At 62.5% G+C, this 57,671-nt stretch carries 45 protein-coding genes; 24 read left to right on the top strand and 21 right to left on the bottom strand.

The window, feature by feature from the left end:
* The coding region (locus D460_RS33435; RefSeq protein ID WP_018900532.1) for a transposase at positions 1-261 on the top strand (261 nt) is incomplete at its 5' end.
* Positions 262-439: 178 nt separating this feature from the next.
* Here D460_RS33435 and D460_RS0120870 read toward each other — a convergent pair.
* Complete coding sequence (locus tag D460_RS0120870; protein WP_018900533.1) at positions 440-3,040, bottom strand: PAS domain-containing sensor histidine kinase; 2,601 nt, start codon at positions 3,038-3,040, stop codon at positions 440-442.
* A gap of 284 nt (positions 3,041-3,324) precedes the next feature.
* Between D460_RS0120870 and D460_RS0120875 the strand changes: the two genes are divergently transcribed.
* Positions 3,325-4,425: a flagellar biosynthetic protein FliO gene (locus tag D460_RS0120875; protein WP_018900534.1), complete on the top strand. Its 1,101-nt coding sequence runs from the start codon at positions 3,325-3,327 to the stop codon at positions 4,423-4,425.
* A gap of 88 nt (positions 4,426-4,513) precedes the next feature.
* Here D460_RS0120875 and dksA read toward each other — a convergent pair whose 3' ends face one another.
* Positions 4,514-4,933: an RNA polymerase-binding protein DksA gene (gene dksA / locus D460_RS0120880; protein ID WP_018900535.1), complete on the bottom strand. Its 420-nt coding sequence runs from the start codon at positions 4,931-4,933 to the stop codon at positions 4,514-4,516.
* A 274-nt stretch (positions 4,934-5,207) separates the two neighbouring features.
* Here dksA and D460_RS0120885 point away from each other — a divergent pair, with 274 nt between their 5' ends.
* The 4 genes from D460_RS0120885 to D460_RS0120900 all read left to right on the top strand — a co-directional run bounded on the left by D460_RS0120885 (position 5,208) and on the right by D460_RS0120900 (position 9,094).
* Positions 5,208-5,705, top strand: coding sequence for a histidine phosphatase family protein (locus D460_RS0120885; protein ID WP_018900536.1), 498 nt, complete (start codon positions 5,208-5,210; stop codon positions 5,703-5,705).
* 72 nt (positions 5,706-5,777) lie between these two features.
* The gene (locus D460_RS0120890) at positions 5,778-7,253 is read left to right on the top strand and encodes a YcjX family protein (protein ID WP_026283359.1); all 1,476 of its coding nucleotides are present in this window, start codon (positions 5,778-5,780) and stop codon (positions 7,251-7,253) included.
* Complete coding sequence (locus tag D460_RS0120895; RefSeq protein ID WP_018900538.1) at positions 7,250-8,341, top strand: TIGR01620 family protein; 1,092 nt, start codon at positions 7,250-7,252, stop codon at positions 8,339-8,341. Before D460_RS0120890 ends, D460_RS0120895 begins: the two co-directional genes overlap by 4 nt.
* A gap of 204 nt (positions 8,342-8,545) precedes the next feature.
* Positions 8,546-9,094, top strand: coding sequence for a hypothetical protein (locus tag D460_RS0120900; protein ID WP_018900539.1), 549 nt, complete (start codon positions 8,546-8,548; stop codon positions 9,092-9,094).
* 56 nt (positions 9,095-9,150) lie between these two features.
* Here D460_RS0120900 and folK read toward each other — a convergent pair whose 3' ends face one another.
* Genes folK through folP form a run of 3 tightly spaced genes read right to left on the bottom strand, consistent with a single transcriptional unit; the run spans position 9,151 to position 10,899 of the window.
* Positions 9,151-9,669: a 2-amino-4-hydroxy-6-hydroxymethyldihydropteridine diphosphokinase gene (folK, locus tag D460_RS0120905; protein WP_026283360.1), complete on the bottom strand. Its 519-nt coding sequence runs from the start codon at positions 9,667-9,669 to the stop codon at positions 9,151-9,153.
* Positions 9,662-10,030 carry a dihydroneopterin aldolase gene (gene folB / locus D460_RS0120910; RefSeq protein ID WP_018900541.1) on the bottom strand — a complete coding sequence of 123 codons (369 nt, stop codon included), beginning with the start codon at positions 10,028-10,030 and terminating at the stop codon, positions 9,662-9,664. Before folB ends, folK begins: the two co-directional genes overlap by 8 nt.
* Entirely contained in the window at positions 10,027-10,899 is an 873-nt protein-coding gene (gene folP / locus D460_RS0120915) for a dihydropteroate synthase (RefSeq protein ID WP_018900542.1), read from the bottom strand. The genes folB and folP overlap by 4 nt, the downstream gene beginning before the upstream one ends.
* Before the next feature lie 93 nt (positions 10,900-10,992).
* Here folP and D460_RS0120920 point away from each other — a divergent pair, with 93 nt between their 5' ends.
* Positions 10,993-11,619 carry a DUF922 domain-containing protein gene (locus D460_RS0120920; RefSeq protein WP_018900543.1) on the top strand — a complete coding sequence of 209 codons (627 nt, stop codon included), beginning with the start codon at positions 10,993-10,995 and terminating at the stop codon, positions 11,617-11,619.
* 315 nt (positions 11,620-11,934) lie between these two features.
* Here the strand turns inward: D460_RS0120920 and D460_RS0120925 are convergent, their stop codons facing one another.
* Positions 11,935-12,255, bottom strand: coding sequence for a 2Fe-2S iron-sulfur cluster-binding protein (locus D460_RS0120925; RefSeq protein WP_018900544.1), 321 nt, complete (start codon positions 12,253-12,255; stop codon positions 11,935-11,937).
* Positions 12,256-12,470: 215 nt separating this feature from the next.
* Positions 12,471-12,839: an Hpt domain-containing protein gene (locus tag D460_RS0120930; protein WP_018900545.1), complete on the bottom strand. Its 369-nt coding sequence runs from the start codon at positions 12,837-12,839 to the stop codon at positions 12,471-12,473.
* A 462-nt stretch (positions 12,840-13,301) separates the two neighbouring features.
* Here D460_RS0120930 and D460_RS0120935 point away from each other — a divergent pair, with 462 nt between their 5' ends.
* Positions 13,302-20,027 carry a hypothetical protein gene (locus D460_RS0120935; RefSeq protein ID WP_018900546.1) on the top strand — a complete coding sequence of 2,242 codons (6,726 nt, stop codon included), beginning with the start codon at positions 13,302-13,304 and terminating at the stop codon, positions 20,025-20,027.
* Positions 20,028-20,145: 118 nt separating this feature from the next.
* Here D460_RS0120935 and D460_RS0120940 read toward each other — a convergent pair whose 3' ends face one another.
* Both D460_RS0120940 and gyrA read right to left on the bottom strand, forming a co-directional pair.
* Positions 20,146-20,457 (bottom strand): hypothetical protein, encoded by a 312-nt coding sequence (locus tag D460_RS0120940; protein WP_018900547.1) that lies wholly within the window; start codon positions 20,455-20,457, stop codon positions 20,146-20,148.
* 301 nt (positions 20,458-20,758) lie between these two features.
* Positions 20,759-23,572 (bottom strand): DNA gyrase subunit A, encoded by a 2,814-nt coding sequence (gene gyrA, locus D460_RS0120945; RefSeq protein WP_026283361.1) that lies wholly within the window; start codon positions 23,570-23,572, stop codon positions 20,759-20,761.
* A 225-nt stretch (positions 23,573-23,797) separates the two neighbouring features.
* Here gyrA and D460_RS0120950 point away from each other — a divergent pair, with 225 nt between their 5' ends.
* Positions 23,798-24,442 carry a MarC family protein gene (locus tag D460_RS0120950; RefSeq protein ID WP_018900549.1) on the top strand — a complete coding sequence of 215 codons (645 nt, stop codon included), beginning with the start codon at positions 23,798-23,800 and terminating at the stop codon, positions 24,440-24,442.
* Positions 24,443-24,511: 69 nt separating this feature from the next.
* Here the strand turns inward: D460_RS0120950 and D460_RS0120955 are convergent, their stop codons facing one another.
* Positions 24,512-25,072, bottom strand: a complete 561-nt coding sequence (locus tag D460_RS0120955; protein ID WP_018900550.1) for a single-stranded DNA-binding protein — start codon at positions 25,070-25,072, stop codon at positions 24,512-24,514.
* Positions 25,073-25,346: 274 nt separating this feature from the next.
* Between D460_RS0120955 and uvrA the strand changes: the two genes are divergently transcribed.
* A complete protein-coding gene (uvrA, locus tag D460_RS0120960; protein WP_026283362.1) occupies positions 25,347-28,268 on the top strand; it encodes an excinuclease ABC subunit UvrA in 2,922 nt (973 codons plus the stop codon).
* Positions 28,269-28,275: 7 nt separating this feature from the next.
* Here the strand turns inward: uvrA and D460_RS33440 are convergent, their stop codons facing one another.
* Together D460_RS33440 and D460_RS0120970 are read right to left on the bottom strand one after the other, a co-directional pair.
* Positions 28,276-28,662, bottom strand: coding sequence for a type II toxin-antitoxin system VapC family toxin (locus D460_RS33440; protein WP_018900552.1), 387 nt, complete (start codon positions 28,660-28,662; stop codon positions 28,276-28,278).
* Positions 28,659-28,931 carry a type II toxin-antitoxin system prevent-host-death family antitoxin gene (locus D460_RS0120970; protein ID WP_018900553.1) on the bottom strand — a complete coding sequence of 91 codons (273 nt, stop codon included), beginning with the start codon at positions 28,929-28,931 and terminating at the stop codon, positions 28,659-28,661. The genes D460_RS33440 and D460_RS0120970 overlap by 4 nt, the downstream gene beginning before the upstream one ends.
* 71 nt (positions 28,932-29,002) lie before the next feature.
* Here D460_RS0120970 and D460_RS0120975 point away from each other — a divergent pair, with 71 nt between their 5' ends.
* Entirely contained in the window at positions 29,003-29,809 is an 807-nt protein-coding gene (locus D460_RS0120975) for a DUF72 domain-containing protein (RefSeq protein ID WP_026283363.1), read from the top strand.
* On the opposite strand, the gene D460_RS0120980 is transcribed toward D460_RS0120975, so the two are convergent.
* Positions 29,810-31,285 carry a bifunctional ADP-dependent NAD(P)H-hydrate dehydratase/NAD(P)H-hydrate epimerase gene (locus D460_RS0120980; protein ID WP_018900555.1) on the bottom strand — a complete coding sequence of 492 codons (1,476 nt, stop codon included), beginning with the start codon at positions 31,283-31,285 and terminating at the stop codon, positions 29,810-29,812. It abuts the gene before it with no gap.
* A 342-nt stretch (positions 31,286-31,627) separates the two neighbouring features.
* On the opposite strand from D460_RS0120980, the gene D460_RS0120985 reads away from it, so the two are divergent.
* The 3 genes from D460_RS0120985 to hspQ all read left to right on the top strand — a co-directional run bounded on the left by D460_RS0120985 (position 31,628) and on the right by hspQ (position 33,913).
* The gene (locus D460_RS0120985) at positions 31,628-31,966 is read left to right on the top strand and encodes a P-II family nitrogen regulator (RefSeq protein ID WP_018900556.1); all 339 of its coding nucleotides are present in this window, start codon (positions 31,628-31,630) and stop codon (positions 31,964-31,966) included.
* Positions 31,967-32,022: 56 nt separating this feature from the next.
* On the top strand, positions 32,023-33,432 hold the full coding sequence (gene glnA, locus D460_RS0120990; protein ID WP_018900557.1) for a type I glutamate--ammonia ligase: 1,410 nt from the start codon (positions 32,023-32,025) through the stop codon (positions 33,430-33,432).
* Between the two features lie 151 nt (positions 33,433-33,583).
* Positions 33,584-33,913: a heat shock protein HspQ gene (hspQ, locus tag D460_RS0120995; protein ID WP_018900558.1), complete on the top strand. Its 330-nt coding sequence runs from the start codon at positions 33,584-33,586 to the stop codon at positions 33,911-33,913.
* Positions 33,914-34,039: 126 nt separating this feature from the next.
* Here the strand turns inward: hspQ and D460_RS0121000 are convergent, their stop codons facing one another.
* Positions 34,040-34,696 (bottom strand): invasion associated locus B family protein, encoded by a 657-nt coding sequence (locus tag D460_RS0121000; RefSeq protein WP_018900559.1) that lies wholly within the window; start codon positions 34,694-34,696, stop codon positions 34,040-34,042.
* A 269-nt stretch (positions 34,697-34,965) separates the two neighbouring features.
* Between D460_RS0121000 and D460_RS0121005 the strand changes: the two genes are divergently transcribed.
* Both D460_RS0121005 and D460_RS0121010 read left to right on the top strand, forming a co-directional pair.
* Positions 34,966-36,771, top strand: a complete 1,806-nt coding sequence (locus D460_RS0121005) for an extracellular solute-binding protein (protein WP_018900560.1) — start codon at positions 34,966-34,968, stop codon at positions 36,769-36,771.
* 102 nt (positions 36,772-36,873) lie between these two features.
* Positions 36,874-37,545, top strand: coding sequence for a DsbA family oxidoreductase (locus tag D460_RS0121010; protein ID WP_018900561.1), 672 nt, complete (start codon positions 36,874-36,876; stop codon positions 37,543-37,545).
* A gap of 70 nt (positions 37,546-37,615) precedes the next feature.
* Here D460_RS0121010 and mfd read toward each other — a convergent pair whose 3' ends face one another.
* The gene (mfd, locus tag D460_RS0121015) at positions 37,616-41,119 is read right to left on the bottom strand and encodes a transcription-repair coupling factor (protein WP_018900562.1); all 3,504 of its coding nucleotides are present in this window, start codon (positions 41,117-41,119) and stop codon (positions 37,616-37,618) included.
* The gene (locus tag D460_RS0121020) at positions 41,119-41,433 is read right to left on the bottom strand and encodes a succinate dehydrogenase assembly factor 2 (protein ID WP_026283364.1); all 315 of its coding nucleotides are present in this window, start codon (positions 41,431-41,433) and stop codon (positions 41,119-41,121) included. The genes mfd and D460_RS0121020 overlap by 1 nt, the downstream gene beginning before the upstream one ends.
* Positions 41,434-41,524: 91 nt before the next feature.
* Here D460_RS0121020 and recG point away from each other — a divergent pair, with 91 nt between their 5' ends.
* The gene (gene recG, locus D460_RS0121025; RefSeq protein WP_018900564.1) at positions 41,525-43,630 is read left to right on the top strand and encodes an ATP-dependent DNA helicase RecG; all 2,106 of its coding nucleotides are present in this window, start codon (positions 41,525-41,527) and stop codon (positions 43,628-43,630) included.
* A gap of 70 nt (positions 43,631-43,700) precedes the next feature.
* Here the strand turns inward: recG and D460_RS0121030 are convergent, their stop codons facing one another.
* Positions 43,701-45,572, bottom strand: a complete 1,872-nt coding sequence (locus D460_RS0121030) for a murein L,D-transpeptidase (RefSeq protein WP_018900565.1) — start codon at positions 45,570-45,572, stop codon at positions 43,701-43,703.
* Positions 45,573-45,976: 404 nt separating this feature from the next.
* On the opposite strand from D460_RS0121030, the gene fumC reads away from it, so the two are divergent.
* Both fumC and D460_RS0121040 read left to right on the top strand, forming a co-directional pair.
* On the top strand, positions 45,977-47,368 hold the full coding sequence (gene fumC / locus D460_RS0121035; protein WP_026283365.1) for a class II fumarate hydratase: 1,392 nt from the start codon (positions 45,977-45,979) through the stop codon (positions 47,366-47,368).
* A 168-nt stretch (positions 47,369-47,536) separates the two neighbouring features.
* Entirely contained in the window at positions 47,537-49,144 is a 1,608-nt protein-coding gene (locus tag D460_RS0121040; protein ID WP_018900567.1) for a fumarate hydratase, read from the top strand.
* Positions 49,145-49,148: 4 nt separating this feature from the next.
* Here D460_RS0121040 and D460_RS0121045 read toward each other — a convergent pair whose 3' ends face one another.
* Complete coding sequence (locus D460_RS0121045; protein WP_018900568.1) at positions 49,149-49,382, bottom strand: hypothetical protein; 234 nt, start codon at positions 49,380-49,382, stop codon at positions 49,149-49,151.
* 335 nt (positions 49,383-49,717) lie between these two features.
* On the opposite strand from D460_RS0121045, the gene D460_RS0121050 reads away from it, so the two are divergent.
* Positions 49,718-50,785, top strand: coding sequence for a GGDEF domain-containing protein (locus D460_RS0121050; protein ID WP_018900569.1), 1,068 nt, complete (start codon positions 49,718-49,720; stop codon positions 50,783-50,785).
* Positions 50,786-50,816: 31 nt separating this feature from the next.
* On the opposite strand, the gene D460_RS0121055 is transcribed toward D460_RS0121050, so the two are convergent.
* The gene (locus tag D460_RS0121055; protein ID WP_018900570.1) at positions 50,817-51,428 is read right to left on the bottom strand and encodes a pyridoxamine 5'-phosphate oxidase family protein; all 612 of its coding nucleotides are present in this window, start codon (positions 51,426-51,428) and stop codon (positions 50,817-50,819) included.
* A gap of 100 nt (positions 51,429-51,528) precedes the next feature.
* The gene (locus tag D460_RS0121060) at positions 51,529-51,903 is read right to left on the bottom strand and encodes a DUF971 domain-containing protein (protein WP_018900571.1); all 375 of its coding nucleotides are present in this window, start codon (positions 51,901-51,903) and stop codon (positions 51,529-51,531) included.
* Positions 51,904-52,037: 134 nt separating this feature from the next.
* Here D460_RS0121060 and moaA point away from each other — a divergent pair, with 134 nt between their 5' ends.
* The 4 genes from moaA to mobB all read left to right on the top strand — a co-directional run bounded on the left by moaA (position 52,038) and on the right by mobB (position 55,297).
* Positions 52,038-53,084, top strand: coding sequence for a GTP 3',8-cyclase MoaA (gene moaA, locus D460_RS0121065; protein WP_018900572.1), 1,047 nt, complete (start codon positions 52,038-52,040; stop codon positions 53,082-53,084).
* Between the two features lie 133 nt (positions 53,085-53,217).
* Entirely contained in the window at positions 53,218-54,126 is a 909-nt protein-coding gene (locus D460_RS0121070; RefSeq protein ID WP_018900573.1) for a DMT family transporter, read from the top strand.
* Positions 54,126-54,779 carry a molybdenum cofactor guanylyltransferase MobA gene (gene mobA / locus D460_RS0121075; RefSeq protein WP_018900574.1) on the top strand — a complete coding sequence of 218 codons (654 nt, stop codon included), beginning with the start codon at positions 54,126-54,128 and terminating at the stop codon, positions 54,777-54,779. The genes D460_RS0121070 and mobA overlap by 1 nt, the downstream gene beginning before the upstream one ends.
* A complete protein-coding gene (gene mobB / locus D460_RS0121080) occupies positions 54,776-55,297 on the top strand; it encodes a molybdopterin-guanine dinucleotide biosynthesis protein B (protein WP_018900575.1) in 522 nt (173 codons plus the stop codon). The genes mobA and mobB overlap by 4 nt, the downstream gene beginning before the upstream one ends.
* 70 nt (positions 55,298-55,367) lie before the next feature.
* Here mobB and D460_RS0121085 read toward each other — a convergent pair whose 3' ends face one another.
* Positions 55,368-57,596 carry an OmpA family protein gene (locus D460_RS0121085; protein ID WP_026283366.1) on the bottom strand — a complete coding sequence of 743 codons (2,229 nt, stop codon included), beginning with the start codon at positions 57,594-57,596 and terminating at the stop codon, positions 55,368-55,370.
* Positions 57,597-57,671 lie beyond the last annotated feature (75 nt).

Below are 57,671 nucleotides of genomic sequence, written 5' to 3' on the forward strand. Positions count from 1 at the left end.
CCCTATGATGACGACAGCGGCAAGCATCGCGGCAGGCGCAGGATCCAGGGCGGTCGCGAAAGGCTGCGCAAGAGCCTGTTCATGTGCGCTTTCACCGCCAGCCGGCACAATCCGGATCTGGCGGCCTTCTACAAGCGGTTGCGCGGCAACGGCAAGGAGCACCTGTGCGCGGTCATCGCGGTCGCCAGAAAACTCGTCATTCTCGCCAACACCATCCTCACCAGGCAGACCGAATGGACGCCGAAATATGTGAATGGATGAGACATGGTTGCTCCCCGTGGGGGAGAAGGGGAGATGGAGCAAAACAGCTCGCCACAAGTCTCTTCTCCCCCGCGGGGAGAAGATGCCGGCAGGCAGATGAGGGGGCCAAACCGCACAACGCGTCCCGGCAAACCGCAGGAAAAACATTAGCATCCTTAGGCCTGCCAGCGCCCTCACCTCACCCCTCAAGCGTCTCCTTGACCACCACAGCCAGCTGCTTCAGCGAGAACGGCTTCGGCAGGAAGCCGAACTTGGACTCTGGCGGCAGGTTGCGGGCGAATGCGTCCTCGGCATAGCCCGAAACGAAGATGAACTTCAGATCCGGATATTTCTTGCGCAGTTCACGCAACAGCGACGGCCCGTCCATTTCAGGCATGACGACGTCGGAGACGACGATATCCACCTTGCCGTCGAGCTCGTCCATGATGTCGAGCGCCTCGACACCCGATCCCGCCTCGTGAACCGTGTAGCCGCGGGTCTCCAGCATGCGCTTGCCGCCGCGACGCACCGCCTCCTCGTCCTCGACGAGCAGGATGACGGCCGATCCCGTCAGGTCCTCCGGCTGCTCCGGCTTGGCCGGAGATAGGGCAACGACGTTGTCGGCGCTTGGGGTGACCGCATCGGCCTCGGCGGCGATCGCCGGCTCGACGATATGGCGCGGCAGGAAGACGCGGAAGGTCGTGCCCTTGCCGACTTCCGATTCCGGCTGGATGTAGCCACCGGATTGCTTGACGATGCCATAGACCATGGCAAGCCCGAGACCCGTGCCCTTGCCCACCTCCTTGGTGGTGAAGAAGGGCTCGAAGATCTTGTCCATGATTTCAGGCGCGATGCCGGTGCCGTTGTCCGACACCTCGACGAGAACCATGTCCTCATGCGGCATGTAGGAGTAATTGAAAGCGGCGACCTCTGCGGCCGTCGCGTTCTTCGTCCGCACGGTCAGCTTGCCGCCCTCCGGCATCGCGTCGCGCGCATTGACGCAAAGGTTGATCAGCACCTGCTCGAACTGCGACAGGTCGGTTTTCACGGGCCAGAGATCGCGCCCGTATTCGACATCGAGCTTGACATTGGTGCCCGACAGCAGCCGGTCGACCAGCATTCTCAAATCGCCGACGACGTCAGTGAGATTGAGCACGCTCGGCCGCATCGTCTGCTTGCGCGAGAACGCAAGCAGCTGGCGCACCAGCACGGCGGCGCGGTTGGCGTTACGCTTGATTTCCATCAGATCCGCGAAACCAGGATCGGCCGGCCGCGCCTGCAGCAGCAGATGGTCGGATGAGAGCAGGATGGCGGTGAGGACGTTGTTGAAGTCGTGCGCGATACCGCCGGCGAGCGTGCCCACCGCGTTCATCTTCTGCGTCTGCGCCATCTGCGCCTCGAGCGCCTTCTGCTCGGTCACCTCGACAGCGTAGACGATCGCCGCCTCTTCAGGCGCCTCGTCGCTCTGGTCGATCACGGCGTTGACGTAGAAGCGGAAATGCCTGTTGTCGTCGGCCTGCGTCTTGGAATCAAGCGGAGGAATATCGCCCTGCCGGTCCTTCGCGGCGGCAAGCGCGCCCTGAAGCCTCGGCTTGTCGACATCCTGCACGATGGTTTCGAACAGCGCGCCGTTCTCGACGTCATCGCGCGACACGATGCCGGAGAAGAGTTTCAGGAACGGCGCATTGGTCCTGAGGATGCGGCCGTCGCCATCGACGGAAGCGATCGCCATCGGCGTATTGTTGAAGAAGCGCGTGAAACGCATCGATGCAGCCGACGCCGACTGATCGCCAGCCGTGCTGTCGCGCCGCGTGAGAACGATCGAGCGGCTTTCGCCGGGCGCCCCATCGCGCATCGAGGTGACGCTGTGAACGATCTGCACCGGAACGCCCTGGCCGTTCGATTTCTTCAGGTCGAGATCGAGCGTCACCGTCTTCTGCAGACCGGGATCGGCCTGCACGGACTGGATCAGCGCCAGCCCCTCGCCGGCCACCATGTCGCCGATCGTCATCGAGCCGGGAATGAACTTGGTGAGGTCGATCCCCAGCCACTCTGCAAGCGTCGCGTTGAGATAGAAGATCTCGCCCTTGCGGCCCGCCGAAAAGAAGCCGGCAGGCGCGTGGTCGAGATAATCGATGGCGTTCTGCAGCTCTTTGAAGAACCGCTCCTGGTCGTCGCGCTCGGACGTGATGTCGCTGATCTGCCAGATATGCAGCGGCCGGCCGCCGCTTTCTTCGCTCTGCAGAATACGCGCCTTCAGCCGGTACCAATGGGCGCCGGATCCGTTCAGCGATGGCCCCAGCGCGCGCAGCAGCCGGAACTCCTCGCGCCCCTCGCGGCCCTCGCGCAGCCCGTTGGAGAGCCGGTAGAGCGCCTCGTTGGATTCGCGGTGGCGCGACAGGAGCGCTTCCAGCGTCTGCACCTCTGTCGGCTTGCGGGCGCCGGTCAGCGCGCCGTAAGCGGCATTGGCGTAAACGATACGGCCTTTCTCGTCGGTGATCAGCGATCCGTCGGGATGGCTGTTGAGAAAGGCGCGGGCAAGGCTGTCGGACTGGCGCTGCGGCATCACCTCGATGAAGCCGATGATCGACGACACCAGGAAGAAGATGCCGACCATGGCCAGCACGCCGAGAACGCCGAGCACCATCTCGTTGTCGAGCGAGGTCTTGAACACCACGAAGGCGGCGGCGACGCCGATCAGCACCAGCGCCAGAAGCAGGATCCGCACGGCGGTTCCTGCGCGCCCTCCACGGTCCACGAGCGGTTCGCTAAAATTGTCGGCCTGACGGGATTTCGTCATGTACTTCCTCGCATTGCCCGCCGGCCTTCATTCGTGACTAACAGACGAAGCAGGAATCAGGCGCCTCTTCCTTCTTAGCAATTTGCTGCCTCGCCAAAAACACCACACTCCATGAAGAGTGATTGAATTCACAAGCTACAGCGCCAGTTTTGCCGTTAAATGTAGATTGAGACGTTCCACAGACATTGCGTCGCACCTTTCGGTGACTGGACAAGCCGCCTCCCCCTTGTCTAGGAAGCTTAAAAGTCGTCATGTGGTTGAACGCCGCAAAGGAGTACGTGACTATGTTCGATGGCATCATGGAATCTTATGGCAGCCGCTTCATCATTGCCGCGGGCGGTGTGGCCATCGCCCTGCTGCTGCTCGTCGCGGTCCTCTGGATCATGCGCAACCGGGCATCCTCGCCCTTCGTTCGCGGCGGCCGCAACCGTCAGCCCCGCCTTCAGGTTCTCGACGCCGCCGCCGTCGACGCCCGCCGCCGCCTCGTGCTGGTGCGCCGCGACGATGTTGAACATCTGATCATGATCGGCGGTCCCTCCGATATCGTCATCGAAAGCCGCATCCTGCCGGATGGGCAGGTCGAGACCATCAGCGAGCCGGCACGCCCGGAAGCACCACAGCCTGCAGCCCCCAGCGAGCGGCCCGCAGCGCCCATAATGACAGCAGCCGTGGCAGAACCTGAGCCAGCGGTCATCGTCCCACCCGCACCGCGACCGGCTCCGACGCGGGGCCTGTCACCGATCGAAGAGTTCGCGCCAAGCGCCGAGCGCCTGGACACCCCACCGATCGCGCCACCGCCGGCTCCGCAGCATCAGGTTTTCGAGCCCGAGATCGAACCCGCGCCGCGCCCTGTCGCCGTGCCAGTCGCACCGGTATCGATCGCGCCGGCACCCGTCGCACCGCGCCCGCAGCCTCCGGTATTCTCGCGGCCTGAGCCTGCGCCCATCGAAACGGCCGAAGCCGTCGATATTCTCGATTCTGCGCGCCAGCGCGTCCTGACCCCACAGAGGATCGAGCCGCAGGTGATGAGCCCGCCCACGCCGCCGCAGCGCGTCGACCTCTATCCGCCGGCACCACAGGCGCCAACGCCGCAGCCGGCCGCGTTCCAGCCCGTCGCTCGCCCGGCGCCCTCGGCCCAGCCCAGCGATTTCCAGCGTGTGCTCGAAGAGGAAATGACGAGCAATCTGGCGGCTGAGCGCCCGATGGCAGCGCATAATGCGCCGATGCACAATGCACCGCCGGTGCAGAACGCGCCTGCTCGCCCCGCGCCCTCCAACATGCCGCGCCGCGATCCCGAGATGGCGCCGATCACCGGCGCCGACGCCGCCCTTCAAAACGAGGTGGCCCGTATTTTCGGCGAAATGAGCGTCAACCGCGACAAATGACCGGCGGCGGCAACGGCCGCCCCTTTCCTGCAAACAAAAAAGGCACCGCGCGATGACGGTGCCTTTTTAGTTTGTGATGTAACCGGGATTATTCGTCCCGGTAGACTTTCTCACGACGCTCGTGGCGTTCTTGCGCTTCGATGGACAGCGTTGCGATCGGGCGAGCGTCGAGACGCTTGAGGCCGATCGGTTCACCGGTTTCCTCGCAATAGCCGTAAGTGCCTTCCTCAATACGCTGCAGTGCGGCGTCGATCTTGGATATCAGCTTTCTCTGGCGGTCACGGGCGCGCAGCTCGATGGCTCTGTCCGTCTCGGACGACGCTCTGTCGGCGAGATCCGGATGGTTTGCGCTTTCCTCGGCAAGATGCTCGAGGGTTTCGCGCGCCTCTCTGAGGATGTCGTTCTTCCAGGCAATCAGCTTCGCCCTGAAATAGGCGCGCTGGTTACCGTTCATGAACTCTTCCTCTTCCGAGGGCACGTATTTGCTAAGATCGATCTTCTCACTCAACGCGATTCTCCTGAAGAACATCTCATCTGGCGGCTGTATATCCCGACCACGGCGTTCGATTCAAGCCCAATCCGCTAGGTAAACACATTTTTAAATCTGTCACAATTTTGAGCTAACAGGCTATTTTTACGTCACTATTTTTCAAAGCCACCGTTTCAGCTTGCCAGCTGAAGTAGCAGCGCCCGTGCAACTTGCCCACTGGATTCCGCGCGCCGGTTGACGAAGACACCGGGCTGGCGCTACTGAAATAGATCAAACGACCGGGGACTCTCCGATGACCGCAATCGTGCCGCCGCCTTCCCGGATTTATCTTTTGAGACACGCCGAAGCGGCATTTCCCGCCCCCGGTCAGAGCGATTTCGACCGCCCGCTGAGCGAGCGCGGTTATGCCGCAGCCGAAATCCTGGCCGAGAACGCGGCCGACAAAAGCTACAAGCCCGACCTTGTCGTCAGCTCTACCGCCATACGCTGCCGCCAGACGGCCGACGCCGTACACCGCGCGATGGGCGAAAACCTCGATGTCCGCTTCGTCGACGCGCTTTATAACGCGACGCCCGAAATCTATCTCGATATCCTCGGCGCGCAACAGGACATGGGCGCCGTGATGCTCGTCGGCCACAATCCCGTCATCGAGCAGACGCTCGAAGCGCTGATCGGCCACCAGCTGCTGGCGCAGGCGCTGCCGAACGGCTTTCCGCCGGGTGGTCTCGCCGTGCTCGATTTCGACCAGGGCCGCAACAACTGGCGCCTGATCGACTTCATGATCGACTGATAGGCGCGCAACCTTCTTTTTCTTCGGCGTGCCGGTTCCTATATGGCGTCTACCAGCAATCGGAATTTCGCCTTGCCGCCAAGCATGACATCCTTCACCGACGACGCGCGCATCGCCTTCGACACCCTGTCGGACCGCGCCTCCGGCCTCGTCAATCCGACGATCCGCCTCGGCGTCACCGGCCTGTCGCGGGCGGGTAAGACGGTCTTCATTTCCTCGCTGGTCCATAACCTGCTGCATGGCGGCCGCCTGCCCCTGTTCGAGGCCGTCCAGTCGGGCCGCGTCTCCGCTGTCCGGCTCGAAGAGCAACCCGACGACAGCGTGCCGCGCTTCCAGTATGAGGATCACATCAAGGCGTTGGTGAAAGACCGCATATGGCCCGATTCCACGCGCGCCATCTCCGAGCTGCGGCTGACCATCGACTACCAGAGCGCCAGCGGCTGGAGCCGTTTCTTCTCGCCGGGAAGGCTCTCGATAGACATCGTTGACTATCCCGGCGAGTGGCTGCTCGACCTGCCCCTGCTGGCCAAGGACTACCGCACTTTCAGCGAAGAGACGATCGCACTGGCCCGCACAGGCATCCGCACGGAACTCTCCAGACCATGGCTGGCGTTGACCGACGATTGCGACATCGCCGCCCGGGCGGACGAAATGCGCGCCCGCGAACTCGCCACCGCCTTCGCCGATTACCTCAAGGCCTGCAAGGCCGATGAGCGCTCCCTGTCGACGCTCCCGCCCGGACGCTTCCTTCTGCCCGGCGATCTCGACGGCTCGCCGGCGCTCACCTTCGCGCCGCTGGTGCTGCCGCCGACGGGAAAGCCGGAAAAGGGATCACTCTGGGCAATGATGGAACGGCGCTACGAGGCCTACAAGTCCGTGGTCGTCAAGCCGTTCTTCCGCGAGCACTTCTCGCGCATCGACCGTCAGATCGTCCTTGTCGATGCGCTGCAGGCGATCAATCGCGGCCCCGAGGCCGTGCAGGACCTGGAGCGCGCACTGACGGACGTGCTCGCCTGCTTCCGCCCAGGCACGAACTCGCTGCTGTCGTCGCTGCTCGGCCGCCGCATCGACCGCGTTCTGGTCGCCGCCACCAAGGCGGACCATCTGCATCATGAAAGCCACCACCGTCTCGACGCCCTGACGCGCCGCCTTGTCGATCGCGCCATCCAGCGCATCGGCATGGCGGGCGCCGGCATCGATGTCATGGCGCTCGCCTCCGTGCGGGCAACACGTGAGGCGACTGTCAAGCGCGACGGCCACGAGCTGCCCGTCATCGTCGGAACGCCGATCGAGGGTGAGACGATCTCAGGCGAAACCTTCGACGGCATCAGGAAGACCGCGATCTTCCCTGGCGACCTGCCCGAAGACCCCTCCGCCCTGTTTGCAAGCATTGAATCGGGCGACGAGAATGTGCAATTGCCCGACGTGAACGTGGTCCGCTTTCGCCCGCCGAGCCTTGAGGAGACCGGGGGCGGCATCAAGCTGTCGGTGCCGCATATCCGGCTCGACCGGGCCATGCAGTTTCTGTTCGGAGATCGCCTCGCATGATCAAGCCGCCCGCCGACCAACCCCCGCGCCGCGCGCCGGCCGCCTTCGCCTTTGAGGACGAGCGCGAGCAGCCGGAGACCAAAGCCGGCCGGCCGACAGCGGAGCCCCGCAAGCCGGCAGCCTTCTCGGGCGAGATCACCCTGACACCAGACGAGGACGATCCCTTCATCAATCCCGACAAGGACGTCCCGGCCCTGCCCGTCGCCCAGCCCCGCAAACGGGGCACCTCCTTCGGCAAGATCGCGCTTGGTGCTTTTGGCGTGCTGTTCTCGCTCGCCTTCGGGCTCTGGACCGACAGCCTGATCCGCAACCTCTTCAGCCGCGCCGATTGGTTAGGCTACACCGCGCTTGCCGCCGTCGGCATCGGTATCCTGGCTGTGATCGCCATGGTCGTCAGGGAAACGGCGGGCATGATGCGGCTGGCGGCGGTGCAAACGATCAAGGCCGAGGCGGAAGCGGCAATCCTCGAGACCAAGCCCGCCAAGGCGCGCGCGCTCGTCAAGAGCCTGGAGCACCTGCTATCCAACAAGCCGGAGACCGCGCGCGGCCGCGCCACGCTGAAGGCGGCGGAAACCGATATCATCGACGCGCCGCATCTGGTGGCGCTCGCAGAGCGCGAACTGCTTGCGCCGCTTGACCGACAGGCCCGCAGCCTCATCCTCAACGCCTCCAAACGCGTCTCGGTCGTCACCGCCGTTAGCCCCCGCGCCATCGTCGACCTGCTCTACGTTCTCTACGAGGCTGCGAAGCTCATCCGCGCCATGGCCGATCTCTACGGCGGCCGGCCCGGCACCTTCGGCATGCTGCGGCTGATGCGCGACGTGTTGGCCCATCTCGCAGTCACCGGCTCGATCGCGGTCGGCGACAGCCTAGTCCAGCAGGTTCTCGGCCACGGCCTGGCATCCAGGCTCTCGGCACGCTTGGGCGAAGGCGTGATCAACGGCCTGATGACCGCCCGCATCGGCATCGCCGCCATGGACCTCTGCCGCCCGCTGGCGTTCCGCGCCCTGAAGCGTCCGGGAATCGGTGACTTCATCGGCGATCTCACGCCATCGATGACGAAGACTGATAGCAACGGTCGGAATTGAGCCGAGATCCGTAAACCATTCGCTCCGGACAACAGACTTCAGGAATCCGATGTGATTCAATAGCTTACGTGAGACAGGCCAGCGCGCGTCCGGCACCGAAAAGCCCGCAGACGCGCCGTTTTCGACCCATTAGAAACCAAGCATTAACCATTTTTCGGCAAAACTTGGCACCAGTTAAGCGATATGGTTCGCCAAGGAAAATCCATGTACTCGCGCAAGTTTCTCTATCTCTTCGGTCTCGCGGCAATCGCCCTGTCGCCTTTTGCCGAAACGGCTCCAGCAGCCACCGCCGCCACGCGTGACAAGGCATTCTTTGAATCCGTCGCAGGCTCCTGGAAAGGCCCGGGCGAAATCGTCGCCGGCAAGTACAAGGGCACCAAGTTCACCTGCAACCTGATCGGCGAACCCGTCACCGACGGCACCGGCGTCAAGCTCGACGGCAGCTGCCGCGTCGGCGTCTTCAAGCAGCCGATGAGCGCGCTGATCACTCAGTCTGGAAACAGCTACAAGGGCAAGTTCCTCGACGGCGCCGCCGGCAAGGGTCTCGATGTCGTCTCCGGCACTGTCACGGAAGACACTGTTGTCGTCGGTCTCAACCGCGCCAAGCTCAACGGCGCCATGATCGCCCGCGTGCGCGACGACAAGACGATGAACGTGACCGTTTCGGTCAAGGTCGAAAGCCAGATGATCCCCGTGATCGGCCTGACCTTGTCGCGCCAGGTCGACGAAATGACCGTCGGTTCGGTCGAATAATCAATAGAGACAAATGAAGCATAAGACGAAGCGGCCGCATGGCCGCTTCTTTCGTTTCAGGCGTCACGCCACCAATCCATGCTCTGATCGGCAACCTCGATCCCTTGGATGTCGGCGCGAGCAAGCCAGTCGCGCACCGCGACCCCCTTGACGATCAGATCAGGCGCGAAGTCGGCGAGCGGCATCAGCACGAAGCCGCGATCGGTCATCCGGGGATGCGGGAGCTCGAGCCTCGGCGCATCCTGGCTGATATCGTCATAGGTCAGCACATCGATATCGAGCGTGCGCGGCCCCCAACGCTCGATGCGCTCCCGCTTCATGCCGCGTTCTATGTCGAGACAGACATCGAGCAACGCTTCCGGCTGAAGCGACGTCGACACTTCGGCGCAGCAATTGAAGAAGAACGACTGGTCCGTCTTGCCCCATGGCGGCGTGCGGTAGAGCCGGGAGACAGCGACGACGCGGCAATCCGCCCGCGCATCCAGCGCCTTGAGCGCCTGCGCCATGGAGTGGACGGGATCGCCGATATTGCCGCCAAGCCCAAGCGTGGCGGTCTCAAAAGCCATGTCAGACAAAATGTTCGACGCTCACCTGGACGAAATCAAGCACGCCGGGAACCGGCGCATTCGGTTTGCGGACCGTGATCTTCGCCCGCTTGATCTGCGGGAATTTCTGACAGAGCCCCTTGGCGATATCGAGCGCCAAGGCTTCGATGAGATAACGTCGCTTGCCGGTGACAATTTCCTCGATGACGGTGAAGGCGATGCCGTAATTGACGGTATCGTCGATCGAATCCGTCTCCAGCGCGGTGCCGGTCACGACATCGAGCTCGGCATCGACAAAGAAACGCTGCCCCAGAAATTCCTCTTCGTCGTGAACGCCGTGGCGGGCGAAGAAGGCGCAGTTCTGCAGGGTGATGGTGTAGGTGGTGCTCATAACGTGCCCTTCCGCTCGAATGCGTCGCGTGCCTTCAGCATAGCATCAGTCACGGCAAGTGCGTCCCTGTTGATTGCGACATCGTGTACCCGAAAAATCGCGGCGCCCTTCAGTCTCAGAAGCACGCTGGTGGCCGCCGTGCCGGCATCGCGATCGGCCGCCTCACGGCCCGTGACCGCCCCGACGAACCGCTTGCGCGACGTGCCGGCCAGGATCGGAAAACCGAGACGCTGAAGCTCGTCGCAACGCGCCATCAGTTCGAGATTCTCTTGCGTATCCTTGGCAAAGCCGAAACCGGGATCGAGAACGATGCGGTCCTGCGCCACGCCGGCGCGTCCGGCGATCTCGAGAGACCGCTCCAGGAACAGGAATTGATCAGCGATGACATCATCCAGCTTGTCGCGGTCACGGCCCGTGTGCATCACGCAGAGCCCCGCGCCGGTCCTGGCCGCGATATCGGCGATATCAGGCTCTTTCTGCAGCCCGAAGACATCGTTGACGATATGCGCACCGGCCTCAACGGTAAGGCGAGCAGTCTCGGCGCGATAGGTGTCGATGGAAATCAGCGCCTCGGTCTTGCCGCGCAGCGCCTCGATGACGGGCAGCACACGCGCCTGCTCCTCGCGGGCATCGACGCTCTCGGCATCCGGCCGCGTGGATTCGCCGCCGATATCGACAATAGCGGCACCGGCCTCGACCGCATCAAGCGCATGCGCAACGGCCTTGTCGACGCTGTCGTAGCGACCGCCGTCGGAAAACGAGTCCGGCGTGACGTTGACGATCGCCATGATGACCGCGGTCGAGCCGAGCTCAATCTCACGGCCGTGCCCGACGCGCCAGAAACTGCTGCCAAGCTTTGCCACCTGCATTCATCCTATCGATCGAAAAAACAGCGTCATCATATTGCGCTAGCGGTGGCTATGCCCCAAGCTCCCGCAAACTTCAACATGAGTATTTGCAGAATGCCGTCCGTGTCGCGTTATATGCCGCTCCTCCTCGCCATTTCCGTCTCGCTGTCTGCTGGCTATCCCGCAAGCGCTGCCGTGGTGGCCACCAAGAGCTATTCCTATTTCAACATCAAAGGCAAAACCGCCGACGAACTGGACGAGCAGCTGAGCACGCGCGGCCCGACGGCCAACGGCTCGTCTGCACGCCACCCCGGCGCCACCAAGATCCGTTTCGGCGGCGACGCCACCTATGTCGAGGAAAACGGCCGCTGTCGCGTCAGCACCGCGCGCGTGACCGTGCATACGCAGATCATCCTGCCGCGCTGGAACAATCGTCGCGGCGCCAGCCCTGAGCTGTCGATGATCTGGGACACGCTGTCGAGCGACATCAAGAGGCATGAGGAACGCCATGCCGAGATCGCCCGAACCCAGGCGCGCAACATGGAACGCAAGATCCTGGCGCTCCCGCCGCAGCCCAATTGCGAAGCCATGCAGGAGCTGGTGACGGAGGTATCGACGCGGGGAATTGCCGAGCATGACCGACTGCAGGCGCGATTCGATCAGGTGGAGGCCGTCAACTTCCAGAAGCGCATGCTGCGCCTGCTCAACAACCGTCTGAAACCATCGGGCGGCGAAAAATAGCTGATTCTCCGGCGAGAATCGACGGCTGACCCTTAGCCGCGCAATGAAAATTGTGCGAAACCGGCACGGCCCCAGCCAATGAATGGTAATTTCTCACCATAGATTTGTGAAACACAACGCGCTAATATTCAGTCATTCGAAAGTTCAGGTCCGTTAGCCGGGACTTTCGTTTTCTGGGTTCTCCTGGCGCGTTGCGAAGCCGCGGTCGATCCTCCCTTGGCCGTAGGTAATGCGCCTACCTCGCCTCGCTCGTCACATCGGCAAGCGAGGCTTTTTTTGGCCGGTTCATCCTCGGAAGGACTATGCTTCGGAGAATTAAGCCTGGCGCTCCGGCACGTGAACGGTCAGCCCGTCCAGCGCCGCCTTCATGCGGATCTGACAGGAGAGGCGCGAGGTCGGGCGAACGTCGAAGGCGAAATCGAGCATGTCTTCTTCCATCGCTTCGGGCGGACCGACGCGCTCGGTCCACTCCTCGTCGACGTAGACATGACAGGTCGCGCAAGCGCAGGCGCCGCCACATTCGGCTTCGATGCCCGGCACGGAGTTGCGCACGGCGTTTTCCATGACGGTCGATCCCTGATCGACATCAAGATCGAAGCGCGTACCGTCGAAAGCGACAATGGTCAGTTTGGGCATGGTGTTTTCCGGTGATCATCAATGGGATGGGTTTGGATTTTTACTTCCAACAATTACGCGAGGCAGTCAACAACGACCGCCCTTGCGCTCTTCATTCCAGATTTGGAAGCGACACGCTTGTCAGATTGCGCCACGCCAGGAACAATAAAAAGACCCGCTGCTCCGCAATGGTGCAACGGGTCCCATGATCGAACAGCTGATGGCGTCATTGCCGCCTAGCGGCAAAGCTTCAGGATGAAATTCTCCGCCTCGATGACGGCGACGCCGACGGCGGCCATGTTCGAGGCATCGCCGCAATTGCCTTCAAGCGCTTCGGCGGCATCGCGTACCCGGAAGGCGCCGACGGCGCTTGCCGCACCCTTAAGCTTGTGGGCGGCTGCTACGATCGCCTTGCCGTCGCCGGAAGACATGTCGTGCAGGCAGGCGCGCGCCTGGCGCGCGAACATCTGCAGGACTTCAAGTTCAAGCGCCTTGTCGCCCATCGTCTGGTTGGCCAGGTGAACAAGGTCGACCGGCCGCTGTTGCGAGGGAACCTGTCCCTTGCCATGATCTGGCGCCGCGAACGCAATACTGACTGCTGCCATATGCCAATTCTCCCGTCTTAAGTCCCGCCGTTTGAATGATGTTGCGGGGGCGCAGTGCCAATCGCGTTAAATTCGGGCGCAATCAGGGCGAATTTCTCGTCATATGGTTAACGCCCGTCAAACACTTCTAACACATTGGATTTCAAGGCCGCGCCGGCGTTAAGTCAGGTTAATCAAGCGTTAATAACTCGGCATTTGACCGAAGGCGTTAATTGTCTAGCAGGTCCGGATGTGTCACTACGATACGACTGGGAGAGCTGGGTTGTGGAAGCCTTTGCTCGCCAAGTGGATAATGGTAATGTTTTGATACCGTAAGTGTGCGAAAGCAGCTATCCACTCTGAAATGACATACTTATCCGCTCTACGAATTTTGGGCGGACAGGTTCAGAGGCAAGGTTTGTTCGGGTGACGCGGAAACCCGGATGCGTGTAGACCGGCTGAGATGTAACGAGGCGTAACGGAATGGCGAACAACAAGTACAACGAATCGATCGAGGACAAGGCGTTCAAGGCGCTGGATGAAGCCCTGCAGATCGACTTCGAGGACGATGATACGCCGTCTCCACAAGTCAGGAAGCAAGACGCCTCGGAGGCAAAAGTGTCCGAAAAGCCAACTGTCCGCAATCAGCGTAAAGACGATGCCAAGCAGCAGCGCGCCGCTACACCTCGCTCTCCCGAGCAGGGATCGCGCGCGCCGGCCTTTGCCGCCAACGACGGCAGCCGGGTCAGCCCCGCTTCGCTCTTGAAATCCCTCGACAACGGCTCCGCCCGTCCGGCGCTGCGCAACGCCACGCTTGTTTCGCTTCTGTGGATCGTCGGCGGCCTCGGCCTGATGTCGCTCCTCTATTCGCCGCAGATCTGGCAGATCCGCTCGATTTCGGACCTCGTCGCCCTACCCGGCGTGATCGCCGGTCTCGTCGGCATCATCATCCCGGTTCTTCTGTTCTACGCTTTCGCCATCATGATGGCCCGCGCCCAGGACATGCGAAACGCCGCCCGCTCTATGGCGGAAGTGGCACTTCGCCTCTCCGAGCCGGAAACCATCGCGTCGGAACGCATCATGACGGTCGGCCAGGCCGTTCGTCGTGAAGTCTCCGCCATGAACGAAGGCATCGAGCGCACCATCGCGCGCGCCTCCGAACTCGAGACCCTCGTCCACTCCGAAGTCAACGCGCTGGAGCGCAGCTACGCCGACAACGAACTGCGCGTGCGCGGTCTCGTCCACGAACTCGGCTCCGAGCGTGAGGCGATCGTCAATCACGCCGAGCGCATCCGCACCTCGATCGTCGGCGTTCACGACCAGCTGCGCGAAGACCTGTCGCTGGCGACCGAAGAAATCGCCGTGCGCCTCGCGACCTCGGGCGAAGCCTTCGCCTCGATGATCGACACGCGCGCCGCCACGATCACCGAGAAGTCTGAATCCGCCATCCAGTCGCTTGGCACGCTGCTCGCCGCCAAGACCGATTCGCTGCTGCAGACGCTGACCTCCTCCGGTTTCGCGCTCGCCAACGAGTTCGATAACCGCCTGGATTCGCTGACGTCTAGCCTGAGCGACCACGGCAACACCATTCTCAGCCAGTTCGAGACGCGTGCGTCCACCATGGACAGCAATGCCGAGAAGCTGAACGCCGCCCTCAACGACCGTGCCCGCCAGCTGAACGAGATCCTGATCGCGCGCACCCGCGATATCAACGAGAGCCTGACGGGCGGCGAACGCACCATCACCAGCACGCTGGATGACGTTCTCGCCAAGCTGAACAGCACGCTCGATGAACGCGGCACCAGCTTCCGCCACAGCCTGCAGTCCAGCGTCGATGACACGATCATGGACCTCGACCTGCGTTCCGGCTTCTTCGACGAGCGTCTGCAGGCGACCGTCGCCCAGCTGTCCACCTCCTTCGACGAACGTGTCGCAGAATTCGCCAACGCCTTCGACAAGCGCGCCGGCACGCTCGACACCAAGCTGATGGAGAGCCTGAACCGCATCAACGACACGCTGACCGGCGGCTCGGACTCGCTGAACGGCATTCTGAGCTCCAGCATCGAGCGCATCGGCTCGTCGCTGACCGACCAGTCCTTCGCGCTGACGACAGCGCTTTCGACCGGACGCGAAATCCTGGAAAGCACCCTCACCGACAAGGTGGACGAAGTGGCCAGCGCCATCGGCGCGCGCACCACGGAAATGACCTCGGCGCTCAGCCACGCCACATCCGAAATCTCGCTGGCGCTCGCCTCCGGCACGTCTGAGCTTCACAACAACCTGTCGGCCCGCGCCACCGAATTCCGCGACACGCTGCTGTCGACGACCTCGGATCTGAGCTCGGCTGTTTCGGCTGGTACCGACCAGATCACCTCGGCCTTCGGCCGTGCCGACGAACTGAACACCACGATCTCCAAGCGCGCTGAGGATATCACCCAGGCGCTGGATTCCGCCCATGAGCGCATCGACGACGTCATGTCGGCGCGCAGCGGCGTCTTCCTCGGCGCCCTTTCCGACAGCCAGTCGCGCTTCGAAAACACCCTTGCAAGCCGCTCGGAAGCGATCATCGAAGCCGTCACCGGCAGCCATGACCGCCTCGCCGATACGCTCGATGACAAGGCCATGGCGCTCGCGATCTCGCTCAACGAAAGCCAGAGCCGCTTCGAGGAGACGCTTGGCTCGCAGGTCGACGCCATAGCCGGCTCCATCGCGTCCGGTCATGATCGCCTTGCCGAGACGCTCGACGACCGCGCCATGGCGCTCGCCATCTCGCTGAATGAAGGCCACAGCCGCATCGAGGATACGCTCGGCTCGCATGCCGGCGCCATCTCGCAGTCGCTGGCAGCAGGCGAACGCAAGCTCGCCGACGCTATTGCCGAACGCAGCGCCGCCTTCAACGCCTCGATCAACGAAGGCCGCAGCCTGATCGAGACCGCGCTCGACACCCGCGCGGAAGCGATCTCGCAGTCGCTCGCCGCCGGCCAGGAGAAGCTCACCGAAGCGATCGACGACCGCGCCATGGCATTCGCCATCTCGCTCGACGACAGCCAGGGCCGCCTCGCCGATACGCTGGCGCACCACGCTGACGGCATTGCTGCCTCGCTCTCCAGCGGTCACGACCGCATCAGCGAAGCGCTCGAAGACAAGTCGATGGGCCTCGCGATCACGCTCAACGAAGGCCACTCGCGCCTCGAAGACACGCTCGGCCGCCATGCCGGCAACATCGCGACATCTCTCGCCAGCGGCCACGACCGGATCAACGAAGCCCTCGACGACAAGGCCATGGGTCTCGCGATCGCGCTCAACGAAGGCCATTCGCGCCTCGAGGATACGCTCGGCCACCATGCCGAAAGCATCGCGAACTCGCTCGTCAGCGGCCACGACCGTATCGAAAGCACGCTTTCGCAGAATGCCAAGTCGATCAACGACACGGTTGCCGACGTGCACGACCGCCTCGCCGACACGCTGGCCGAAAAGTCCATGGCGCTCGCCATCTCGCTTGGCGACAGCCAGAGCCGCTTCGACGAGGTTCTGGACGCCCGTACCAACGCGCTGATCGATAGCGTCGCCGGAGCCGAAGCCCGCGTCGCCGGCGCCTTCACCGACAAGGCGCAGGAAATCCGCGGCGCCTACACCGAGAACCAGCAGCGCCTGGAACGGACGCTGGCCGAGCACGCCTCCTCGATCTCCAGCACCATCACCGATGGCACTGATCGCATCGAAGGTGGCCTGACCTCCGCGGCCGACCGCTTCGAGGCGCTGACCGGCAATGCCACGACCAAGCTGGAAGACGGCCTCGTCTCGGCGCATGCCCGCATCCGCGCAACGCTCGACGACCGCACCCAGGCGATCAACCTGACGCTCAACGAGGCGCATAACCAGATCGGCGAAACGCTCTCCGACCAGGCGACGACGATCGGCGCCTCCATCGCCGCAAGCGTCAGCATGCTCGAAATGTCGCTGGAAGATCGCGAAGCCTCGATCCGCCAGGCGATCGACAACAGCGCCCAGTCGCTCGAAGACCGCCTGCGCGACAGCACCGGCAACATCGCCGGCCGCTTCCAGAATGCTGCCGACGAAATCTCCCGCTCGACGGAGAGCTTCGCCTCGCATCTCGACCAGTCGATCGAAGGCATGACCGGCCGCTTCGCCGACACTGGCTCGCGTGTCGAAGCCGGCCTCGCAGCGCTCGAAAACCGTATCCGCGACGGCGTCGGTGGTGTTGCGCAGCAGGTCGATGCCGCAGGCGAACGCCTGACCGGCACGCTGACGGACGGCATCTCCAGGCTCGGCGCGCTCAGCGACGAAACCTCCGGCCGCATCGCGTCCGCCGTGGATGACAGCATTGCCAAGTTCTCCGAGACGATCGATGGCCGTACCAGCCACCTTGCCTCCGAGATCGACAGCCGCGCCGCCAACCTGACTGATGGCATCGACGCCCGCACGGCAGGCATCGGCGAAGCCATGGACCGTGGCACCGCGAAGATCGACGAACGCCTGTCCACCATGGACCGCGCGCTCAACGTCGGCCTGGACGCTGTCAACCGCACCATCGAAGGCAAGGCCGCCGGCCTCGCCGCCTCGCTGCGCAGCGCGGTTGCCGACACCACGCAGGGCATGGATGAGGAAGCCACGCGCGCTGCAGCCTCCCTCAGCCAGACCGGCCAACAGTTCGCCGAAGGCCTCGACGCCAAGAGCAGCGATTTCGCCCGCTCGATGGGTGAACGCTCCGAGCAGATCGTCGGCCGCGTCTCCGAGGCGCAGAACCGCCTCGCCGGCCAGGCCGCAGCCGTCGCCCAGACCTTCTCCGAAGCGGGCAACGCCATCATCAACAAGGTGGCCGAGGCCGAAACGCTCGTCAGCGGCCAGGTCGGCGCCATCTCCAAGGCACTGAACGACGCGCAGAACACCTTCGCCAGCCACGGCACGGATATCCGCACGACGATCGCAAGCGCCAGCGAAGAGATCGCCTCCACCATGGCCGATGTCGACCGCGCGCTCGAAGCACGCGGCAACGCGATCCGCAGCGGCCTTGAAGAGCGCTCGCGCGAACTCGACGGCACGCTCAACACGGTTGAGCAGGCGCTCGAGGCACGCGGCAGCTCGATACGCGCCGCCCTCGACGACCGCACCCGCGAGCTGAACTCCATGCTCGCAGGCCGCACGACCGAATTGTCGCGCATTCTCGACGAGACCGCCCGCCCGATGATCGATCGCTATGCGCAGACCGGCCGCGAGGCCGCAGCGCAGATCACGTCTGCCGGCGAACAGAGTGCCGCACAGATCACCGCTGCCAGCGAGCAGAGTGCCGCACAGCTCACGGCGGCGAGCGACCAGAGCACCGAGCGCCTGCGCGCGGAAAACACCGCCCTGATCGACGCGATCAACGCCCGCACCGAACGCGCCACCTCTGCCGTCGATGCGATCGAAAACAGCCTGCTGTCCAACGTCAACCGCCTGATCGACCGCCTGTCCGACAACAGCATGGTCATGGGCCAGATGATGACCCGCGCGGCCGAAGAGCTGGGCGCAGTGGACGGCCGCCTCGGCGACACCACCTCGCGCTTCACCGACTCGGCCTCCAAGGCGGCTGAGATGGTCGCGGCCTCGACCCGCCTTCTCGAAGGCAAGGTCGACCGCCTCTCCGACATCTCCGGCCAGACGCTGTCGCAGGTCGGCAGCATCATCGGCCGCTTCGACGAGCACTCCAAGGTTCTGACGCAGGCCTCCAGCCTGCTCGGCGCCGCCCAGTCCAACCTCGTCTCGACCCTGGAAGATCGCGAATCCGCCCTGCAGACGCTCTCGGTCGGCCTCGTCCAGCGCTCGGAAGACATCGAAAAGACGATGCGTGCACTCGGCAGCATGGTCGACTCGGCCTTCGATCGCGCCGAACAGCGCTCGAACCAAGTCAGCCATAACCTGCGCCAGGGCGTCCAGTCCTCCTTCGCCGATATCAGCACTACGCTCTCGGATGCCGAAAAGCGCGCCGCTGAAGCCGCCGAAGCCATGCGCAGCAGCGTCAGCAAGGCCAGCGAAGACGTCAACGCGACGCTCGACACTACGCTTGGCAATGCCGAGCGCCGTTCCGGCGAACTCGCCAACCGCGTTCGCGGCGGCCTGACGGCATCGCTGTCGGAAGTCGAGCGCATGATGGGCGACGCAGGTCGCCTGTCGGATGGCGCGGCACAGCAGATGCGTGAATCGCTGCGCGAAGCCGTCGACGAAGCCGTCGCCCGCTTCTCCGGCGCCACCGAGGAAATCCGCCGCTCCGCCGGCGATATCCGCAAGGAACTCGACATGACGCGCAGCGAGCTGAAGCGCGGCGCGTTCGACCTGCCCGAGGAAGCAAAGGAAAGCGCCGCCGCCATGCGCCGCGCCGTCTCCGAGCAGATCAAGGCGCTGCAGGACATCTCGCACATCGTCGGCCGCTCGACGCAGCAGCTCGAAGTTTCCGAGCCCGCCGCCCGCACGCTTGCCCAGCCCCAGCAGCCGCAGCCACAACCTGCGCCGCGCCAGGCGCCGGTGCAGCCCGCGATCCAGCAGCAGCCGCAACCGGCTCCCGTACCGGCCCCTGCGCCGTTGCCGACCCCGGCCGCGGCCGCCATTCCGCCCTCCTCGATCGAAGGCTTCGGCCTGCGCGGTTCGCTCGGCACTGCGGCAGCAACGCCCGCGACGCCGCAGCGCGCTCCTGCCGTAACCCAGGCGCCTGCCGCATCGCCGGCATCCGGCGGCTGGATCAGCGACCTGCTGCGCGGCGCATCGCGCGACGAAAGCGCCGAGGAAGCAGTTGCCCGCCAGCCGGCACCCCGCGTAGAGGCACCGGCTCCCCAGGCACCGCGCGCCGGCGACAACCGCAATCCGCGCCACGTGGTGGAATCGCTGAACTCGCTCTCCGTCGACATCGCCCGCGCCATCGACCACGATGCCTCGGTCGATCTGTGGCGCCGCTACCAGCGTGGCGAACGCGACGTCTTCACGCGCCGCCTCTACACGCTGAAGGGCCAGCAGACCTTCGACGAGATCAAGCACAAGTATGACCGCGAGCCGGAATTCCGCACCGCTGTCAACCGCTACATCGCCGACTTCGAAAAGCTGCTCGCCGACGTCGCCCGCACTGACCGCGACCGGACGATCACCCAGTCCTACCTAACCTCCGACACCGGCAAGGTCTACACCATGCTCGCGCACGCGGCAGGCCGCCTGAACTGAGGCGCAACGAGAGACAAACAAAAGGCCGCATCGGAAACGATGCGGCCTTTTTGTTTGGGTGACTGGGCGGTAATGCCCGAAGGTCATCACTGGCACGTCCGATCACGGCGTCGAAAACTCACTCCGCGGCAGCATTCTCCGTCAGCAAATGGCAAAGACTTGCCATTACCTCCGCAGCTTCCTTCAGCCCGGACGCCACCACATGATCTGGCACGCCGTCATCGATCAGCGTTGCAAGTTCCGCGAGGTCGTAGACGATATGGCCGCGCCGCAACTCGCTCTGAGCGAGATCGATGCCCAGTTCGGCATGCATGCGATGGATCGCTCTCGCAGCCGATATAACGAGCATCCGCTTCTGCGCGATATCGGCCACGTCAAGGAGATCCGAGGCTCGCGCGGTCTCTTGCGATTGCAGCAAATACGGGTGCATGACGTCCTCCTACTGGTCATCGAGCGATCGGCGGGCAGATCCTCCATCTTGTCCGCGAATCGCCATTTGGTTGCATCATGAGGAATATTCACCAAAAACAATGCGGACCGCAACCCAGGGATTTACCAGGAAAAACAACATCTCTTTCGCCGTCCGCAGAGCCATCGACATCCGCACGGAAAGCTCGCTGAGAGCGGCGCCAAGACCTCCGCAACTCAAACGAAAAGGGCCGAACCCATAAGGTCCGGCCCTTCTATTTCAATTCACATCCACCCACCGGAAATCCGGTGCACGGAAACTCTTACGCCTCGGCGTCCGGCGGCGTTTCATCGCCAGTCTCTGCGGCCGGCTCTTCGCCCGGCACAACGGCGGTTTCATCGCCGTTCTCGGCACCTTCCTCGACCTCGTCTTCCGGATCGCGGATGCGCTCGACCGACACGACCTTCTCGTCCTTGGCGGTCGAGAAGATGGTCACGCCCTTTGTCGCGCGGCTGGCGATGCGGATACCGCCGACAGGCACGCGGATGAGCTGACCACCATCCGAAACCAGCATGATCTGGTCGTTGTCATCGACAGGGAAGGCAGCGACGAGTTCGCCGATCTCGCCCGTCTTCGACGTATCGGTGGCGCGGATGCCCTTGCCGCCACGGCCGGAGATGCGGAAGTCGTAGGAGGAAGACCGCTTGCCGTAGCCCTTCTCGGAAACCGTCAGCACGTACTGTTCGCGTGCCTTCAGCTCTTCGTAGCGCTCGTCGCTCAGCTGTCCCTCTTCGGTGACTTCCTCGCCAACCAGCGCGATTTCCTCGGCCTCGCCCGTCGTCAGGCGACGCTCGTTGGCAGCGCGCTTCAGATAGGCGGCGCGTTCCCACGGCTCGGCATCGACATGGCCGACGATCGTCATCGAGATGATGCGGTCGTTGTCGCCGAGGTTGATCCCTCGTACGCCGATCGAGTTGCGGCCCGCGAAGACGCGGACGTCGTCGACCGCGAAGCGGATGCACTGGCCGAGCGCCGTCGTCAGCAGCACGTCGTCATGCTCGGTGCAGGTCTCGACGGAGAGGATTTCGTCGCCCTCTTCCTCGAGCTTCATCGCGATCTTGCCGTTGCGGTTGACCTGGACGAAGTCGCTCAGCTTATTGCGGCGAACGGTGCCGCGCGTAGTCGAGAACATCACGTCGAGCGTTGCCCAGCTGTCCTCGTCCTCCGGCAGCGGCAGGATGGTGGTGATGCGCTCGCCTGGAGCAAGCGGCAGCATGTTGATCATCGCCTTGCCGCGCGAGGTCGGCGTGCCGATCGGCAGGCGATAGACCTTTTCCTTGTAGACGATGCCGCGCGACGAGAAGAACAGAACCGGCGTATGCGTGTTGAGCACGAATAGCTGGCTAACGAAATCTTCGTCACGCGTGGTCATGCCGGAGCGGCCCTTTCCGCCGCGACGCTGCGCACGGTAGGTGGTCAGCGGCACACGCTTGATGTACCCGAGATGCGAGACCGTGACGACCATGTCCTCGCGGGCGATGAGATCTTCATCGTCCATCTCGAGGCCGCCATCCATGATCTCGGTGCGGCGCGGCGTGCCGAACTCGTCGCGGACAGCAGCAAGCTCGTCCTTGACGATCGACTGGATGCGCACACGCGACGACAGGATATCGAGGTAATCCTTGATTTCCTCGCCGATCTTGTTGAGTTCGTCGCCGATTTCGTCGCGACCAAGGGCCGTCAGACGGGCGAGACGCAGCTCGAGAATGGCCCGTGCCTGCTCTTCCGAGAGGTTGTAGGTCATGTCTTCGTTGATGCGGTGGCGCGGATCGTCGATCAGCCGGATCAGGCTTTCGACGTCATGCGCCGGCCAGCGGCGGGTCATCAGCTCTTCGCGGGCCGACTGCGGGTCCGGCGCCTGGCGGATGACGCGGATAACTTCGTCGATATTGGCGACAGCGATCGCCAGACCGACCAAGACGTGCGCGCGCTCGCGAGCCTTGCGCAGCAGGAATTTGGTACGCCGGCTAACGACTTCCTCGCGGAACGAGACGAAGGCGCGCAGCATGTCGAGCAGCTGCAGCTGTTCCGGCTTGCCACCGTTCAGCGCCACCATGTTGCAGCCGAAGGAGGTCTGCAGCGGGGTGTAGCGATAGAGCTGGTTCAGGATCACGTCGGCATTGGCGTCGCGCTTCAGCTCGACGACGACGCGGTAGCCCTGACGGTCGGATTCGTCGCGCAGGTCGGAGATGCCCTCGATGCGCTTGTCGCGCACCAGCTCAGCCATCTTCTCGATCATCGTCGACTTGTTCACCTGATACGGGATCTCGGTGATGATGATCTGTTCGCGATCGCCGCGCATCGGCTCGATCGTCGCGACACCGCGCATGATGACAGAGCCACGGCCCGTCTCGTAGGCCGAGCGGATGCCGGAACGGCCGAGGATCTTCGCGCCGGTCGGGAAATCGGGACCCGGAATGATCTGCATCATCTCGGGCAGTTCGATCGCCGGATCGTCGATAAGCGCGATACAGCCATTGATGACTTCGACGAGATTATGCGGCGGAATATTGGTCGCCATGCCGACGGCGATACCGCCGGCACCGTTGACGAGCAGGTTCGGGAATTTCGCGGGAACGACCACGGGCTCGGAGAGCGTGCCGTCGTAGTTGTCGCGGAAATCGACCGTTTCCTTGTCGAGATCGTCGAGCAGCGAATGCGCGGCCTTCTCCAGACGGCATTCGGTGTAGCGTTCGGCCGCTGGCGGATCGCCGTCGACGGAGCCGAAGTTGCCCTGGCCGTCGATGAGCGGAAGGCGAAGAGACCAGTCCTGCGCCATACGCGCCAGCGCGTCGTAGATCGCGGTGTTGCCGTGCGGATGGTATTTACCCATCACGTCCCCGGTTACGCGGGCGCATTTGACGTATTTCTTGTTCCAGTCGATGCCGAGCTCGGACATGCCGTAGAGGATGCGCCGGTGCACGGGCTTGAGGCCGTCGCGCACGTCAGGAAGCGCGCGGCTGACGATAACGCTCATCGCGTAATCGAGATACGACCGCTGCATTTCCTCCATAATGGAGATCGGCTCGATGCCTGGCGGGAGCTTCCCGCCGCCGGGGGGTGTTTGCTCAGTCAAAATGGATCACATCTCTTCTAGAATCACTTGAAGATTTATAGCGGAAAGGCTGTTCCTAAGCCAATTTTGCAGGAGGTTTTGAACAGGCTTTTACGGTCTAATCAGGGCAAAACGAGGCTTATGCGCCCCAATCACCATCACGCACGCCGCGCCATTTGCAAAATCGGTTTGCCCACATCACAATCGCGCGAAAACCAAGCCCGGATACGGGTATACGGAGACATGATGGCAAGCGCCGACCAACTGATCAACGCCTTCACAACCCTGCTCGTGACGATCGACCCGCCCGGTCTCGCGCCGATCTTCCTCGGCCTCACCGTCGGCATGAGCAGGGCCCAGCGCAAGCAGGTGGCGCTGCGCGGCACGATCATCGCTTTCATCATTCTCGCCGTCTTCGCGCTCTTCGGATCGAGCGTGCTGGGTGTCCTCGGCATCTCGATCGGCGCCTTCCGCATCGCCGGCGGCCTGCTGCTCTTCTGGATCGCCTTTGAAATGGTGTTCGAGAAGCGCCAGGATCGCAAGGAGAAGACTGGCACAGCGGCGATCACCGTCGACCATATCCAGAACATCGCCGTCTTCCCGCTGGCCATCCCGCTGATCTCGGGCCCGGGCGCCATCTCCGCGACCATCCTGATCGCAGGCTCGATGCAGACGGCCTTCGAGCTGGCACAGCTGATCATCGTGATCGCCGCGAGCCTGCTGCTTCTCTTCCTCGCGCTCTTGATCGCCGATCGGCTGGACCGCTTCCTCGGCGTCACCGGCCGCGCCATCCTGACCCGCCTGCTCGGCGTCATCCTGGCGGCTTTGGCGACCCAGTTCGTCGTCGATGGCATCAAGTCGGCGATGAACCTCGTTCCCTCGCCCGTCTGAGCTTTCAGTTAAAACGCAAACGGCGCGCCCCGAGGCGCGCCGTCTGAAACCTTTCGGTCTGTCGTTCGATCAAAACGGAATATCGTCGTCCAGATCGCGCGAGAAATTGCCGCCACCGCCGGAAGACGAACCACCGCCCGATCCACCACGGCCGGACGACTGCGAAGGCGAACCGTAATCGTCGCCGTAACCGCCGCCACCGCCGAAGTCGCCACCACCAGCATTGCTGCCACGGCCACCGCCGTAACCGCCGCCAGACCGATCGCCGCCGCCTTCGCCGCGTCCATCGAGCATCGTCAGCGTCGAGCCGAAGCCTTGCAGCACGACTTCCGTGGAATAACGATCCTGGCCCTGCTGGTCCTGCCACTTGCGGGTCTGCAGCGCGCCTTCGATATAGAGCTTGGCGCCCTTCTTGACGTACTGCTCGACGACCTTGCACAGGCCTTCGTTGAAGACGACCACGGTGTGCCACTCGGTCTTTTCGCGGCGCTCGCCCGAATTGCGGTCGCGCCAGGTCTCCGATGTCGCGATGCGGAGGTTGGCGATCGGCCGGCCGTCCTGCGTCCGACGGATTTCGGGGTCTGCACCCACGTTTCCGATCAGAATTACCTTGTTCACGCTGCCAGCCATACTTTTCACCTTCTTGTCGTGTTGCCGATATTGCGAAGCTCGCAACATGCGCAACGAAATTGACAACACCTTACCCCATCGGCCTTCACCGGTGTGCGGTTGAGCTTCGTTAATCCACAACGAAATTTGTTCTTTATTTGTTCTATTTTATCATTATCATCCTGTCAACGGAATCGAAAAGCGTGAACCACAGGGATATTCAGCCTCGACTCGCCAGCCGGCATCACTACATAAAGGCTCTTCTTATCCCCCCGAGACATTGAAGCAGAAGACGATGAGCGAACTGAAGACGATTTCAATCCGTGGCGCGCGCGAGCACAATCTGAAGGGCATCGACCTCGATCTGCCGCGCAACAAGCTGATCGTCATGACCGGCCTGTCGGGATCGGGCAAATCCTCGCTCGCCTTCGACACCATTTATGCCGAGGGCCAGCGCCGCTATGTCGAGAGCCTGTCGGCCTATGCCCGCCAGTTCCTCGAAATGATGCAGAAGCCCGATGTCGACCAGATCGACGGCCTGTCGCCAGCAATCTCGATCGAGCAGAAGACGACCTCGCGCAACCCGCGCTCGACTGTTGGTACCGTCACCGAGATCTACGACTATATGCGCTTGCTCTTCGCGCGCGTCGGCGTTCCCTATTCGCCGGCCACCGGCCTGCCGATCGAGAGCCAGACCGTCAGCCAGATGGTCGACCGCATTCTCGCCTTCGAGGAAGGCACGCGCCTCTTCATCCTGGCGCCGCTCGTGCGCGGCCGCAAGGGCGAGTACAAGAAGGAACTCGCCGAGCTCATGAAGAAGGGCTTCCAGCGCGTCAAGATCGACGGCCAGTTCTACGAGATCGCCGACGCTCCCGCGCTCGACAAGAAATACAAGCACGACATCGATATCGTCGTCGACCGCGTCGTCGTGCGCGCCGATGTCTCGGCGCGTCTTGCCGACAGCTTGGAGACCTCGCTGAAGCTCGCCGACGGCCTCGCCATCGCTGAATTTGCCGACAAGCCGCTGCCAATGGAAGAAACCGCCGCCGGCGGCTCTGCCAATAAGTCGCTCAACGAAACGCACGAACGCGTTCTCTTCTCGGAAAAATTCGCCTGCCCCGTCTCCGGCTTCACGATCTCGGAGATCGAGCCGCGCCTGTTCTCCTTCAACAATCCGGCCGGCGCCTGCCCGACCTGCGACGGCCTTGGCGCCCAACAGAAGATCGACGCCAACCTGATCGTGCCGGAGCCCGAGCGCACCCTGCGCGACGGCGCAATCGCCCCATGGGCCAAGTCGTCCTCTCCGTATTACAACCAGACGCTGGAAGCACTCGGCAAGCATTTCGGCTTCAAGCTCGGCGCCCGCTGGAACGACCTCTCCGCCAAGGCGCAGGACGTCATCCTCAACGGCACCGAGGAAAAGATCGAGTTCCATTATGTCGATGGCGCCCGCTCCTATACGACGCACAAGAATTTCGAAGGCATCATCACCAACCTCGAGCGCCGCTGGAAGGAAACCGACAGCGCCTGGGCGCGTGAGGAGATCGAGCGCTACATGTCGGCGGCGCCCTGCCCGTCCTGCAACGGCTTCCGTCTGAAGCCGGAAGCGCTGGCCGTGAAGGTCAACAAGCTGCACATCGGCCAGGTCACCGACATGTCGATCCGCATCGCCCGCGACTGGTTCGAAACGCTGCCGGATAGCTTTAACGCCAAGCAGAACGAGATCGCCGTCCGCATCCTGAAAGAGATCAGAGACCGCCTGCGCTTCCTGAACGACGTCGGCCTCGAATATCTCAGCCTCTCGCGCAATTCCGGCACGCTCTCGGGCGGCGAAAGCCAGCGCATCCGCCTGGCCTCGCAGATCGGCTCCGGCCTCACCGGCGTTCTCTACGTGCTCGACGAGCCATCGATCGGCCTGCACCAGCGCGACAATGCCCGCCTGCTGGAAACGCTGAAGCACCTGCGCGATATCGGCAACACAGTCATCGTCGTCGAGCACGACGAGGACGCCATCCTGCAGGCTGACGACGTCGTCGATATCGGCCCCGCCGCCGGCATCCATGGGGGCCAGGTGATCGCGCACGGCACGCCGCAGGATATCATGGCCAACCCGAAGTCACTGACCGGTAAATACCTGTCGGGCGAGCTCGGCGTCACCGTTCCCGAAGAGCGCCGGAAGGTTAAGAAGGGTAAGGAAATCAAGGTTGTCGGCGCCCGCGGCAACAATTTGAAGAACGTTACGGCATCGATCCCGCTCGGCGTCTTCACCGCGGTCACCGGTGTGTCCGGTGGCGGCAAGTCCACCTTCCTGATCGAGACGCTCTACAAGTCCGCCGCACGCCGCGTCATGGGCGCGCGCGAAATCCCGGCGGATCACGACCGCATCGACGGCTTCGAGCATATCGACAAGGTCATCGACATCGACCAGTCGCCGATCGGTCGCACGCCACGCTCCAACCCGGCCACCTATACCGGCGCCTTCACGCCGATCCGCGACTGGTTCGCCGGCCTGCCGGAAGCAAAGGCACGTGGCTACCAGCCTGGCCGCTTCTCCTTCAACGTCAAGGGCGGCCGCTGCGAGGCCTGCCAGGGCGACGGCGTCATCAAGATCGAGATGCACTTCCTGCCTGATGTCTACGTGACCTGCGACGTCTGCCACGGCAAGCGCTACAACCGCGAAACGCTCGACGTCACCTTCAAGCAGAAGTCGATCGCCGACGTGCTGGATATGACCGTCGAGGAAGGCGTCGAATTCTTCGCCGCTGTCCCCGCCGTGCGCGACAAGCTGCAGGCCCTCTTCGATGTCGGCCTCGGCTACATCAAGGTCGGCCAGCAGGCGAACACGCTCTCCGGCGGCGAAGCCCAGCGCGTCAAGCTCGCCAAGGAACTCTCGAAGCGCTCGACCGGCCGCACGCTCTACATTCTCGACGAACCGACGACCGGCCTGCACTTCCACGACGTGGCGAAGCTGCTCGAAATGCTGCACGAACTGGTCAACCAGGGCAACTCGGTCGTCGTCATCGAGCACAACCTCGAGGTCATCAAGACCGCCGACTGGGTCCTCGACTTCGGCCCCGAGGGCGGTGACGGCGGCGGTGAGATCGTGGCCTCAGGTACGCCCGAGGCGATCGTCAAGGAAAAGCGGTCCTATACCGGCCAGTTCCTGAAGGAACTGCTGGAGCGGCGGCCAGTGAAGAAGGTGCAGGCGGCGGAGTGATCCGCCGCTACCAGACGACGTCGATCCCGAATTCCCGGAAGGCGGGATCGACCGATATGAGCGAGAGGTTTTCGAGCTTGCATTGAGCGGCAAGCATGCGGTCGAAGGGATCGCGATGAGTGCCGGGCATGTGACCAGCGAGGAAGGAGTGTGGCATTGAAATGGGCAGTTGTGCGAAGCGTTCCGCTCGCAATGTTCCTTCAAAATCGGTGACCAAAGGTTCCATCTCAGGCCACTTGCCGTGACGATGTTTAGTTGCGATTTCGAAGGCGGATACGGCGCTGACGAAGATAGCATTTTCTGGCGAGGAGATCGCTGTACGCGCGTTCGGGCCAAGTCGTGGCAAGTCAAGCAGCCACCAAGCCAAAGCGTGCGTATCCAACAGATACTTCATTGCCCGTTGTCACCGGGAAATGAGTATTTCCCTTCCCAAGCCTCAAGTTCGTCTTCGGACAGTGGTTCGAGAAACAAATCGGGTGGAAGCTTATCTCGGAGATAGGCAAAACGGCCAGGAAGGCGCGGCGTCGCGGTGGAAGGCTCCACCGGCACCAGTTTCACCAACGGCTTGTCGTCGCGTGCCAGAATAATCTCCTCGCCGGCTTCAACACGGCTGAGGAGTTCAGAGAGTTCGGTATTGGCCTTGGGCACGCTTACGATTGTCATCGGAATGCCTTTCGATGATCGATAGAGAGATAATAGACAACGACTTCGCGAACTTCAACGAGGAGGAATTGATGACAAAACCCGGCACCATTCGCGTCGGCATCGGCGGCTGGACGTTCGAGCCCTGGCGCAACCACTTCTTCCCGTCCACGCTGAAGCAGAAGGACGAGCTGAATTATGCCAGCCGGCAACTGAAGGTCATCGAGGTCAACGGCACCTATTACAGCTCGCAAAAGCCCGAGACCTTTGCCAAGTGGGCCGCCGATGTACCCGAGGGTTTCATCTTCTCGCTCAAGGCCAGCCGCTTCAGCACCAATCGCAAGATTCTCTCCGAAGCCGGCGAATCCGTCGAGCGCTTTCTCGGCCAGGGCATCGTCGAGCTCGGCCCGCATCTCGGCCCCATCCTCTGGCAGTTCGCGCCGACGAAGAAGTTCGAGCCAGAGGATTTCGAGGGCTTCCTGAAGCTGCTTCCGGACAAGCAAGATGGCCTGCCGCTTAAACATGTCGTCGAGGTCCGTCACGACAGCTTCAAGGTGCCGGAGTTCGTGGCGCTGCTCGCGAAATACGGCGTCGCCCCGGTTGTCGCTGAGCATTTCGATTATCCGATGGTGGCCGATGTCACCGCCGATTTCGTCTACACGCGCCTGCAGAAGGGCTCGGACGAAATCCGGACCTGCTATCCGCCAAAGGAGCTGAAAGCCTGGGCCAAGCGCCTGGAGAGCTGGGCCGAGGGCAATGTGCCTGATGATCTGCCGCTTATTGACAGCGACCGCAAGGTCAAGGTCGAGCCACGTGACGTTTTCGCCTTCATGATCCACGAGGGCAAGGTCAACGCTCCCTTCGGCGCCATCGCGCTGCAGGAAGAGGTCGGCAAGTAATCAAAGTGGCAGCACGTGGCTGACGAGGTCTTCCGCCGTCAGACCCTTGCCGGCCCGGTTGCCCGCTTCGCCGTGCATGTAGACGCCAGCGGCCGCCGCCTCGAAAGCCGGCAGCCCCTGCGCCATCAGCGCGCCAATGATCCCCGCCAGCACATCGCCGGAGCCGGCGGTAGCAAGCCAGATCGGCGCGTTGGTGTTGATCAGCGCCCGCCCATCCGGCGAGGCGATCACGGTGTCGGGCCCCTTGTAGACGATGGCCGCATTGGCCCGCGCCGCGGCCGCCAGCGCCTTGTCGGCCTTGCCGAGATTGTGGTCGGCGGCGATATCGGGAAACAGCCGCGAAAACTCTCCCTCATGCGGCGTCAGGACCAGCCGCGTCTCACCTTCCGCGAACAATGCGAACAGCGCCTCGGGATCCTCGCGGAAGGACGTGATGCCATCGGCATCCAGAACCAGATGCCGCGCCGCGAGTGCCGCCACAAAACCACGCGCCTTCTCGCCGGCCCCAAAGCCCGGCCCAAGCACGAAGCTGCGCAACCGCTCATCCTTCAGCCAATCCAGCAGTTCGGCATCCCCATCGATGCCGTGCAGCATCACGGCCGTCAGATGCGTCGCGTTCTCGTCCATGGCATCCGCAGGCGAGGCGATCGTCACCAGCCCGGCGCCGGCCTTCAATCCGGACATGGCCGACATCCGCGCCGCTCCCGTCTTGCCCTTCTCGCCGGAGAAGACGACGAGGTGGCCGCGCTTATACTTGTGCGTCTCATGCCCAGACGACGGCAGCCACCGCTCCCATCGTTCGGGCCGGTTCTCCGCCAGCTTGCCCGACGCCTGCCCGCGCACGATCCGTGCGGGTATGCCGATGTCGAGCACCTCGAGCACGCCCGAAAGCTCTCGGCCAGGCATCAGCAGATGTCCCGGCTTGCGTGTCATGAAGGTGATCGTCCGCTCGGCGGCAAATGCGGCCCCCAGCACCATGCCCGTCCGGCCGTCGACGCCGGATGGCAGGTCGACGGCAAGCACCGGCAGGCGAGCTTCCTCTATACGCACGATTACCGCACTGACGACTTCGGGCACGGCCCGCGTCAACCCGGCCCCGAACAGCGCGTCGATCACGACGTCACCGTCTGCGGGTTCATAAGCCTCGATAGTCGCCCCCTTGCCAAGCCAGCCGTTAAAGGCCCGCGCAGCGTCGCCCTTGAGCCGAGCGGGGTCACCCAGATGAAACACCACAACCTCGACACCGCTATCCCGCAGACACAGCGCCGCAACATACCCGTCGCCGCCATTGTTGCCGGGACCGCACAACACGACGGCCCTCCGCGCAGAGGGATAGTGCCGCAGAAAGGCCGCCGCCACGCCGGCGCCCGCCTGCAGCATGAGCCTGAAACTGTCGATGCCCGAGGCCGCTGCTGCGGCATCGACGGCGGTCATTTCGGCGGGAGTGAGGAGAAGGTCGGCGAGTTGATTGTCCATCCGGCCATTCAAGCAGAATCCGCCTAAAAAACAACCGATTGGCGCAAAATCTGGAAGGTTATTATTTAGTCATTTGCATATATTTTAATCTTCACCACAAGCCAGAAAGAGAGCATCAGACATCGCGAATATTCCCAATTTCGGTCGAAATTTAAGCTTTTCGCTTGCAACCCGCGCGGTTTTTGACAAAAAAATCGTTGAAATTGCTGAAAATCGCTCGACTTTCAGTCTCCGGCCGCCATTTCGACGAAGATTCCGCTTTCCAACTGGCACGATAACTGCATTCTATCGGGGGGTGGGTATGAGCCTGCTATAACGGGAGAAGCGGAGAGTCATTTTCTCATGAAAAAGATCGAAGCGATCATTAAGCCCTTCAAGCTGGACGAAGTGAAGGAAGCCCTTCAGGAAGTTGGCCTGCAGGGGATCACAGTCACGGAAGCAAAGGGCTTCGGTCGCCAAAAAGGCCACACGGAATTGTACCGTGGCGCGGAGTATGTCGTCGATTTCCTGCCGAAGGTGAAGGTCGAAGTCGTCCTCGCCGACGAGAACGCGGAGGCCGTCATCGACGCGATCCGCAAGGCCGCGCAAACCGGCCGTATCGGCGACGGCAAGATTTTCGTATCCAATATCGAAGAAGTCATTCGTATCCGTACCGGCGAAACCGGTGTCGATGCGATCTGACCTGTTTGGTCCAGGCGAGGCAATCGTCTCGTCTTCTCAAATGAAGGAACCATTTTATGGCGACCGCAAGCGAAATCCTCAAGCAAATCAAGGATAACGACGTCAAGTTTGTTGACCTGCGCTTCACCGATCCCAAGGGCAAGCTGCAGCACGTCACGATGGACGTTGTTTGCGTCGATGAAGACATGTTCGCCGATGGCGTCATGTTCGACGGCTCCTCGATCGGCGGCTGGAAGGCGATCAACGAATCCGACATGGTGCTGATGCCCGACACGGAAACGGTCCACATGGACCCGTTCTTCGCGCAGTCCACCATGGTCATCCTCTGCGACATTCTCGATCCGGTCTCCGGCGAAGCCTATAACCGCGATCCGCGCGGCACCGCCAAGAAGGCTGAAGCCTATCTGAAGGCATCCGGCATCGGCGACACCGTCTTCGTTGGCCCTGAAGCCGAATTCTTCATCTTCGACGACGTTCGCTACAAGGCCGACCCCTACAACACCGGCTTCAAGCTCGATTCGACCGAACTGCCGTCCAACGACGACACCGAATACGAGACCGGCAACCTCGGTCACCGTCCGCGCGTCAAGGGCGGCTATTTCCCGGTTCCGCCGATCGACAGCTGCCAGGACATGCGCTCCGAAATGCTGACGGTCCTCAGTGAAATGGGCGTCGTCGTCGAAAAGCACCACCACGAAGTGGCCGCTGCCCAGCACGAGCTCGGCATCAAGTTTGACACGCTCGTTCGCAACGCCGACAAGATGCAGATCTACAAGTACGTCGTGCACCAGGTCGCCAATGCCTACGGCAAGACGGCAACCTTCATGCCGAAGCCGATTTTCGGCGACAACGGCTCGGGCATGCACGTCCACATGTCGATCTGGAAGAGCGGCAAGCCGAGCTTCGCGGGTGATGAATATGCAGGCCTCTCCGAGAGCTGCCTCTACTTCATCGGCGGCATCATCAAGCATGCCAAGGCGCTGAACGCCTTCACCAACCCGTCGACGAACTCCTACAAGCGTCTCGTCCCGGGCTATGAAGCACCGGTTCTGCTCGCCTACTCGGCGCGCAACCGCTCGGCCTCGTGCCGCATTCCGTTCGGCAGCAACCCGAAGGCAAAGCGCGTCGAAGTCCGCTTCCCGGATCCGATGGCGAACCCCTACCTCGCCTTCGCTGCCATGCTGATGGCCGGCCTCGACGGCATCAAGAACAAGATCCATCCCGGCAAGGCCATGGACAAGGATCTCTACGACCTGCCGCCGAAGGAGCTGAAGAAGATTCCGACGGTTTGCGGTTCGCTGCGCGAAGCGCTGGAAAGCCTGGACAAGGACCGCAAGTTCCTGACCGCCGGCGGCGTCTTCGACGACGACCAGATCGACTCGTTCATCGAGCTGAAGATGATCGAGGTCATGCGTTACGACATGACCCCGCATCCGGTCGAATACGACATGTACTACTCGGCGTAAGCCCTCAGAAAGCCCCGGTTCGCCGGGGCTTTCGTCTATCCGATGTCACGGAAGCCTCGCGTCGATGTGACACTCATGTGACGAGTTCTCGCACAAATCTTGATTTGAGTGAGATCAATCACCAAATCAGGTGATGAAAGGAAGTCGTACCATGAAAGAAAGACTAGCTAAGTTCAGTATCGGCGAAGTGGTTCGGCACAAGGTATTTCCGTTTCGCGGCGTCATCTTCGATGTCGATCCGGAATTCGCGAATACGGAAGAATGGTGGAATTCTATTCCCGCCGACGTGCGCCCCAGCAAGGACCAGCCCTTCTACCACTTGCTCGCCGAAAACGAAGAAAACGAATACGTCGCCTACGTATCCGAACAGAACCTGATGAATGACGAAAGCGGCGAACCGCTTCGCAATGAACAGGTCTACCAGATTTTCGATATGGCACCGACAGGGCAGTTCAAACCCAAGATGAGCTTCACCCACTAAGCCGCTGCATATCCATTCCAAACCCCGCTTTCTCCCAGCGGGGTTTTTCTTTGCCTGCGCCCGGATCACGGACAACAAAAAACCCGGCGCGAAGCCGGGTTTCTCGACAATCCGTAAGGATCGAAATTACTGGGCCTTGGCAGCCTTCTGGGCGTCTTCAAGCTTCTTGCGCGCTTCGTCGGCCTTCTTCTGCATGCTGTCCTGCAGGCTCTTCTGGCTTTCAGCGAGCTTGGAAGCGGAAACCGCTTCGCCATCGAATGCGCCGGTGAAACCTTCTAGCGAGATCTTGATCGGGTTCGGCGCGCGGCGGAAGTTGATCGAGGTCAGGATCAGATCGGTGCCCTTCTTCAGGCTGGCGACCATGGCGTCCGTGAGCGGGATCTGCGCGACGCAGCGATCCGGCATGCACATCAGGTAATCGATCTTCTGCGGCTTGCCGCCGTCGATCTGCATACCGATGCCCGGAGGAATGAGACGTGCCGGAGGAACCGAAACCTGCAGGCTCTTGTTGTTAACCTTGCCCGAAACGGTGATGAGGCCTACGCCCGTAACCAGCTGGCCGCCGGTTGCCAGAACAACGTTCTGGACGACGCAGACGTCGTTGTCCTGCTGCTTGCTGCAGGTCTTGTACCAGCCCAGGCGCGGCGCGCCCGGAGCAGCCTGGCCGGTCGCATCAGCAGACGCGTCCTGCGCAAAAGAAGACACCGGAGCCATAGCGGCGCCAAGCATCACTGCCATAACGGACAGGGCTGCCCGTGTTTTCTTTTCAGACTTGAACATCATAACGAATTCCGTCTCCTGGTATCCCGTCGGGACAGCCGATAGGCCGTCCTCACCAACAGGGTTGTTCGCATCTGACCTCTTAAAACAATGAGGCAAATGCATGACCCCCCCGACTTCGGGGTCCCTGTTACATCGCGTTGCTGGAGATTTCCAGTGTTTCTTTGGCGTTTTGGGCGCCGCTGGAAAGAATTTGCCGTGGATGGTGAATCCGGTCGCTCGCATGATAGTCTTCGGGCGAATCGTGCCGTTTTCCGGAAAGGATTTCGACTATGCTCCGGATCGTTCTTCCCGTCGTCTTCACCCTCGTTTGCGGGGCGGCCCTTGCCGAGCCGGTGCATGGCATAGCAATGCACGGCACCCCGGCCCTGCCCGCCGATTTCAAGCACCTGCCCTACGTCAACCCTGACGTGAAGAAGGGCGGAAAGATCGCATACGGCGTCGTCGGCACCTACGACAACCTGAACCCGTTCATCCTGAAGAGCATGCGCACCACGGCACGCGGCATGTGGGACCCCGAATACGGCAATCTGGTCTATGAAACGCTGATGCTGCGCTCGCGCGACGAGCCCTTCACGCTCTATGGGCTCTTGGCGCAATCCGTCGAATGGGACGACGACAGGACCTATATCCAGTTCAACCTGAACCCAGCCGCCAAATGGTCGGACGGCCAGCCGGTCACGCCCGATGATGTCATCTTCTCCTTCAACATCCTGAAGGAGAAAGGCCGCGTGCCCTTCAGCACCCGCCTCAATGCCGTCGAGAAAATGGAGAAGGTCGGCGATCACAGCGTCCGCTTCACCTTCAACGACAAGGCCGACCGCGAATTCCCGCTGATTCTCGCCGGCTCGACGCCCATTCTCCCTAAGCACGCGATCGACGCGGAGAATTTCGACCGCTCGACGCTGAAGCCGCTGATCGGCTCCGGTCCCTACAAGATCAAGTCGCTGAAGCCGGGCGAAAGCATCACCTTCGAGCGCGACCCGAATTACTGGGGTAAGGACCTCCCCGCCAAGGTCGGCCTCGACAATTACGATCAGATCACCGTCCAGTATTTCCTGCAGGACACGACATTGTTCGAATCGTTCAAGAAGGGCGATGTCGATATCTATCCGGATGGCAGCCCCGGACATTGGGCGAGCGCCTATAATTTCCCGGCTGTCACCTCAGGCAATGTCGTCAAGGACACCTTCCAACCCAAGCTGCCGTCAGGCATGTTCGGCTTCGTCTTCAACACCCGCCGGCCGCTCTTCGACAATGTGAAGCTGCGCGAGGGCCTGTCGCTGATCTTCGATTTCGAATGGGCCAACAAGAACCTGTTCTCCAGCGCCTATATCAGGACGCAGAGCTACTGGCAGAATTCAGAGCTCTCCAGCTTCGGCGTACCGGCTGACGAGCGCGAACTGAAGCTGCTCGGCCCGATCAAGGATCGCATCGATCCCGCCATCCTCGACGGCACCTACAAGCTGCCAGTGACCGACGGCTCCGGCCGCGACCGCAATGTGCTGAAGCAGGCCGTCGAGCTCCTGAAACAGGCCGGCTACACGATCAAGAACGGCAAGATGAGCGACGCCAACGGCCGCCCGCTCGCCTTCGAGATCATGACGCAGAACACCGACCAAGAGAAACTCGCCGTCTCCTACCAGCGCTCGCTGCAGCTGCTCGGCATCAACGCCTCGATCCGCACGGTGGACGATTCGCAGTATCAGAGCCGCACCAACACCTTCGACTACGACGTCATCGTCAAATCCTTCACCTCGTCGCTATCGCCTGGCATCGAGCAGGTCGGCCGCTGGTCGTCCGCCTCGCGCGACCGCGACGGCACCGACAATTTTGCGGGCGTCGCCGATCCCGATGTCGATACGCTGATCCAGCACATCCTCAATGCACGTTCGGCCGAGGATTTCACCGCCGCCGTCCGCTCGCACGACCGGCTGCTCCTGTCGGGCCACTACGTGCTGCCGCTCTATCACGTCGACAACCAGTGGGTCGCCCGCAGCAAGCGCATCGGCCACCCCGACCAGGTGCCGCTCTATGGCTATCAGCTGCCTGCCTGGTGGGATCAGAGCGTCCAATAACAGGTGGTTCTCTTTTCCTGCCTGGTTGAACTGGCCACTCGCAGCGACTAGATGGCTCCAAACGCCCTTTTTGGGCTCAGCAAATCCGGGAAAGGAAAGCCCATGGAACGCATAGTCATCGACGTCGTCTCGGATGTCGTCTGCCCCTGGTGCTATCTCGGCAAGGCGCGGCTGGAGCTGGCGATCGCCGAAGTCCAGGACGAAGTCGGCGTCGACGTCAACTGGCGCCCCTATCGCCTCAACCCGGATTATCCGCCCGAAGGCGTCGACCAGAAGGCTGCACTTGAGAAGAAACTCGGCGGTGCCGAGCGGGTCGCCGAAGGGCACAAGATGCTCACCGAGCTCGGCCGCGAAGTCGGAATCAACTTCAATTTCGACGCCATCAAGATCGGGCCGAACACGCTCGACGCCCACCGCCTCATTCACTGGGCGATGATCGAGGATCGCGACAAGGCCGACCGTGTGGTCGATGGCCTGTTCAAGGCAAACTTCGAACAGGGCCTGAATGTCGGCGATCACGCCGTGCTGCTCGATATCGCCGAGAAGTCCGGTCTCGACCGCGCCGTGACCGCCTCGCTGCTTACCTCCGATGCCGACAAGGCTCTCGTCGTCGAGGAAATCGAATCGGCGCAGAAGATGGGCGTTAACGGCGTCCCCTTCTTCATCTTCGACCAGCAGTACGCCGTCAGCGGCGCCCAGACCCCTGATGTCATCGCTGGCGCACTGCGCGATATCGCCAAGGCCAAGGCCGAAGCCCGCGCCGGGATGAACTGATCGACTGATTTTACAATATTGTTGAAAGCAAATCGGGACGGAAAGCTGAGGCCTTCCGTCCCGATTTTCTTTAGCCCTTCGCCAGCTCCGCCAGCTGCGTCATGATCACAGCCGCTCCCTGCAGCCGCTTTTCCGGCGTCGGCAGGTCGCGGGTCAGGAATACGCTGTGATCGGGACGGATCTTCGCCATCGAGCCCTGCTTGGCGATATAGCCCACCAGATTGCCGGGGTTCGGGAATTCCTTGTTGCGGAACTGGATGACCACGCCCTTCGGCCCGGCATCCACCTTCTCGACATTGGCGATACGGCAGAGCGATTTGACGTAGACGATCTTCAAGAGATGCTGCACCTCGATCGGCATCGGCCCGAAACGGTCGATCATCTCGGCGCCGAAGGCATCGATTTCCTTGAGCTCGGTGATCTCGCCGAGACGCCGGTAGAGTGCCATGCGCAGATGCAGGTCCGGCACGTAGCCGTCGGGGATCATAACCGACGTGCCCACCGAGATCTGCGGCGACCAACCGGTATCCTGGATCTCGTCGACACCCTTCACCTCGGCCACCGCCTCTTCCAGCATCTGCTGGTAGAGTTCGAAGCCGACCTCCTTGATGTGGCCGGACTGCTCCTCGCCGAGCAGGTTGCCGGCGCCACGAATATCGAGGTCGTGGCTGGCAAGCTGGAACCCGGCGCCGAGCGTATCGAGCGATTGCAGCACCTTCAGCCGGCGCTCCGCCGTCGCCGTCAGTACCTTGTTGACGGGCAGCGTGAACAGCGCGAAGGCGCGCACCTTGGACCGGCCGACACGGCCACGCAGCTGGTAGAGCTGCGCCAAGCCAAACATGTCGGCACGGTGCACGATCAGCGTATTGGCCGTCGGCACGTCGAGGCCGGATTCGACGATCGTGGTCGACAAGAGCACATCGTAACGCCCTTCGTAGAAGGCGTTCATAATGTCCTCGAGCTCGCCCGGCGGCATCTGGCCGTGGGCGATGGCGACCTTCAGCTCCGGCAAATCGGACTGCAGGAAGGCATGAACCTCTTCGAGATCGGCCAGACGCGGGCAGACATAGAAGCTCTGTCCGCCGCGATAATGCTCGCGCATCAGCGTCTCGCGGATCACGAGCGAATCGAACGGCGAGATGAAGGTGCGCACCGCCATGCGGTCGACCGGCGGCGTGGTGATCAACGAAAGCTCGCGAACACCCGTCATCGCCAGCTGCAGCGTGCGCGGGATCGGCGTTGCCGACAGCGTGAGGACGTGAACGTCGCTCTTCAGCTCCTTCAGCCGCTCCTTGTGCTTGACGCCGAAATGCTGCTCTTCGTCGATGATCAGCAGGCCGAGATTGGCGAACTGGATGCCGGAGCCGAGCAGCGCATGCGTGCCGACGACAATATCCGTCTTGCCATCGGCGATCTCCTTCTTCGTGAGCGCCAGCTCCTTGGAGCCGACGAGGCGCGAGGCCTGCTGCACGCGCACCGGCAGACCGCGGAAGCGCTCGGAGAAGGTCTTGAAGTGCTGGCGCGACAGAAGCGTCGTCGGAACCACGACCGCGACCTGAATGCCGTTCATCGCCGCCACGAAGGCCGCGCGCAGCGCAACTTCCGTCTTGCCGAAACCGACGTCACCGCAGACCAGGCGATCCATCGGCCGCCCGGCGCCGAGATCGGAGCGCACCGCCTCGATGGCGTTGTCCTGATCTTCCGTCTCGTCATAGGGGAAGCGCGCGGCGAACTCGTCGTAGAGCCCCTCAGGCGTCGTCAGCACCGGCGCATGCCGCGTCAGCCGCTCGGCGGCGATGCGGATCAGGCCGTCAGCCATGTCGAGCAGGCGCTTCTTGAGCTTGGCCTTGCGCATCTGCCATGCGCCGCCGCCAAGCTTGTCGAGCTGTGCCTCCGTCCCCTCGCCGCCATAGCGCGACAGGAGATCGATGTTTTCGACGGGAAGGAACAGCTTCGCCTCGTCGGCATATTGCAGCTCCAGGCACGCATGCTGCGCGCCCGCCGCCTGGATGGTCCTGAGCCCGATGAACCGGCCGATGCCGTGCTCGGCGTGGACCACGACGGAGCCTTCGTCGAGACCCGCAACCTCGGAAATGAAATCGGCGGCCCGCTTGCGGCGTTTCGAACGGCGCACCATGCGGTCGCCGAGAATATCCTGCTCGCCGATGACGACGAGATTGCCGACCTCGAAGCCCGTCTCCAGGCTGTAGACGCCGGCCGCCGCCTCGCCCTGCTCGAGCTTGTCGATCTCCTTGAGCGCCGCAATCGGCTTGACGCGGGCCAGCCCATGCTCGGAAAGAACCTGCAGCAGACGCTCCAGCGACCCTTCCGTCCAGGCAGTGATCAGCACCTTGGCGCCGCTCGCCCGCTTGTCGGCGATATGCTTGACGACGACGTCGAACACGTTGACGCGCTCGGCATTGCCGCCACCCTCAGTGCTCGGCCGCGCCCAGCGTTCACCCTGGCGGGCATCGAGATTGACGACGCGGCGCGCCTCGCCCTCATGCTCGTTGAATGGCGTGATCCGCATCGCATTGAAGGCGTCGAGCGTTGCCGAAAACGTCTTGCCGTCGAGATAGAGCTGGCCGGGCACCACGGGCTTGTAGGGCGTGCCCTGCGACATGCCCTTGACCGGCTTGCCCGAATTCAGGCGCGCATCGTAATAATCGAAGACCAGCTTCGAGCGCTCCTCGGCCGCCTCACGCACCGTATGGTCGGTAACGACGCGGAACCCCTTGAGATAGTCGAACACCGTCTCCAGCCGGTCGTAGAACAGCGGCAGCCAGTGCTCCATCCCGGGATAGCGCCGCCCTTCGGAGATCGCGAGATACAGCGCGTCGTCGCGGGTAGCAGCACCGAAGGTCGAGAGATAATTCTTGCGGAAGCGGCTGATCGTATCCGGCGTCAGCGTCACTTCGCTCATCGGGTTGAGGTCGAGCGAGCGCACCTGCCCCGTCGTGCGTTGGCTGGCCGGATCGAAGCTGCGGATGCTCTCCAGCGTATCGCCGAAGAAATCGAGCCGCACCGGCTCTTCCGATCCCGGCACGAAGACATCGAGAATACCGCCGCGCACCGCATATTCACCGACTTCGCGCACCGTGGCGACGCGGTCGAAGCCATTGCGCTCCAGCCGTCCGGCGATATCGTCCATCCGAACCTGGTTGCCCGGCCGCGCCGAAAACGTCAGGCTTTCGATCACATCCTGCGGCGCCACCTTCTGCAGCATGGCATTGACGGTCACCAGCACGATCGCCGCATGCGGCTTCTTGCGATGCGCGATCAGCCCGCCGAGTGCGGCGAGCCTGCGCGCGGAGGTGTCTGCGCTCGGTGACACACGGTCGTAGGGCAGACAGTCCCAGGCGGGCAGCGTCAGAACGGGAATATCGGGCGCGACGAAGCCCAGCATCTGCTCCAGATCGGCCATGCGCTGCCCGTCCGAGAGCACGTATGCAACTGGAGCACCGGCGCGGGCAAGCTCGGCCAGCAGCATCGGCTCCAGTCCGGCCGGCACATTGCCTATCGTCAGCGGCACGTTCAGCGCCGTCAGCTTCTTCGCATCAAAACCGGGGATCATCATCCATTCCTGGGCAGGCTGTCGGCGGGGTATTCGAAATCGGGCTTGTAGGCGCACAGGCGCGTAAACATCGGTGTCTGGAAACGCTCAGGGATCGGCCAGGTTCCCATGATCCAGCGCACCAGATCATTATCCTCTTCCGCCATGATCGTCTCGAACTCGTCGAGTTCAGCATCCGAGAGGCCCGCGATCTCGCGCTCGGCGAACTGGCCGAACACCAAATCCATCTCGCGGATGCCGCGATGCCAGCAGCGGAACAGTATCCGGCGGCGGCGGGGATCGAGATCGGCGCTCGAGAGTGTGACACCTGTCATGGCATAGCTTCCTGTTGATGCGCCTCTATAGACCCTCGAAAGCGGCTTGTCAGCCTTGCCAAGCACGCATTGTTCGTCGCATTTTGCCGGCATGCGCCCCGCCATTCTCGATCCGCTGTTCTCCTCCGTCTCCGGCCTGCCCGGCGTCGGCCCGAAGATCGCCGAACTGCTCGCCAAACTCTTCGGCCGCGAGACGCCGGAGGATTGCCGTGTCGTCGATCTTCTCTTCCATGCGCCGCACTCGCTGATCGACCGACGCAACCAGCCGGGCATCGCGCGCGCGCCGCAAGGCGCCATCGTGACCATCACCGGCCGCGTCGACCGCCATCAGCCGCCGCCGAACAAGAAGAGCAACGTCCCTTACCGCGTCTTCCTGCACGACGAGACCGGCGAGCTGACGCTCGTCTTCTTCCGTGGGCAATCGACATGGCTGGAGAAACAGCTCCCTCTCGACGAGGAGGTCACCGTCAGCGGCAAGATCGACTGGTTCAACGGCCGCGCCTCGATGGTGCACCCTGACTATATCGTCAAGGCAAGCGAAGCGGAGAACCTGCCGCTGGTCGAGCCGATCTACCCGTTGACGGCAGGGCTTTCGCCGAAGACGCTGCGCAAGATCATCGAAGCCGCCCTGCCGAAGACGCCCGAGTTCCCCGAATGGATCGATGCGGCGCTGGCCCAAAAGCAGGGCCTGCCCTCCACCGCCGATGCCTTCCACGGCCTGCACGAGCCGCGCGATCCCGCCGATATCGATCCGCAGGCGCCGGCCCGCCGCCGCCTCGCCTATGACGAATTCCTGGCCGGCCAGCTGTCGCTGGCGCTGGTGCGCCAAAGGTTGCGCAAGGTCGCCGGCCAGCCGGTGCATGCGACGGGCCATCTCAGCCGCCAGATCCTCGAAGCCCTGCCGTTTTCGCCGACGGGCAGCCAAACCGAGGCGATCGCGCAAATCCTGAAAGACATGGCCGGCGACGACCGCATGCTGCGTCTGCTGCAGGGCGACGTCGGCTCCGGCAAGACGCTGGTGGCGCTGATGGCGATGGCCGCCGTCATCGAAAGCGGCGGCCAGGCCGTGCTGATGGCGCCGACCGAAATCCTCGCCCGCCAGCATCACGCGACCATCGCCAAATACACGGCCGCCGCCGGCATCCGCATCGAGGTGCTGACCGGCCGCACCAAGGGCAAGGAACGCGACGAAATCCTCGAGCGCATCGCTTCCGGCGAGGCCCAGATCGTCATCGGCACCCACGCACTGTTCCAGGATACCGTGAACTACAAGAACCTGATGCTGGCTGTTGTCGACGAGCAGCACCGCTTCGGTGTCCACCAGCGCCTGCGCCTGACCGCCAAGGGCATTACACCCCATATGCTGGTCATGACCGCGACGCCGATCCCGCGCACGCTGGTGCTCGCCGCCTTCGGCGACATGGACGTGTCGAAGCTCACCGAAAAGCCCGTCGGCCGCAAGCCGATCCAGACGATCACCATCCCGACGGAGCGCATCGGCGATATCGTCGGACGCCTGAAGGCGGCGTTGCGCGATGGCAAGAAGGCTTACTGGATCTGCCCGCTGGTCGAAGAATCCGAAGAGAGCGACCTGATGTCGGTCGAGGAGCGTCACGCCACGCTGGTCTCGGCTCTTGGGCCCGGCATCGGCCTGATCCACGGCCGCATGAGCGGCGCGGAGAAGGACGCGGTGATGATGGCGTTCAAGTCAGGCGAAATCCGCCTTCTGGTGGCGACCACGGTCGTGGAAGTCGGCGTCGACGTACCGGATGCGACGATCATGGTCATCGAGCACGCCGAGCGTTTCGGTCTGGCACAGCTGCACCAGCTGCGCGGCCGCGTCGGGCGCGGCGACGAGGCGTCGACCTGCGTCCTGCTCTATCGCGGACCGCTGGGCGAAACCGGCCACGCGCGTCTCACGATCATGCGCGATACGGAAGACGGTTTCAGGATCGCCGAAGAGGATCTGAAGCTGCGCGGCGAAGGCGAACTGTTGGGAACACGGCAGTCGGGAACCCCGGGTTTCAGGATTGCGAGCCTGGAGGCGCATGCCGATTTGCTGGAGATCGCCCGTAAGGATGCGGCCTATCTGATCGAGCGTGATCCGGACCTGACGTCCGAAAGGGGCAACGCCGTGCGCACCCTGCTCTATCTCTTCCGCCGTGACGAAGCGATCCGCTTCCTCCACGCCGGCTGATCGCCGATATCACCAGACACCGACAGGTTGAAAAACGCCGCGCGGCCGATGGGCCGCGCGGCGTCTGACATCAGATCTGAGCGCCGCGTGCCTTGGTCGTGGCGTCGAAGGCCTTCTGGACGTAGGTGTCGCGGTCGTAGACGTCGTTGAAATACTGCACGACGCCATTCTTGTCCGGCCAGGCCGTGAAGTAGGCGATGTAGACGGGGAACTTCTGCGGCACCTGCACCGCATGGTTCTTGCCGGTCGCAATCTCCTGGCCGATCTTGTCGACCGTGGTGTTCAGAACGGCCGCCGCCATCGCGCGCGGATCGGCGAGACGGACGCAGCCATGGCTCAGCGCACGCATGTCACGCTTGAAGAAGCTCTTCGAAGGCGTGTCGTGCATGTAGATCGCATGCGCGTTCGGGAACAGGATCTTCAGTTCGCCAAGCGCGTTGTCACCGCTCGGTGGCTGGCGCACGGAGACGTTGGCGGTCGAACCGTACCAGTCGACGCTGGACGAAGGCACGGCGCGGCCGCCGACAGCGACTTCATAGCCCATGCGATCGAGATAGTTCGGGTCGGAGCGCAGCTTCGGCAGCATCTCGTTGATGATGATCGACTGCGGCACGCCCCAGAACGGGTTGAACTCGACCGTCTGGATCTGGTCCTGGAAGAAGAACGTCTGGTGCGACGGCTGGCCGATCACCACGCGCATCGACAACTGTTCCTTGTTGTCGTTGTGGTAGTAGACCATGAAGGCCGGCTGGTTGATGAAGACGTAGCGCGGGCCGAGATCCGCCGGCAGCCAGCGGGCCTGTTCCATCGCAACAACAACCTTCTCGATCTTCGAGCTGTTGCTGTCGCCGCCGGTCATCGTGCGAACGGTCGCCTGGCCGACGATGCCGTCTGGCTTAAGGCCATGTTCCTTCTGGAAGGCTTCGACCAGCGTCACGATCTCGGGCGAATAATCGATACCGCCGCTGTAGGCGGCCAGCGTCGCGGCGTTCTCGCTCTTCAGCGCGGCCGAGCCGTGCTTGTCGATCGCCTTGACGATGTTCGGGATTTCCGAAGAGGTTTCGCCGGGATGCAGAACGCCGCTGAGTTCGATCTTGATCGGCTGCTCGCCATTGCCCTCGCCCTTCAGCTTGGCAAGCTCGGCCTGCAGTGCTGCGAACTGCGGACCACTCGGCGTGCGGCTCGAGAGATAGGCGCCGACATCGGGGCTCATCCGCGCCAGCTTCAGGACCGGATCGAGATTGACCGTCTTGCGGGCGAAATCGTGATAGCCGGAGAGCTTGTTCGGGTCGACGCGGCCACGGATCGTATCCTGCACGTAGGCCAGAACCTTGGCCGACAGCGCCAGCTCGAACTGCGTCAGCGCGCGGTCGCGCATGGCAGGATCAGGATTGGCCGGATCGACAGCGGGAACCTCGACGGCATAGTCGGCCGGATCGAGACCAACGGAGCCGGCATTGGCGAGGAACGCCATCGCTGCCTTGGCGCGATCGTTGACCTCGGTGCCGGTCAGCCAGACCAGTTCGTTCTTGGTATCGCCGTAGTAAGTCTCGAGAGCCTTGGCGACTTCGACAGGGGCGCGAACCTTGGCATCGATCAGATAGCGACGCTGCACCGACGGCGTGGCATCACTCGGCGCACCAACGGCGGCGACCGCGCCGGTGACGACAGGATCGGTGAACTTGCCGGTATCGACAAGCCGCATCGGATCCACCTTGTAGGTGTAGTATCGCGGTGCGGACACCTTCGGCAGCGGCGCGCTGGTATTTGCCTGCGGCGGCAGCACTTCGGGAGCCGGATTGATGATGGTGCTCTGGGTGCGGGCACGATCACCTCGGATCATGTCCATCAGCGTATAGGCATGCGCGGGTGCGACACCCATAGCGGCCATGCCGCAGGAAAGTGCCAGTGCGGAAACCGCACCTTTCAAGAAGAATCTCATGCTTTTTCCAGTCCCAGTCTCATGCTGTCTTCGGTCATGGGCATCGCCCAGCTCAAACTCTTTTACTCACCCGTCGCTGTCAGGTGACATGGCAGAAACGGGACGCCACCGCCAGCCTCGAAGAACTCACTCTTCCGTAACGTAGCAAACCCGCCGCCTCCCGCCAGCTCACACAAAATTATGAAATTATTGGTTAATTTTTTACTTTATTTTCGCCCGCTCACACAGTCCCCCAAAAGACGTTGTTAGATAAAAAATAAGACGTGGCCAAAAAACCACGTATAGCGCAGCCGCTAATATGACTTCACGGCTCATATTTTTTGATCGCCGCTGTTTTCTTGGGCTGGCTTGAGACCTATAAGACGGCATCTCCGCAGCCGCTCACGCGAAAGAAAGGCATGGCCATGACTTCCACCCGTATCGAAACCGATACTTTCGGCGAGATTGAAGTACAAAGCGACAAGTATTGGGGCGCGCAGGCGCAGCGCTCGCTCGGCAATTTCAAGATCGGTTGGGAGAAGCAGCCGCTGTCGATCGTGCGCGCGCTGGGCATCGTCAAGCAGGCCGCCGCCCGCGCCAACATGGCGCTCGGCAAGCTGGAGCCGGCGGTCGGCAATGCCATCATCGACGCCGCCCAGGAAGTCATCGACGGCAAGCTCAACGACCACTTCCCGCTGGTCGTCTGGCAGACCGGCTCCGGCACCCAGTCGAACATGAACGCCAACGAGGTCATCTCCAACCGCGCGATCGAGGTGCTCGGCGGAGTCATGGGCTCGAAGAAGCCCGTGCATCCGAACGACCACGTCAACATGAGCCAGTCGTCGAACGACACCTATCCGACGGCCATGCACATCGCCTGCGTCGAGCAGATCGTCCACCACCTGCTGCCGGGCCTGAAGCATCTGCATGCGGCCCTCGACATGAAGGTCACCGAGTTCAGCCACATCATCAAGATCGGCCGCACCCATACGCAGGATGCGACACCGCTGACGCTCGGCCAGGAATTCTCCGGCTACTCCGCGCAGGTTGCCTCCGCGATCGCCAATATCGAGCTGACGCTGCCGGCACTCTCCAAGCTCGCCCAGGGTGGCACTGCCGTCGGCACCGGCCTCAACGCGCCGGTCGGATTCGCGGAGAAGGTCGCGGAAGAGATTTCCACTATTACCGCCCTGCCCTTCATCACCGCGCCGAACAAGTTCGAGGCGCTGGCTTCGCACGACTCGATGGTCTTCGCCCATGGCGCGATCAATGCGGCCGCCGCTGCTCTCTTCAAGATCGCCAACGACATCCGCTTCCTCGGTTCCGGCCCGCGCGCTGGCCTTGGCGAACTGTCGCTGCCGGAAAACGAGCCCGGCTCCTCGATCATGCCCGGCAAGGTCAATCCGACGCAGTCGGAGGCGTTGACCCAGGTCTGCGCCCACGTCTTCGGCAACAACGCCGCACTCACCTTCGCCGGCAGCCAGGGCCACTTCGAGCTCAACGTCTATAATCCGATGATGGCCTATAACTTCCTGCAGTCGGTGCAACTGCTCGGCGACGCCGCCGTGTCCTTCACCGACAATTGCGTCGTCGGCATCGAAGCCCGCGAGGACAACATCAAGAAGGGCGTCGAGAACTCTCTGATGCTGGTGACAGCGCTGAACGGCCGCCTCGGCTACGACATCTGCGCCAAGATCGCCAAGACCGCGCACAAGAACGGCACGACGCTGCGCGAAGAAGCCGTCGGCGGCGGTTACCTGACGAACGAAGAATTCGATCAGTACGTTCGCCCGGAAACCATGATCGGCCCCAAGTAACTCCATCCCGGATCATCGATGAACCACCAGACACCGCCACGGCCTCCGTGGCGGTGTTTTTCGTGCATTCTTGAGGGTTTTTCGAAGGTTTTAGAATGATTGCAATTGGGCAGATGCCCGCATAGACCGTCTGCGATTTCCATTCCGGCCCGCACGAAAGGTCATTCGATGGCTGACGATCTCTTCCCCCTCGGCAAAGACTCCACCCAGTACCGCAAGATCAGCAGCGACCATGTCTCTGTCGACAGCTTCAAGGGCCAGGATATCCTGACCGTCGAGCCCGAGGGCATCCGTCTGCTGGCCGAGACCGCCTTTGCCGACATCAACCATCTGCTGCGCCCCGGGCACCTGAAGCAGCTCGCTTCGATCCTCGACGACCCAGAGGCGACAGACAACGACCGCTTCGTTGCCTACGACCTGCTGAAGAACGCCAACATCGCTGCCGGCGGCATCCTGCCCATGTGCCAGGACACCGGCACGGCGATCATCATGGGCAAGAAAGGCCGCCGCGTCTGGACCGAGGGAGAGGACTATTCGGCGCTCGCCAAGGGCGTGATGGACGCCTACGAGAAGAAGAACCTGCGCTATTCGCAGCTCGCCCCGATCAAGATGTTCGAGGAGAAGAACACCAAGAACAACCTGCCGGCCCAGATCGACATCTATGAGGAAGGCACTGACGAATACAATTTCCTCTTTGTGGCCAAGGGCGGCGGTTCTGCCAACAAGACCTTCCTCTACCAGGGCACGCCCTCGTTGCTGACCCACGACCGGATGATCGACTTCCTTAAGGAGAAGATCCTCACGTTGGGTACGGCAGCCTGTCCTCCCTACCATCTGGCGATCGTCATCGGCGGCACCTCGGCCGAGATGAACCTGAAGACCGTCAAGCTCGCCTCGACGCGCTATCTCGACGATCTCCCGACCGAGGGTTCGGAAAGCGGCCACGCCTTCCGCGACGTCGAGATGGAAAAGGAAATCCACAAGCTGACGCAGCAGATGGGCGTCGGCGCCCAGTTCGGAGGCAAGTATTTCTGTCACGACGTCCGCGTCATCCGCCTGCCCCGCCATGGCGCCTCGCTGCCGATCGGCCTCGGCGTCTCCTGTTCCGCCGACCGCCAGGCAAAGGGCAAGATTACCCGCGACGGCATCTTCGTCGAGCAGCTGGAAACCGACCCGTCCAAGTACATGCCCGAGATCGACGAGGCTAAGCTGTCGGAATCGATGGTCAAGATCGATCTGAACCAGCCGATGGCCGATATACTTGCCGAACTCAGCAAGCATCCGGTGAAAACTCGCCTGTCGCTGACGGGCACCATCATTGTCGCCCGCGACCTCGCACATTCGAAGATCCGCGAGCGCCTTGAGAAGGGCGAAGGCATGCCAGATTACATGAAGAACCACCCGGTCTACTACGCCGGCCCCGCCAAGACGCCCGCCGGCTACGCCTCCGGCTCCTTCGGACCGACCACGGCCGGCCGCATGGACTCGTATGTCGACCAGTTCCAGTCCTTCGGCGGTTCGATGATCATGCTCGCCAAGGGCAACCGCTCGCGCGCGGTGCGCGAGGCCTGCAAGACCCATGGCGGCTTCTATCTCGGCTCCATCGGCGGCCCCGCCGCTCGCCTCGCGCAGGATTGCATCCGCAAGGTAGACGTGCTGGAATATCCGGAACTCGGCATGGAAGCCGTCTGGAAGATCGAGGTCGAGGACTTCCCTGCCTTCATCGTCACCGACGACAAGGGCAACGACTTCTTCCAGGAATTCAACCTCGGCTGATCGTTCAGTGGGCAGTTGCGGTCACGCGGCCGCCAGCCACTTCGCTATTGCTTGTCGCGATATAATCGCTCGCGACAAGCACATCTTCGGCATTGATGCTTGCCAGTATTTCCGAAGTAAATGCACCATGAAAGAAGCCTTGTTGCTGGATCAGGAAAAGAGATCCGGCAATAACAGCGGCAGCGAGCACGGCTGGAGGCGAGTTATGGGACGTTTGCATGGCGTTCTGCTTTCTCATGGCGCCGCTACGGTGCCTTGAAATGCAAGTTGCCACTTCATTATCGTTCACAAAAGAGCCGATATCGGAAACCGATTGTCAATGGATCATTGACAGCGATGATGTCTGGCGAATATTTCGCCCAGCTCACCTAAAGAAAGATACCCTCAGGACGCGTAGGCATCCTCCGCCTCCGCTTAGATTCCGATATAAAAAACATATAGATAAGAACAAGTCGGCCAATTCGAATAAAATTCACATGTAATCTCTGGTATATCCAACCTTAATCATTTCAAAACAATTGTAGCTTAAGAAATAAGAGAAGACTTTTGAGATGTACCATAAGGAGTGGCCGGATGACGACGGCTGTGGCGCCAAAGACGCAGGTTCCCGATGTGGCGAGCCAGATCACTTTTGCGATGCGCTCCATGGGTGTTGCGCCCATTCCGCGAAACTATGAACTGTTCTACGAAGCCTATATCGGCTCCAATCCGGCGCTGACGCGCGATCTCGCAGCCCTTGGCAACCAGGCGACCCAGGAAGAACTGGACGAACTCGGCGCGCAGCATTTCAGCCACGGCGCCGGCCGCGTCTTTGACGACGCCCATACCCGCATCGCAGCCGAACTCGAATCGGTGCTCCGCGTCCTGCGTCAGGAGCAGACCTCGCTCGAAAGCTACAACAGACTGCTTGGCGAGACCTATAACCGCATCACCTCGAAGAACACGTCCAGCGTCGACCTCATCCAGAATGCGCTGCATCTGCTGACCGAGGCGACAGGACACACCATGGCGCATGGTGAGCGCACCGTGGAAAACGTCGTGCAGCGCTCCAATGAAATGGATCAGGTCCGCAAGGAGCTCGACGAGTACAAGCGCATCGCCAACACGGATTCGCTGACCCGCCTCTCCAACCGCCGCGCCTTCGACGATCGCCTCGCCGCCGTATTCAACAATCCGGCCATGCGTCCGATCACGGCGCTTGTTTTGGCCGATATCGATAACTTCAAGAAGATCAACGACACCTACGGCCATCCCGTCGGCGACAAGATCCTCGCGACGGTCGCTTCGGTCATCCGCGCCAACGTGCGCCGCGATGTCTTCGTTGCCCGCACCGGTGGCGAGGAGTTCGCGCTGATCATCGAGGGCAACACGGCCGACGAAGTCATGGCCGTCGCCGAGCGCATTCGCCGCACGCTCGAAGCCACGCCGTTCAAGAATTCCCGCACCCGCGTCAACTATGGACCGGTCACGGTGTCTGTAGGCATCTGTATGGCATCGAGCGCCGAGGATGCGGGCGAGCTCTACCACAAGAGCGACGTCGCCCTTTACGGCGCCAAGAACGCCGGCCGGAACTGCAGCGTCCTCTTCGAGGACGGCATGCAGAAGGACTTCACCAAGAGCTGGCTGATCTACAAGGCCTGAGCCGCGACGAACCGCGGCCCTATATCAAACGCTACCACATCGTCTTGGCCGCGCGTGCGGCCCATTCGCGATCATAGGTCTCGTGATCGAACGCTTCCGTCGCCGCCTTCAGCATCAGGCCTGGCGTTGGAAGGCCTTTCGGATCCACGAACTTGTCCGGATTCCACAGCTCCGAGCGGATCAGCGCCCGCGCGCACTGGAAATAGACCTCCTCGATCGTCACCACGATAACCGTGCGCGGATGCTTGCCGTCCATCTCGAAGGAGGTGAGCAACGCCTCGTCGTTCGAAACGACACCGCGCCCATTGATCCGCATCGTCGTATTCGATCCCGGGATGAGAAACATCAGCGCAAGCCTGGGATCCCGCACGATGTTCGACAGCGAATCCACCCGGTTATTGCCGCGCCAATCAGGCATCTGCAGCACCTTGTCGTCGACAACGCGCACGACGCCGCCGAGGTCACCACGCGGAGAACAGTCCAGCCCCTCCGGACCGACCGTCGCCAGCGCAACGAATGGCGACGCCTCGATCATCTGCCGGTAGAGCGGCGTCAGGTGGTCGGTCACCTTCGCCACGGATGCTTCCGACAAGCCGCCGCCATAAATGGCGGCGAGTTCTTCCACGGTTTCGATGATTTTCATGGTCGTGCCATCGCCTTGTTTCACAACAATAATTAGCCGCCTAAGACGACGCTGGCGTGACACGCGTCATCCTGGCTTACGGATAACTCGCGCGTCGTGATCAGCGCGGCTTTTCCGACGTGTCGCGGGTCATACCCTTCTCCCGCAGCTCGTTTTCGTAGGCAGCGAAAAGCTCTTCGCCACGCTCGCCGAGCTCGCGAAGATACGACCATGTGAAGATGCCGGTGTCGTGCATGTCGTCGAAGCCGATCCTGACGGCATAGTTGCCGGTGGGCGTCATCGAGATGATCGCGACGTTGCGCTTGCCGGGGACGGTGACCTTCTGGCCCGGACCATGGCCCTGCACTTCCGCCGATGGCGACAGCACGCGCAGCATCTCGGCGCTGAGCGTGAAACTCTCACCATTATTGAAGGTGATGACCAGCTGTTGCCGGTCCTTCGTCACCTTCAGCTCTGTCGGCCAGATGTCGCTCATGATGGTGCTCCTCTTCGTTTCGAGGAGTAGGCAATGCGCCTCTTTGAGGCAAGTTCAATTTAGCGTATGGGTGCCGCCTCTTGCTTGACGTTGCGCCGCACAGTACGCACATTGGGTGTAGATTGGAGACTGTAGTGAACAGCAAGGTAGGAACGATCGCCAACGCCGCGCCGCTTGTGGCCGATGCGAAACCGATGATCGACCCGTTTCAGCGGGCCGTCACCTATCTGCGCGTCTCGGTGACCGATCGCTGCGATTTTCGCTGCACCTATTGCATGGCCGAGAACATGAACTTCCTGCCGAAGAAGGATCTTCTGACGCTGGAGGAGCTGAACAGGCTCTGTTCCGCCTTTATCGCCAAGGGCGTTCGCAAGCTGAGACTGACCGGCGGCGAGCCGCTGGTGCGCAAGAACATCATGCATCTTGTACGCCAACTCGGCCAACAGATCGGCTCCGGCCTCGACGAGCTGACGCTGACCACCAACGGCTCGCAGCTCGCGCGCTATGCCGACGAGCTCTATGATTGCGGCGTTCGCCGCATCAACGTGTCGCTGGATACGCTCAATCCCGACAAGTTCCGCGAGATCACCCGCTGGGGCGACTTCAACAGGGTCATGGAAGGCATCGATGCCGCCCAGAAGGCGGGCCTGCGCATCAAGCTCAACGCCGTCGCGCTCAAGGATTTCAACGACGTCGAGATGCCCGAGATGATCCGCTTCGCCCATGGTCGCGGCATGGATCTGACCGTGATCGAAACCATGCCGATGGGTGAGATCGAGGAGGATCGCACGGATCGCTACCTGCCACTCTCCAAGCTGCGTGCCGATCTCGAAAAGCAGTTCACGATGAGCGAAATCGGCTACCGCACGGGTGGCCCTGCCCGCTACGTCACCATCGAGGAAACCGGCGGCCGCATGGGCTTCATCACGCCGATGACCCATAATTTTTGCGAGAGCTGTAACCGCGTGCGCCTCACCTGCACCGGCACGCTCTACATGTGCCTCGGCCAGAACGACGCCGCCGACCTGCGCTCGGCCGTGCGCGCCACCGAAGACGACGGATTGCTCTTTGCGGCGATCGACGAGGCGATCTCCCGCAAGCCCAAGGGCCACGACTTCATCATCGACCGCACCCATAACCGCCCCGCCGTCAGCCGCCACATGAGCGTCACCGGCGGGTGACCTGCTGCGCGCGGTAGGTTGCGCGGCGCCATTGTGCACTGCGCAATCGAATTATGACGGCTGTGTCCAGCATTCGATTCCAATCGCCCCGCTCTCGCACTACAAGAGCGCGGGGTGGAATCGGAATCTCTTTATGCCGCGGTCAAGCAATACTCAGGGTGCGATCTACATGACGATCGCGATGGCCTTCTTTTCCGCGGGCGATGCGCTGTCGAAATCGGTCATATCGGAAATGAACGCGGGCCAGATCATGTGCATGCGCGGCGTCATCACCAGCGCGCTGGTCTATCTGATCGCACGCCGGATGGGCGCATTGCGGTCCTGGCGGATCGTGCTGCAGCCGATGGTCGCCACCCGCGTCATCTGCGAAATTCTCGCCGCCGCGACCTATATTACCGCGCTTGGCATGATGCCGCTTGCCAATGCATCCGCCATTCTGCAATCGCTGCCTCTGGTCGTGACCTTCGGCGCGGTGCTGTTCTTCGGCGAACCCGTGGGCTGGCGTCGCATGCTGGCGATATTCACCGGCCTGATCGGCGTGCTGATCATCGTCCGCCCTGATGCCGATGGTTTTACGCCGGCGGCCCTCCTTTGCATCGCGAGCGTGCTGGTCACCGCCGGCCGCGACCTTGCCACCCGCAAGATCGATCCCGAAATCCCCTCGCTGATGATCACGGTCATCACCGCGATGGCGGTTACCGTATTCGGTGCGCTGCTCACGCCCGTCCTCGGCGGCTGGAAGCCTGTCACCACAACGTCTTTCTCGCATATTGCCGTGGCTGCGATCACGGTGCTGGTCGGCTATCAGTGCATCATCGCCGCAATGCGCACCGGCGAAATCTCCTTCGTCGCACCGTTGCGTTACACGAGCCTCATCTTCTCGGCACTGCTCGGCTGGCTCTTCTTCTTCGAAGTCCCCGACAGCTGGACCGTGATCGGCGCCGCGATCGTCATCGCCTCCGGGCTCTACACCTTCTATCGTGAGGCCAAGCGCCGAGGCGCGCCGGTTGCCCAGGAATCCGAACCGAGAGTACCGGTCTGATGGCCACCGCACCAATTCCGACGAACGGCTTCACGCTCGACCGATCCAACATTCCGGGCATCGTACTTGCGGGCGGGCGCTCCTCGCGCATGGGCCGCGACAAGGCCGGCGTTGCGCTCTCGGGCCGCACGCTTCTCGATCGGGTCATCGAGCAGCTATCGCCGCAGGTCATCTCCGTCGCGGTCAATGCCGACGCCGCACCAGATCGCTGCAACCGCCCGTTCATTCCCGATATCATCCCCGGCAAGGCCGGCCCGATGGCCGGCATCCACGCCGCCATGGCGCATGGCGCAAGCCTGCCCGCGGTAACGCACGTGGCAACGGTCTCCGTCGACAGCCCATTCTTCCCGCACGATCTCATCGACTGGCTGGCGGCCGCCATCGACACCCCCATGAAGATCGCCATCGCCACCTCCGAGGGCCGCAGCCATCCCGTCTTCGGCCTGTGGCCGGTGGCGCTTGCCGACGACCTAGAAAGCTGGATGGCAACCGATGAGAAGCGCCGTGTTCGCGACTTCCTGTTACGGCATGACGTTACGGAAGTTGCCTTCCCGCTGCGCCCGACACGGGCAAGCCTTCTCGACCCGTTCTTCAACGTCAACACGCCCGATGACCTCGCCGAGGCAGAGCGCTGGATGAAGGTGCTGACATGACCGAGCGGCCAAAGATCTTCGGCATTTCCGGCTGGAAGAACTCCGGAAAGACCGGGCTTGCGGTTCGCCTCGTCGAAGAATTCACCCGCCGCGGCTACCGGATTTCGACGATTAAGCATGCCCACCATGATTTCGACATCGACAAGGTCGGCGCCGACAGCTACCGCCACCGCCAGGCCGGCGCCCATGAGGTAACGATCGTCTCCGGCACGCGCTACGCCATCATGCACGAGCTGCGCGGCGCAGCCGAACCGAGTTTCGAGGAAATCCTCGCCCGCATCGCCCCCTGCGATCTTGTCCTCATCGAAGGCTACAAGCGCGAGCCGATCCCGAAGATCGAGGCCCGCCGGCTGGAATCGGCAAATCGCGAGCCGCTGGCGTCAGGCGATCCCCACATCGTCGCCATCGCCGCCGATCATCCGGTCGCCGACACCGCCCTGCCCGTCTTCGATCTCGACGACACGCTTGCCATCGCTGATTTCATCGCGGCAACCGTCGCTCTTCCGCCCTTGAAATAAGCACTATCGGAAACAAGAAAGGCCGCCGATCGCCCGGCGGCCTTTCCATTCTCGATACTGCTGCGCGCTCTTAGTTGCGCGAGGCCACCGGCCGCACCAGCGCCGTCACGCGGCGAATTGTGACGCGGCGGTTTTCCTGCTCCGGTCCCTGCGTGTTGACCTTCAGGTAACGCTCGCCATAGCCCTGGGTCGCCAGGTTTTCCGGCGGTATGCCGTAGACGTCGGTCATCACGTTGGCGACCGATTCCGCTCGCTGGTCCGAAAGGATCAGGTTGCTCTGATCGGAGCCGACAGCGTCGGTATGGCCTTCGATCAGGAAGGTTTCGGTCGGGTCCTTCTTCAGCACCTCGTTGATCGCGTCGGCCACCTTGCGCAGGCTGCGCGCCTGGCTCATCGGGATTTCGGCGCTACCGGTCGCAAAGGTCACGGTATCGAGGTCGATACGGCGAACCTTGTCGCGGATACGGGCCGAATACTTCACTTCGTTCAGCGAATAGACACGCTCGACAGGCTCGACCGGCGGCTCGCGCAGGAAGTCGTAGTAGTCGCGGTTGTCGTCGCTGCTGGTGTCCATGATGTAGTCCTGCAGCGGAATGCGCAGGCGCATCGGCGGCAGATCGGCACCCGGATCATCGAAGTAGTCGCGGTCGGGATTGTCGTAGAGGTCAGGCGTGTAATAGAGCACGTGCTCGCGGCCGCGATTGTCGATGCGCGAACGCTGGATGATATCGCCGTAGCGGTTGCGCACCGTCACGATCTGGTAGCCGTCGCGATCGATCGTCTCGCGATAGCGGTCGCGCGGCAGCTGCTCGTAGATCGGCCGTTCGCCGTCGCGCAGGAACCGGCGGTCGTCATCGCCACGAACATAGGTCTGGTTGTTGAACTGGATGATGACGCGGTTGTCGTCACCGCGCTGGCCGAAGTTCGCGCCGTCGGGACGGGCAAATTGCGGGCGCTGGTCCAGACGCTGGCCCTGCTCGGCGGTGATCGCTTCGATCTTGATAGGCGCGGGCTTGGCTGCACCCGGGGCCGCCAACTGAGCATCGGCGTCCGACTTCGGCACGCGGACCTGCTGTTCCTGGCCGCGCTGCTTGTCGCGATCACGACGCGACTGCACGCCACCGGAACGATCCGCATCCTTGTCGCTGTCGAGAACGGCCGCGCCGTTCTGCACCGGCAGAACCACGGTCTCCGTGCTCTTGCTCGGATCGGCGGCGATTTCCTTGCGGCGCTCGAGTTCCTGCGGCGTCACCTTCTCAGGAGCCGGGATCGGCTGCTCGGTCTGCGCAACGGGAGGCTGACCTGCCGGCGGCTGGCCGGCCTGATCAGCAGGCTGACCGGCTGGTGTGCCCGGCTGGCCCGGAGCAACCTGTTCGCCCTGCTGTTGAGCAGGAGCTTCGCCGGGCTTTGCCTGACCGGGCGCCACCTGGGGCTGCGCTTCGGCAGGCTGCTGAGCCGGAACGGGCGCCTTGCCCGCGGGTGCTTCCTGCGGCTTGGCGACGTTATCGGGAGCTGGCTGCTCGGTTGCGGGCGCGGTCTCCGCGGCCGGCTTTTGAGCGGGTTCAGCCTGCGGTGCTTCGGCCGTCGGCTTCTTGTGTGGCTTTGCAGGCTGTTCGCTGCCATCGGCGGCGGCCGGCTTGCCGTTCTTGCGCGGCGGCTTTGCCTGCTCGGGCTGTGCCTGCTCGGCCTGCGGCTGTTCCGCCTGCGGGGCAGCCTGCTCTGCGGGCTGCTGCTGCGGCGCGGCTTCTTCCTGCTGCGGCTGCTGGTCGCGCTTCTTGCGGCGGGGCTGTTCGGCCGGCTGCTCGGCGCTCGGTGCTGCCTGCTCCTGTTCGGCGGCCGGCTGCTTCTGGCGGCGCGGCTTTTCAGCGGGCGCTTCCTGCTGGGCGGGCTCGGCTGCCTGCGGTTCAGCGGCAGGCTGTTCTGCTGCCGGCTGGCGCTTTCTCGGCTTCTCGGCGGGCGCTTCGGCCTGCGGCGCCGGTTCGGCGGCGGCCGGAGGAGCTTCGGCAGGTGCTTCCTGCTTGGGTGCAGGCGGCGGCTCGGCCGGAGGTTCAGCGGCCTTCGGCGCTTCGGCCGGTGCCTGCTGCTGCTGTTCCTGTTCCTGCTGCTGACGCTTCTTCAACAGTTCCTCTTCGGAGGTCGCATCCTGTGCCACCTCGAAGCTGCCCGCGACGGCCCGATGGCCTGCTCCGACCTCTTCGACGCTCGGCGCTGCCGCAAACACGTGCGCCGGGGGCAGCACAAGCGACAGGGACAGAAGCGGAAAGGCCGCGCTGGCAAACAATCTGGATTTCATTCCCATAAGGTTTCCTCGTTCCTTGTTTATTCTTCGCGTTCGCAACGACGTCTCTTTTCGGCACGCAAACAAGCCTTGCTA

Source organism: Rhizobium sp. 2MFCol3.1 (genome assembly GCF_000377565.1).
In the GTDB taxonomy this organism is placed as follows: domain Bacteria; phylum Pseudomonadota; class Alphaproteobacteria; order Rhizobiales; family Rhizobiaceae; genus Rhizobium.

What these genes read in the sequence shown, in the direction of transcription:
- D460_RS0120870 (WP_018900533.1), bottom strand. Translation starts at nt 3,040, where the DNA reads ATGACGAAATCCCGTCAGGCCGACAATTTTAGCGAACCGCTCGTGGAC.
- D460_RS0120875 (WP_018900534.1), top strand. Translation starts at nt 3,325, where the DNA reads ATGTTCGATGGCATCATGGAATCTTATGGCAGCCGCTTCATCATTGCC.
- D460_RS0120885 (WP_018900536.1), top strand. Translation starts at nt 5,208, where the DNA reads ATGACCGCAATCGTGCCGCCGCCTTCCCGGATTTATCTTTTGAGACAC.
- D460_RS0120895 (WP_018900538.1), top strand. Translation starts at nt 7,250, where the DNA reads ATGATCAAGCCGCCCGCCGACCAACCCCCGCGCCGCGCGCCGGCCGCC.
- D460_RS0120900 (WP_018900539.1), top strand. Translation starts at nt 8,546, where the DNA reads ATGTACTCGCGCAAGTTTCTCTATCTCTTCGGTCTCGCGGCAATCGCC.
- folB (WP_018900541.1), bottom strand. Translation starts at nt 10,030, where the DNA reads ATGAGCACCACCTACACCATCACCCTGCAGAACTGCGCCTTCTTCGCC.
- folP (WP_018900542.1), bottom strand. Translation starts at nt 10,899, where the DNA reads ATGCAGGTGGCAAAGCTTGGCAGCAGTTTCTGGCGCGTCGGGCACGGC.
- D460_RS0120920 (WP_018900543.1), top strand. Translation starts at nt 10,993, where the DNA reads ATGCCGTCCGTGTCGCGTTATATGCCGCTCCTCCTCGCCATTTCCGTC.
- D460_RS0120925 (WP_018900544.1), bottom strand. Translation starts at nt 12,255, where the DNA reads ATGCCCAAACTGACCATTGTCGCTTTCGACGGTACGCGCTTCGATCTT.
- D460_RS0120930 (WP_018900545.1), bottom strand. Translation starts at nt 12,839, where the DNA reads ATGGCAGCAGTCAGTATTGCGTTCGCGGCGCCAGATCATGGCAAGGGA.
- D460_RS0120935 (WP_018900546.1), top strand. Translation starts at nt 13,302, where the DNA reads ATGGCGAACAACAAGTACAACGAATCGATCGAGGACAAGGCGTTCAAG.
- D460_RS0120940 (WP_018900547.1), bottom strand. Translation starts at nt 20,457, where the DNA reads ATGCACCCGTATTTGCTGCAATCGCAAGAGACCGCGCGAGCCTCGGAT.
- D460_RS0120950 (WP_018900549.1), top strand. Translation starts at nt 23,798, where the DNA reads ATGGCAAGCGCCGACCAACTGATCAACGCCTTCACAACCCTGCTCGTG.
- D460_RS0120955 (WP_018900550.1), bottom strand. Translation starts at nt 25,072, where the DNA reads ATGGCTGGCAGCGTGAACAAGGTAATTCTGATCGGAAACGTGGGTGCA.
- uvrA (WP_026283362.1), top strand. Translation starts at nt 25,347, where the DNA reads ATGAGCGAACTGAAGACGATTTCAATCCGTGGCGCGCGCGAGCACAAT.
- D460_RS33440 (WP_018900552.1), bottom strand. Translation starts at nt 28,662, where the DNA reads ATGAAGTATCTGTTGGATACGCACGCTTTGGCTTGGTGGCTGCTTGAC.
- D460_RS0120970 (WP_018900553.1), bottom strand. Translation starts at nt 28,931, where the DNA reads ATGACAATCGTAAGCGTGCCCAAGGCCAATACCGAACTCTCTGAACTC.
- D460_RS0120975 (WP_026283363.1), top strand. Translation starts at nt 29,003, where the DNA reads ATGACAAAACCCGGCACCATTCGCGTCGGCATCGGCGGCTGGACGTTC.
- D460_RS0120980 (WP_018900555.1), bottom strand. Translation starts at nt 31,285, where the DNA reads ATGGACAATCAACTCGCCGACCTTCTCCTCACTCCCGCCGAAATGACC.
- D460_RS0120985 (WP_018900556.1), top strand. Translation starts at nt 31,628, where the DNA reads ATGAAAAAGATCGAAGCGATCATTAAGCCCTTCAAGCTGGACGAAGTG.
- glnA (WP_018900557.1), top strand. Translation starts at nt 32,023, where the DNA reads ATGGCGACCGCAAGCGAAATCCTCAAGCAAATCAAGGATAACGACGTC.
- hspQ (WP_018900558.1), top strand. Translation starts at nt 33,584, where the DNA reads ATGAAAGAAAGACTAGCTAAGTTCAGTATCGGCGAAGTGGTTCGGCAC.
- D460_RS0121000 (WP_018900559.1), bottom strand. Translation starts at nt 34,696, where the DNA reads ATGATGTTCAAGTCTGAAAAGAAAACACGGGCAGCCCTGTCCGTTATG.
- D460_RS0121005 (WP_018900560.1), top strand. Translation starts at nt 34,966, where the DNA reads ATGCTCCGGATCGTTCTTCCCGTCGTCTTCACCCTCGTTTGCGGGGCG.
- D460_RS0121010 (WP_018900561.1), top strand. Translation starts at nt 36,874, where the DNA reads ATGGAACGCATAGTCATCGACGTCGTCTCGGATGTCGTCTGCCCCTGG.
- mfd (WP_018900562.1), bottom strand. Translation starts at nt 41,119, where the DNA reads ATGATCCCCGGTTTTGATGCGAAGAAGCTGACGGCGCTGAACGTGCCG.
- D460_RS0121020 (WP_026283364.1), bottom strand. Translation starts at nt 41,433, where the DNA reads ATGACAGGTGTCACACTCTCGAGCGCCGATCTCGATCCCCGCCGCCGC.
- recG (WP_018900564.1), top strand. Translation starts at nt 41,525, where the DNA reads ATGCGCCCCGCCATTCTCGATCCGCTGTTCTCCTCCGTCTCCGGCCTG.
- D460_RS0121030 (WP_018900565.1), bottom strand. Translation starts at nt 45,572, where the DNA reads ATGAGATTCTTCTTGAAAGGTGCGGTTTCCGCACTGGCACTTTCCTGC.
- fumC (WP_026283365.1), top strand. Translation starts at nt 45,977, where the DNA reads ATGACTTCCACCCGTATCGAAACCGATACTTTCGGCGAGATTGAAGTA.
- D460_RS0121040 (WP_018900567.1), top strand. Translation starts at nt 47,537, where the DNA reads ATGGCTGACGATCTCTTCCCCCTCGGCAAAGACTCCACCCAGTACCGC.
- D460_RS0121045 (WP_018900568.1), bottom strand. Translation starts at nt 49,382, where the DNA reads ATGAGAAAGCAGAACGCCATGCAAACGTCCCATAACTCGCCTCCAGCC.
- D460_RS0121050 (WP_018900569.1), top strand. Translation starts at nt 49,718, where the DNA reads ATGACGACGGCTGTGGCGCCAAAGACGCAGGTTCCCGATGTGGCGAGC.
- D460_RS0121055 (WP_018900570.1), bottom strand. Translation starts at nt 51,428, where the DNA reads ATGAAAATCATCGAAACCGTGGAAGAACTCGCCGCCATTTATGGCGGC.
- D460_RS0121060 (WP_018900571.1), bottom strand. Translation starts at nt 51,903, where the DNA reads ATGAGCGACATCTGGCCGACAGAGCTGAAGGTGACGAAGGACCGGCAA.
- D460_RS0121070 (WP_018900573.1), top strand. Translation starts at nt 53,218, where the DNA reads ATGCCGCGGTCAAGCAATACTCAGGGTGCGATCTACATGACGATCGCG.
- mobA (WP_018900574.1), top strand. Translation starts at nt 54,126, where the DNA reads ATGGCCACCGCACCAATTCCGACGAACGGCTTCACGCTCGACCGATCC.
- mobB (WP_018900575.1), top strand. Translation starts at nt 54,776, where the DNA reads ATGACCGAGCGGCCAAAGATCTTCGGCATTTCCGGCTGGAAGAACTCC.
- D460_RS0121085 (WP_026283366.1), bottom strand. Translation starts at nt 57,596, where the DNA reads ATGGGAATGAAATCCAGATTGTTTGCCAGCGCGGCCTTTCCGCTTCTG.